This is a genomic window from Faecalicoccus pleomorphus DSM 20574, from assembly GCF_000420345.1.
GTDB classification, from domain to species: domain Bacteria; phylum Bacillota_I; class Bacilli_A; order Erysipelotrichales; family Erysipelotrichaceae; genus Faecalicoccus; species Faecalicoccus pleomorphus.
In genome coordinates this window covers 1-41,138 of sequence record NZ_ATUT01000017.1, presented here as the reverse complement: position 1 = coordinate 41,138, position 41,138 = coordinate 1, and the positions used below count along the sequence as shown (strand labels likewise).

Here is a 41,138-nt window from a genome sequence, read left to right as displayed (position 1 = left end):
GCTAGTTACTTTTTTATTCGTCAAATACGAAAAGAAGATCTTTTTAAATTTGCGATTACTTAAAAGGCTATATCAACAAATTGGAGGTTAAGCGATTTGTTTAAAATCTTTTGTATCGGGATGTCCGGTGGCGATTTTTTGACTGAACGCATGTTCGCAGACAAGGGCAGCTGCTCCTTTGATACAAAAATGATTTTCGGACAAGAGAAAACAAAGTTCAGCCAATGCATGATCAAAGTTTCGATTTCCGAAGGTCACGATGGCAAGCACATTAGTTTGACTGCCATGTACATGCTCTCTAATAAAAGGCATGATTTTATTTGGAAGTTTCCCGGCATAAGTAGGCATGCCAAAAACAAGAAACGAAGTTGAAGAAATTTCAAAATCATTTTGTCGCTTGTTGAAAGAAGTCAAGTCTGTATCGATGACAGGAACCATGAATGAATGTGAAAGAAATTGGCAAATGTGATGCACAATTCTTCGAGTATGTCCGGTTGCACTCCAATACAGAGCGTGGATTTGTGTAATCTTCATAGTTTTAGTATAAAGAAAACCCGTGAGACTTTCACGGGAAAATTATTGAATTTCATCGAGTACAGCTTTTGAAGCACTGATTCCGATGCGTGTAGCGCCGGCTTCCAACATGGCTTTGCACGTATTCCAGTCACGAATACCACCGGCCGCTTTTACTTCTACCAGATCACCTACAGTTTCTTTCATCAGTCTGACATCTTCTACGGTAGCACCTCCAGTACCAAATCCAGTGCTTGTTTTGATAAAATCAGGCTTTACTTCTTTGGCAATCTCGCTGAGTTTTTTGATTTCTTCTTTCTCTAAATAACAGTTTTCAAAGATGACTTTGATTTTTGCCTCATGCTCATGACAAAGCTGAGTTAATTGATTCATTTCTTCCTGAAGGTATGCCCAGTTATGCATTTTGGCCTGCCCTACATCAATCACATAATCGATTTCATCGGCGCCTTGTTCAAGTGCATAGTTACATTCAAACATCTTTGTTTCCAATCCGCATTGTCCTAATGGAAAACCAATGACCGAGCATACTTTTACATCAGTATCTTTTAAATCTTCCTTACATGTAGACACCCAACACGCATTCACACATACACTGTATGTATGAAGGTCTTTAGCTTCCTGACATAATGTGTCAATTGTGTCTTTCGTTCCAAATGCCTTTAAGAAAGTGTGATCGAATTTTTTTGCGATTTCTGATTTTGTGTACATAAATCCTCCCTTAATCAATGTGTGTGGCAATATAATGGCTGATTTCCAATGGTGAATCTAGATCGACGATTTGATCGATACTTTTTTTCTTGGAGAAAATATCGAGTACATCATTCAAGATCCGGATGTGTTTTGTTTGATCTTCAGCCGCTAATACTAATATAATTCTAGCATATTTTCCATTCAGAAAACGAACCGGTTTTTTAAAGGTACATAGACTGACGTCCACATGATGAACACCGTTTTCAATGGCAGAATGAGCCAGTACCAGATCATCCGCTAAAAACATATAGAGTCCTTTGTATTTCTGATCGTTGATGATGGCATTGACATAGCTTTCTGAAATGGATCGATCTTCTAATAGAGGTTTACAGGAAATACGTAAGGCTTCTTCCCAATCGACTTCTTTGGAACAAACCTGAATATGTTTGGCAGACAGATAATAGGATAAAGTCTGACCAAAATTTCGGTGAGGAACTTTAGGAATCTGTATGCTTGAATAATATTCTTGTAAACTCTTTTGGAATTTAATTAGGTTTGTGGAATTCATATAGCTGCTGGCAATCTTTGTGATTTCATCAATCTGCATTTTCGCATGCGGATCGGTGTACATACAATTTCTTAGAATTGTTACTCGATCTTGATCGGTCAAAATAGGATGTACGACAACTAGCTTTTTCTCATTGGGAAGAATAACTGTGGATATGACAATATCATATCCATGGTTTTCGTTGTATAAACTCAAAGGTAAATTACAGATTTCTGTGGCCTGAGGAATCAAAGCAGTAATTTCATTACGCAGCATATTTCCGGTTCCAATGCCATTGGGGCAAATAATCAAGATTCGAAATTCTTTTTTATCATCTTGATTGATGGTCAAAAAAGCACCGAAATGAAGTGTTAAATAAGCAACTTCGGCATCACTGATCATCGTACCTATTTTCTTTTCTAAGACATGGCAGGCTCTTTTTGTCAGTTCAAACAATTCTTCATATTCTGTTTTTATATTGTTCAATAAAGGATTTCCCAATTGAATACCATATCGATAACGATACAGCGATGTTTTTAAATGGGCGTTGATCGCATTGATCAGTTCATCTTCTTGTTTAAAATAAGCATATGAAAGTCTTTCAAATTCAGAAACTAATAATTTAGACATCTCATAGGTTTCTCCTTGTTCTTTGGAAACGTTCACCGGAATCGTCTGTAATCGAGAACCTAAAAGATGAAGGGTTACATAAATTTTTTCACTTGTCTCTAAATTAGAAAAATATTTTTGTACTAGATTGTATTCTTTGGTTTGAACGATTTCTTCTTCATCCATATCTGCAAAATTTAAAGTATCGTGTTGATTAGGCAGGGTAGCCATAAATAAAGCTAAAGTTGGTAAAATTCCGCTGACGTATTCGGTATCCAGTTCTTCTTCAATGTGTCGAAGCTTTGAAAGAATGGAAATGACTTCATCTTCATATTCAGTGAGTATTTTTCTATTTTGATAATGATTTAATATTTGCGGAAACAACATGAAAAAGATGGCTCTTTTTTTGACAGCCTCTCTTATAATTTCATAACCGGATTTAATATCATAATGCAGTTCTATATTGTATTGTTTCAAAAAGCGGATCACAGCTTTTAAATCATTAATGATGGTATTACGGCTGACCTGACATAAGTCGATAAAATCTTCGATATACAATTTTCGGTTTTTACAGATCATCGTGCAGATTTCAATATATTGTCGGTCTTCCGGTGTGAAAACGGGAAGATTGCCCAGATCCTGCGCATCCATTTTTTTCTGAATCAAGGAGATGGCATCTGAAGGAACCAGTACCCCTTTTCCTCTTTCCTGAATCAGTAATGGAAGATCGTTGTCCGTCAACCATTCATTGATTTTTGTCAAGTCGTAATAAATACTTCTTTTGGAAATATGAAGCTCATCCGCCAGATCCTGTGCTTTGACATATCCTTTGGCATACATGAGAATCTTCAATATTTCCTGACATCTTTTATCCAATGTATAGATAATCGACATAGAATCTTCCTTTCTCTTTAACCGTGTGCGATAAGTTGTTTTGCCTTTCGGTAATAGGGCGTGTTTTTCAAATTATTTCTGGCTTTTCTGGCGTAACTTTCTTTTTTTGATGTATTTCCCTAATATCCATATTGCAGAGCCAGTAAATATTGGAGCAAGCCGATATTGAATGCATGATCTTCCTGGTCACTCTTTTTTACAACATCCTTTTCCTTATTGGCAAGCATTTTTTCGATCGTTTCTATATCTTTACTATCTTTTTCGATCATAATCCGATATAACATACAGTCGTATTCATATTCTTCGGGGTGGTTGGAATCTTTGATCTTTTCCAAAAGAAGTTTAGACCATTCTTTATTTTGCGCATCCAGAAAATAAAAGTATGTCTGACTTGCAATCTGATAAGTTTGTCTTTCGGAAAGTGGCTTTTGAAACATCAACTCTACTTGTGCGGCGATTTTCTTATAATCTCCAAGCGAGATATACACACGAAGAATATTCCAGTTTTGATCATATTCACTGAAAAGAAGCTTATAGCTTTTAGACCGTAAAATGGAAAGGGCTTTTTGTGCATCTCCTTTTTTCATCTGATTGATAAAACGTGACCAGACAATACTTCGCACGATAAAGGGAATGGCCAGTGCAATAAATAGCAGGGTCACGAAAACAGCCGCTTGCATGGTTGTCATAGAAATTTACACTCCTTTTAACATGTTTAATATTACCAACTCCAAAAAGGGAAAACGAGTACAGATTTTTTCGCATTTCCTAGATTTTTTGTGCAATCAAAATACGAAAATGTTTGCAGAAACAAGGTGCATATATAAGAAAAGCGTTTTATTTTGTAGATATTTGCAACTAATGCGTTGCACAAGTTTGGGAAAAAGTTTGGTCTTGTTTTCGCAAGAATCGACATTGATAATTTGGGTAGAAAACAACGACAAAGGTAGGAGAGAAAAGAATGATCACAGATTTGATTCAAGAAAAAAACTGTTTCATGATCGATAGCGTTTCCGATTGGAAAGAAGCTGTCAAAGTTGCCTGCCGGCCGATGATCGAGCAGGGATTCTGTACCGAAGAATATGAAAAAGCCGTGTTTGAGAGTACAGAAAAATTTGGTCCATATTATGTGCTGTGTGAAAATCTGGCGCTGATTCATGCCAGTCTGGCAGCCGGTGTCAACGAGACACAGATGGCGGTGACCGTATTAAAGAAGCCGGTAAAATTTTCGCCGGATGGTTATGATGTCAGAGTGCTTGTGACTTTGGTTGCCAAAGACAGAGTGAGCCATATGGAAGGAATTCAATCCGTAAGCAATATATTTTCAGATCCTGAAAAGGTTCAAAAAATTTTGGACGCACCAAGTACTAAAGAGATATATGACCTGTTTATCTCCAGTACTTGCGAAAATAAATAAGCGTTGAGTAAAGAGGAGGAAAAAAGAGATATATGTTAGATTTTGTCATTAACATATTGTCAACCCCGGCCATTTTAGTAGGTCTATTATCATTATTGGGGTTGGCGCTTCAGAGAAAACCCATTGAAGATATCGTTAAGGGAACAGTAAAAACGATCGTTGGGTTTTTAGTACTGAGTGCAGGTTCCAGCTTCCTGCAGACAGGTTCATTGAATGCATTTGGTGATATTTTCAACTATGCGTTCAATATGCAGGGCGTTGTGCCAAACAATGAAGCTATCGTTTCATTAGGATTGCAGGATTTCGCAACAGATACAGCGTATATCATGTGTATCGGTATGATCCCTAATATCGTGATCGCCCGATTCTCTAGATGGTATTACATCTTCTTAACAGGTCACCACACATTGTATATGGCATGTATGTTAGCGGTTATTCTGAATGTCGGTGGTTTAACAGGTGTTCAGTTGTGGATCGGTGGCGGTCTGCTTCTGGGATTTATCATGGCTTTCTCTCCGGCAATCTGTCAGCCTACCATGAAAAAGATCGTCAAAGTCGATGGTTTAGGTTTTGGACACTTTGGTGGAGCCGGTTATTGGTTTGCGGCACAGTGTGGAAAATTGTTTAAAGGCAGCAAATCCAGTGAAGATATCAACTTCCCACAGCGTTTGACATTCTTGCGCGATACAACTGTAGCCATTGGTCTGACCATGGTCGTATTCTTTTTGATCGTTACCGGTATTGCGGTAGGTAAAGGAATCTTGGCTGAAGATCCAGAAACCTTATTGGCAACTTATACAAACTTAGGCGGATTGTTGAATGTGGGAGCTGAAACACAGACACATTGGGCTGTATGGGCCATCACATCTGGTTTAAGCTTTGCCGGTGGTGTTTATATCATCTTAAGTGGTGTGCGTTTAATCGTCGGTGAAATCGTTCCTGCTTTCCGTGGTATTGCGGAAAAACTGGTTCCGGGAGCTATTCCGGCTATTGACTGTCCGGTTGTATTCCCTTATGCAGCCAATGCCGTTTTAATTGGATTCCTGGTATCTTTCTTAGGTGGAATCGTTGGATTGTTCATTCTGGTATTTATCAATAGCGCCTTTGTTCCGGTAGCATTGATTTTACCGGGAGTTATTCCACACTTCTTCTGTGGAGCCACAGCTGGCGTATTTGGCAATGCCGAAGGTGGATTAAAGGGATGTGTATTCGGATCATTCATGCATGGATTGTTGATTACTTTCTTGCCGGCTATTTGTATGCCGGTTATGGGGGCACTGAACTTTGCCAACTGTACATTCTCCGATGCTGACTTCTCATGGATGGGAATCGTATTTGGAAACATTGCACAGTACGTGCAGGGATCTGCTTTGTTGATCGTATGTATCGTTGTATATCTGCTGCCAATTATCTATAACTATGTAGCACCAAAAAAGAAAGAGGCTACGGCAGCTGAATAAAAGAAAGAAGGATTGAATTTATGGAAATCAGAAAAATTATGTGCTGCTGCGGACAAGGACTGGGAAGCAGTATGATTGTTGGAATGAATGTTGAAAAAGTTCTTCAAAAATTAGGAATCAAAGGAGTAAGTGTGGAACATACTGCCATTGGGGAAATCACAGAAGGAAGCGCTGATTTGTTTGTAGTCGGTAAAGATTTGGAGCCACAGGTTACACATTTAAAAAATAAAATCATTTTAGACCAGCTGATGGATCTTAACGAAATGGAAACAAAGCTCAGAGAAAAATTTGGTCTTTAATCAATCGGAGGGGCTGAAAGCTCCTCCCTTATTCTAACTGCGGAGGATGACATATGAATCAAGAGCAAAAACATGATCTAGAATTGTTAGCTGCCAAGATACGATTGGACGTGCTTAAAATGCTTCAGCATAGAGGATATGGACATCTGGGAGGGTCTCTTTCTATTGTAGAGTTGATGAGTGTTTTATATGGTAAGCAGCTTCATATCGACCCTAAAAACCCCCAAATGCCAGATCGTGATCGAGTGGTCTTATCCAAGGGACATGCCGGTCCTGGATGGTACAGTGTATTGGCAGAAAAAGGATATTTTGATCCATCTTGGCTCTATACGCTAAATGAAGGTGGAACCAGGCTGCCCAGCCATCCGGATCGTTTGAAAACGCCTGGAGTCGATATGACAACCGGATCACTGGGACAAGGAACCAGTTCGGCTGCCGGAATCGCAACAGGATTAAAGTTAAAAGGTTCGAAAGCGTATGTATATTGTATTGTCGGTGATGGGGAACTCAATGAAGGACAGTGTTGGGAAACCTTTCAATATCTGGCGCATTATCGCATGAATCATTGTATCGTGATCATTGATGACAATAAAAAACAATTGGATGGTTATACCAAAGATATTATGAATCCATTTGATATTGCGGAAAAGATGAAAGCGTTTGGCTTCCACGTAGAAACCGCAAAAGGAAATAGCGTTGAAGCAATTGATGAAGCCATCGAAAAAGTCAAACAAGTGCAAGATCAGGCTGTATGTATTGTCTTAGATTCCATCAAGGGAGCTGGCGTGCCTTACTTTGAAAATATGATGGCAAATCACTCGGTTAAATTTAATACCGATGAAATCAATGCAGCTACCGATCAAGCTATTCAGGCGTTAGAAGCATATATTCAAAAGGAGGCAACTTCTCATGTATAAATTAACCGAAGATCGTACTAAAAAAGGAAAAGAATTACGTACGGTTTTTGTCGATACTTTGCTTAAACTGATGGCAACGGATGAAAATATAGTGGCTTTGGATGGGGATCTCGGCGGTGCCAGTAAGTTCACCGAGATTGCTAAAACCTATTCAGATCGTTTTATTCAATGCGGTATCAGTGAAGCCAATATGGTGGGAGTCAGTGCCGGAATGTCAACGGTTGGCTTTAAACCATTTATGCATACATTTGGACCTTTTGCGACAAGACGCGTATATGATCAGATTTATTTATCTGGAGCTTATGCCGGAAATACGATCAATATTTATGGCTCTGATCCGGGCTTTTGTGCAGGTCCCAATGGAGGCACCCATACGACATGGGAAGATGTGGCCTTGATGCGCGCTATTCCGAATGCCATCGTTTGTGATGCGGCCGATGCAGTGCAGCTGGCCTGGATCATTGAAGAGTTTGCGAAAAGAGAAGGTGTGCACTATATTCGAGCGAATCGTAAAGCTTGCCGTAATGTCTATCAAGAGGGTTCTACATTTGAATTGGGAAAAGGAATTCTTTTGAAAGAGGGATCGGATGTATTGATCATAACAGCGGGTCAGCTTGTCAGTGATGCTTTAGACTGTGCACAAAACCTGGAAAAACAAAATCTTTCGGTTTCTGTAATCGATATGTTTTGTATAAAGCCATTGGATGTTGATTTGATCATCAAAGAAGCAAAAGGCAAAAAAGCAGTCGTGACTTTTGAAAATCATTCCATTACAGGTGGGTTGGGAAGTGCTGTGGCCGAGGTACTTGCCGAAAATAATATTTCGGTACCTTTTAAACGCCATGGTGTCAACGAAAGATTTGGTCAGGTGGGAACTCCAGAGTTTCTTCAAAAAGAGTTCAAGCTGACGGCACAAGATTTAGAAGAAACCATCAAAACATTGTTAAAGTAAGATTGGATCAAAAATCCAATCTTTTTATTAGGGAATAAACATTATAATGTTATGATAATCATGAGGTGATATCATGAAAAATTCCATCATCAGTGATCAGGTGAGCCAAGATTTAGAAGAAGCTTTAAATATTATCGTAAAAGAAGGCTATGAATATGTGGAATTGCATAATGTATTTGGCCATTCTATTGAAACATGTACCCGAGAAGAAGTAGACGAGATTCAACGATTGTTGAAACGATATTCTGTAAAAGTATCCAATATCGCAAGTACCATATTCTTTTTATGCCCATTGTATCCAGAGGATGAGGTATCTTTATTTAATCCAAATTTTTATTCTATAGAAGGAAACTTGGAATATCATTTAAAAGTATTGGAAAATGCTTGTTGGATTGCCAATGCATTAGAGTGCCCAAAGATTCGCATTTTTCCCTTTCGCTGGCCGGACAATCGAAAAGGCCCCTATGGAACAAAACATGATTTTGAGAAGATCATCGAAAATATTAAAAAGGCTTTACATATTTCAAAAAAGCATCATGTGACATTAATGTTGGAGAATTGTCCATATTCGCATTTACCAAAAGGGAAAATGACATACCAGGTTATACAAGAAATAAATGATCCTTATTTAAAGCTTTTATGGGATCCGGCAAATTCTTATCGTGCCATTCGCGAAAATGTACCGGAAACGTATATGGATTGGAACTTGGAAGAAGAATTCATGCATCTACATCCTTATATAGGTCATATTCATTTGAAAAACTATCATTATGTTTCCGGTCTTGTAAAACCTTTTGTGCACGTTCCACTATTGAATGGGGATATTGCTTATGATAGTTTATTAAAGAAAATACAAGACAAATGTGATTGTTTTCTTTCTTTGGAACCGGAAGTTGATTTTACACAAACCATTCAAAGCATGAGACAACTTATTCAATCCTAAAAAGGGGACATCCGAAAAGATGTTCTTTTTCGATTTTATTTTTGGTATGATTAAGATATGAATCGAAAAAAACGTGTATATTTATATTTATTAGCTATCTTAGTTGTGCTGTCAGTGGAATCAAGCATTGTTTCCGGTGCTGTGTATTTTATGCGCCCTAAACAAGAGACTGTGAAGCAGGAAACCGAAACAAAGATTGAACCGAAAGAAGAAAAAGGCAGTTCATCTTTTACCTTTGCAGGTGTAGGCGATAATTTGATTCATCAGGCGATTTTCTCGCAATATGAAATGGGTGTCACCGATTATGATTTTAAGGAAGACTATGCCTTGATGAAGCCTTATATTGAACCAGCCGATCTTTCTTTTATCAATCAGGAAACCATTTGTGCCGGTGAAGAGTTTGGATTAAGTCATTATCCGCAGTTTAACGGCCCAACACAAATCTTGGATGCGGTTGCCAATACAGGATTTGACTGGTTAGCTGCCAGCAGTAATCACAGTTTAGATAAAGGCAGCGATGCCTTACTGGCGGAATTAAACTATCTTCATGAAAACTATCCGGATATTTCGGTGACAGGAGCTTATCGCAGTGAAGAAGAATCCAATCAATATATCGTTCGTGAAGTAAACGGTATCAAAGTGGGTCTTTTAGGATACACATATGGTTTGAATGGAATACCGCTGCCGGAAGATATGCCATGGCTGGTGGAATTAATCAACGAAGATCAAATTCAAAAAGACATGGAAGCATTATCGAAAATCAGCGATGTGCAGATCGTCTCTATGCATTGGGGAACGGAATATCATACAGAAATCGAAGCCGATCAACAAGCCTTGGCGCAAAAGATGAATGAGTGGGGTGTTGAAGTTATCATTGGAACACATCCGCATGTCATCAAACCGGCAGAAATCATCCAAGGCGAAAAACAGGATACTTTGTGTTATTATTCTTTAGGAAACTTTTTAAGTGCGCAAGATACCAACGAAGGTATGGTTGGCGGTATGGCCAGCTTTACCTTACAGTATGATTTTGATACACAGGAAACATCATTTAACGATGTGAAATTTACACCAACGGTGATGTATTATGATCCTGCTTTCACTACTTTTAAAGTGATGATGATCCATGATTACAACGATGATTATATTCCAACACATTATGTGGCTTCTTTAGGCTATGATATGTCTAAGGCTTGGATTCAAAATTATGTAAAAGAAATCATGGGATCACCGGAAGGAATCGAGGTGGTAGTTGAATAATGAACCAGAAATTAGTTGCGGAAAATCGTAAAGCACGTCATGAGTATGAGTTGTATGATCGATTTGAAGCTGGTCTTTGTTTAAAGGGAACGGAAATCAAAAGTATTCGAAAAGGAAAGGTACAGTTAAAAGACTCTTATATTAGTTTTTATGGTAACGAGGCTTATATCAAGGGAATGCATATTGCACCGTATGAGCATGGAAATATATTTAACCATGAGGAAACCAGGGATAGAAAACTTTTATTGCACAAAAAAGAGATTTTAAAGTTGGAGCAGTCGGCACGTATAAAAGGTTATACAGTAGTACCTACACGACTCTATTTAAGTAAAGGCTTGGCGAAATTAGAGATTGCTCTGGCTAAGGGTAAAAATCTGCATGATAAACGAGAAGCACAGAAGAAAAAGGATGCGCAAAAAGAAATACAGAAGGCCTTGAAGAACGATTATTAGTACGCTATAATGGCTTTCCTGGGGATGTTTATGGTATTCGATGAGTAAATGTCTGGATAGGACCACAGCCACGAAGGACACGTGTAAAAACCACTTAAAATTAATTGCTAAAACTAAACTTGCTAATGTTTTTGGTGTAAACCAGAGCATGGCTTTCGCTGCCTAATTTAATTGCCTACGTTTGGCTTGCAGCCCCAATAGTCTAGGTTCGCTTTCTTATTAGCTATTGCAGGACACATAAAGAAGATAAGATGAAGTAGCGGTCCGATACTTCATACGAAAATTTTAGGATCACATCTTAAGATCTTTGTTCTTATCCAAAGCTTAGGATTATTTTGATAAGAAAAGCTGTAAACGTTGTATCGTGGGACTTTGCTTAGACAGGAGTTCGACTCTCCTCATCTCCACCAATAGCTGATAACTCCTTTACATAAAGGAGTTTTTTTATATTTCATCAAAAACTGCGAAAAAATTGCGAAATTTGTGAATTTTATTCAATTTTACATGTTTCATCTAATATTTTTTCATGTCTTGTCTCATAGAATCATATATATATGTGCATATGTTTCTCTTAGCTTTGCACTGTATGTTCTAATCTTTCAGCAATCAAAGAATCGTCAATTTTGCTTTTGATCAAAAAGGAAGCGTGACTATGACGAAGACCGTGGGGTGTGATTCGTGAAACCCCTGATAACCGTATGAAATAATCCATTTTACGCGCCAAGTCAGATCGAGACACGGGTTTGATATCTCCAAATATAAAATAATCAAGCGTGAATCCGTCTTTATGTTTTTCTTTTTCTAAACGATTTTTAAATCGATCTAATAAAGTATTCTGCAAAATCAATAATCCTAATGGAGTTTTCATTCTTAGGTGTCGTTATTTTCCAGGGAGATACTTTTGTCTTATACGCAATAGACTTATTGATTCTCAAAGTGCATTTTTGAAAATCGATATCTCTCCATGACAAAGCAAACATTTCTGATTCACGTAATCCTGTAAAGAATAGAAATGTAAAAATATCGTTCCAGCGTTTTTCATGTACAGATGCTATAAATGTTTTAAACTCGTTGACTTCCCAGAATTTTATTTCTTGTCTTTCTTTAAGTTCTTCTCTATTTTGATAACTTGGTACATTATGACAAGGGTTATAAGATATGTAACCGAGCCTTACCGCATATGATAAGTATTTACTAATTACGCTTTTAGCATGATTTATTGTAGTGGCAGAATAATATTCATTTTTATTCTTTTTTCTTTCTGTTTTAGGCTTTTTGATCATATAGGATTTCCATAAATCAATCGCTTGCGAAGTAACTTGACTTATAATGGATATTTGCCTAATACTGGCTGAATATGCAATCTATAATGGCTTTTATCACCAATTAAAGTTGATTCTTTTACATTCTGTGTCCGATAGTTGGCACGATATAGATTTACTAATTCATCGAAGGTGATATCTTTTTGGTGTGTAGAAAAGTTATCTCTAAACAATTGTTCTGCTCTTTGAGCATCTTTCTTTTTAGAAAATCCCTTTTTGTAATAACTTTTATATTTTCCAGGTTCAAAAGGAACAGCAATCTTTCCTTTATAAGCCCATGAATTTCCATCTTTGAACACTGACAACAAGGTATGTACCTTCTATTGTGAAGAACACCTTAGTTAGTGTTTTTTTTGTTTACTCCTTTAATAAAGCAAAAAGCACTAACCCATTTCTGAACTAGTGCTTTGTTGAAACAAGAATGAGGTAGGGTGACGATTCCTACATCTCCTAACAATGGGTGGCGGCTGCCTGTTCCGCCCTCAGCATTCTTGTATTAACCTTGTTGCAGTAGTATATTAACATTTAATTGAAGAAAATTCAATATTTCAGCAGAGTTCCCTTTTGGATATAGTTATTGACTCTATTTGTATTAAGTACATACATGGTGCGTAGGTACCACGTATAGCCACCAGACATGCGAACAGCTACTTTTACGTATTCGGAGTTGTATCTAAACTCTTTAACATATTCAATGCTTCCGTCAGATGATTTTCTTACATAGTCCGGACTACTTAGTATTGAGGGAATCTGATCATGATAGGTATTAAAGTCATCAGGATGTTTGTTCTTCATATGTTCTATATTGCTTGGTCCCATAAATATTGGCGTGCCTGGAGCACACGTTAATCCCAACAGCTGAATTAACCTTAGACTAATTTCTCCAACCTTTACTAACATCTATTAATCCCTTTCTATGAACATCTATCAAAATAAACTTATTTTATTTCGCAGAGTACGTCTACCTGATGAGGAAAAGTTTGTTACGGAAGTTTTTTATGTAATGCAGATATTGGCATATCCGCTTTTCTGACATCCTCTCAGTTGGCGCTGAAAGGATTTTTATTTAAACAAATCAAAGATACTAAACGTTGTCTTTTTATAAACCTTGTTATACATTGCTTTTTTAGGATTCTTTATCCATCCCATACCTTTCTTCCCGTATCCGGGAATCAAAGCTCGTTTAATCTGCCTTTTTGCTTTCGCTGTTGTCCTGGCTTTCAATGATCTTTTCAGACTTGGCTTCCTTACTCCGATTTTCATGGATATCACTTTCTTTCTTTTTTGGAGTTGCAGGCAATTTAGGTTCCAATTCCTTTTCTTTTAAATTAATAAGTTTCAGTAGATATTGTGAATTGTTATAAGTATGCTCAATTAATTCACCGAAAGCGTAAATCAATGAACAAATTAAGATGACACTAAAAGCGTATGTGCAAAATTTTTCAGGTGAGAAAACAGCTTCATATATTGCATCTGAAAACGAGTATTTTGCAGAAATGTACTGCATTTCGTTTGATAATGGAATAGATCCAACTATACCGAGTCCACATAACACTAAACTACCAATTTTTAAAACTCTTGAAATGATACTTTGTTTCATAAGCTCTTTCCTCCTCAAAGTATGTTTATCTTTATGGCCAAATACGTTAATAAGTCTAAAAAAATCTAAAATTTAATCTCGGATACTATCATCGTACTTCATTATATTTTTAAGCAGTTGATGTACTTCTGTTTGTTATTGTTCCTTTTCACGTAGATCACATAAAGTAGGAATTTATTTTTTTATGACATCGATATAGCATAGGGAAATGAAATAAATATACGGTTTATTATGAAACAGAACCTTCTGGAATCAGTGCATGTTCTTCTATCATTGTTTCAAGTAAACCTTTGTCAATTTTATCGATTTCTTCAGCCAGATTAACCGCATGATCATTGATTCGATCATAATCCGTTAAGATTCTGGAGAAGGCAATTCCCAGTTCACTGGAAATGCTCTTGTCTTTTAAGCCCTGGATCTGAGCTGTTCTCCATTCTTGTGTGTTCTCATCAATCTGATTGTTGTAGCTGTTTGCTTTGTTAAGATCGAAGATAAAATCGTGCATTTTGAAAGTTCTTTTCTTCATCTTTCGCAAAATTGTTTTCTCTGCCTCATTGGTCGTTTCTTTTGCGATAATCAAAGCTTGCCGGTCCATATTGATCGCATAATCACTGATACGCTCAATATCCACCAACATCGTATAATAAGCGGTTAAAGCTTTGGTTGTTTCCTGATTTAAGTTACCATAAGCAAAGGCATCGGTAATGTATTTAGAAATAGCACTGTTTAAGAAGTTAACAGCTGCTTCCCGCTTCTGAATGGATTTGGAACGATCTTCCTTGTAGTTGATCAGTTGGTCAAAGGCATCCGATACATTGGTATAGGCAAGTTTCATCATGCGCATGACTTCATCATTGACCTGTTGTATATTGATAGCGGATAAACCGATGATTTTATTACTCTTAGGTAGAGGCTGCAAATACATTAATCCTTCTGAATCTACCGATAATTTTTCACTTGGAAGAACGTGCTGGGCAAAAGCTGCTAAATAAGTTCCAAACGGCAACAATAACAGGGTGGTGACCACATTAAACAACGTATGCATATTGGCAATCTGTTGAGCTGCATTATCCGGTGACCATCCGGCCACAACCGAAGTGAGAGGTGTCAATAAACATACCGTAGTAAAGATGATCGTACCGATGATATTAAAACTCAAGTGAATAATCGTTGTCTGCTTGGCTTCTCGACTTGTTCCAAAGGATGCCAAAATGGCCGTAATACACGTACCAATGTTTTGACCAAACAATACGAATACGGCTCCATCCAAACCAATCAAACCACTCCGGGCCAGTGCCTGCAAGATACCCAAGGAAGCCGAAGAGCTTTGAATGAGAGCTGTGAATAAAGCGCCTACCAGGATACCAATGGCAGGATTGGAGAAGTTTGTTAACAATGAAATGAACGCTTCGGATTCTCTAAGCGGACTCATGGACGAAGACATCATATCCATACCAATAAACAAAATACCCAGACCGGCAATGATCGACCCAAAATAATGAAGCTTTGGATTCTTCAAAAAAACAATCAATACGACACCGGCAAAGGCAATCAGCGGTGCAATCTCACTGACATTCAGGGCCACCAGCTGCCCGGTGATGGTCGTACCGATATTGGCACCCATGATGATCTAAACAGCCTGCTGCAGGCTCATTAAACGGGCGTTGACAAATCCGATGACCATAACGGTTGTAGCACTGCTGGACTGAATAGCTGCCGTAATTAAGGCTCCTACGATAACACCAAGAATACGATTGGATGTCAGCTTTTCCAGGATAGTCTTCAACCGGTCACCGGCTGCTTTTTCCAGACCATCGGACATCATCTGCATCCCATACAAAAACAGGGCTAGACCCCCAAGTAGCTTCAAAATTAAAGAAAGATCCATAGTTTTCTCCTTAACAAGTTATACTTCTACATAATAAAAGGAAAAATATATGATTTCAATAAAAATAATAAATATAGAGAGTAATATTTCTGACACAAAAGAATGAGCAGGAAAGTATTATCTTATCCAAGTTCTGTATGTTTATACGTAACCCTTTTCATGTTACAATATTAACAGCAGGGAGGTGTTCTTCATGATTCAAAAAGAACAAGTTTTTATAACACCTTTTTCAACTTATCGAACTTTGCACATTCATCTTCCGCAAGACTACAAAAACAGTACAGAACGATATCCTGTCATGTATATGTTTGACGGGCATAACCTATTTAATGATGCAGATGCGACCTATGGAACTTCTTGGAGCCTGGAAACATTTTTAAATTCTTATGACAAACCGTTTATCATTGTAGGATTGGAATGTAATCACGAGGGAAACCAACGATTGTCGGAATTTAGTCCTTATACGTTTTCAACACCGTATTTAGGCCATGTTTACGGTAAAGGCGATCAGCTGATGGATTGGATGGTCAATGAACTAAAGCCTTATATTGACTCTCGGTATCGTACGATGCCTTTACGTGAATGTACCGGCATTGGTGGAAGCAGTATGGGAGGTCTTATGGCTTTGTACGGAATTCTTCATTACAATTCGATTTTCTCAAAAGCCGCTTGTCTTTCCAGTGCTGTGTTTGGCTGTAAAGAAAAGATCCTTTCTGAATTTCAGAAAACCAGTCTTTCACCGGATACAAGAGTATATTTAAGCTGGGGAACAAAGGAACTAGCAAAAAGTGTATTTCAAGATCAAAGAATCAATGATATGAAGATGCTTGTCAATGAATTTACAGCGCGTAATGCATCTGCTATTTTTCGTCTGATCGAAAACGGTCAACATAATGAAACAACATGGGGCCAACAAAATAAAGCTGTCTTTGATTATTTGTGGCGCTCCTAAAACATCTCAAAAGAACGAACAAATTTTAATTTGATATTCAATTGATCAATAAAGGTTGGAAAGCTTCCGACAGGAGGCTTTTTTCCTTTCTTTTCATTCATCAAAGAATGAATAAGTTTATCTTGTAAAAAGTCATAAATCTTTTCTCTCTGTATGTCGTACTTGTGCTAAAATAAATGACAAAAGAGGAAATAGGTTATGAAGAGAAGAAACAGTGAAAAATACATAGATCATGTCATAAGAATTAAGGGGGAATTTTGATGAAGTATGGTTTATGGGCCGCCAAAGGTGTTGTGTTTCTTTTATTGATCATACTCATATTGAATGTCTTTAGCGGTCCAAAGATGAGTAAAGAGGATTTTGGTGTTGTGTTATCCAAAGTACAGGAGAATTTAGATTTAAGCGCTCTGTTACAGCAGGATAATCAGGCAATACGAAAAAATTTGGGATTAGATCCGGAAGCATATGAACGAATCGCATATTTTAAGATCGATGATGTCATGCAGGCCAATGAATATGTATTGGTGCAGTTTAAGGATCCGGATCAAAAAAATGCGTTTCAACAAGCCATTGAAAGTCGTATTGCCGAGCAGACAAACTTATATGACGGCTATGCGCCGGATCAGGTGCAGTTATTAAAGCAGGCTGTTGTGGATATACAGGCGAATTATGCATTGTATGTGGTCGATACGAATGCCAAAACAATGGATGAACAATTCTTGGAAAGCTTATAAGGGGGGTGCGTGTATGGTATTTAATTCTTTGATTTTTATATTTTGTTTCTTACCGATATCCGTGCTTCTTTATCGCTTCTTGCCGTCACAGTTTTTAAAAAATATTGTATTGTTTGTGCTTAGCTTGTTGTTCTATGCATGGAATGAGCCGTATTATGTTTTATTGTTGCTTTTGAGCATCGCATGGAATTATATCAGTGGTCTGCAGTTGATGCAGGAAGAAGATGAGCGGCAAAGAAAGATAAACTTTTGGTTATCCGTTGCCGTTAATCTTTTGATTTTGGGTGCTTTTAAATATACGAATTTTTTATTGGGCATAGTAGGGCTGGAAGGCTTTGATATCACATTGCCGGTAGGGCTCTCCTTCTTTACTTTTAGTGCTTTGTCTTATCTGGCTGATGTATATAAAGGTACCAGCCCGGCACAGAAAAATCCATTGTATTTAGGATTGTATATTGCCTTTTTTGGAAAGATCACCAGTGGTCCTATCGCCTTTTATCATGATATGGAACATCAGTTTTCCTACCATCCTTTCCAAAAAGAGATGTTTTATTCCGGCATCCTGTTATTTGTCAAAGGCTTGATCAAAAAAGCGCTTCTGGCAGATCAGTTTGCTCTTGTATTCTCCAGCCTGTCACAAAACACAAGTATGTTGGGAGCCTGGCTTTATGCCCTTAGCTATATGTTGGAAATCTATTTCGATTTTAGTGGTTATAGTGATATGGCCATTGGGATTTCACGTATGTTTGGATTTGATCTAAAACCAAACTTTGATCATCCGTATGTGGCAGTCAGCGTACAGGATTTCTGGCGAAGATGGCATATCAGCTTATCAAGATGGTTTCGTGATTATGTCTATATACCTTTAGGCGGCAATCGTCATGATTATGTGCGAAATATATTGATCGTATGGTTTTTGACCGGTTTATGGCATGGTGCTAATTGGACATTTATATTATGGGGACTTTATTACGGTGCCTTTCTCTTGTTGGAGAAATTTGTGCTTCGTCCTATTTTGGAGAAGCTGCCGCGCATTGTAGGTCATCTTTATACCTTGGTTGTCGTATTGATCGGTTGGGTATTTTTCTGCAGCCCAAGTATTATGGATGCGTTTGGAACGATCGGTCGCATGTTCCACTTCGCAGAGTTAGTCAACACGGAAGCCTTATTTGTGCTGACCGGGCATTTAGTCTTATTTATAATCGGTATCCTGCTTTCAGGTACACTGTTTGATCGTATCGAAGAAAGATTGATGCAGGTCAAAGGAAATCGAATGGTGTTAGCCTTTACGGTTTTATATCTGGTTTTCTTTGGTATCAGTATCGCTTTTGTAGTAGGCAGTACATATCAGAGCTTCTTGTATTTTGCGTTCTAAATAGGGGATGGGATGAATATGAAAGATAAAATGACAAAATTATCGAAAAAAATGAGTCCGATTCTTGCGGTTTGTGTCGTGATCGTATGCGTATTGAATTTGTTGTGGCCTGATGCCAAGACATCTTCGATGGAGAACCGGTCGCTGCAGCAGTTTCCGGCCATCAGCTTGTCTTCTATCAATGACGGTCAATTTTTTAAAGATGTCAATAACTGGTATTCGGATCAGTTTGTAGGACGAGATCAATGGATTCAGTTAAAGTATCTGATCAGTAAGATGACAGGTGTTAAAAAGATCGATGATGTATATTTGGGCAAAGGCGCATTGATTGAAGATACCAGCGCTGTCAACGAAGAACAAAAGGAAAGAAATATTCAGGCGATCAATCAGTTTTGCACAAGCTCCGGTAAAGCATCGTATTTTCTGTTAGCACCTAATGCGGTTAGTGTACAATCGGATAAGCTGCCTTCTTTTGCGACACCATTGGATCAGAATGCACAGATCGACGATTATCTATCCAAATTAGATGCATCAATTCAAAAGGTGGATGTTCGTGAATCCTTTAAAGAGCATAAAAACGAATATCTCTATTATAAGACCGATCATCACTGGACTTCTTTAGGAAGTTTTTATGCCTATCAGGTTTTAGCTTCCAGTATGGATCTGGGACAAACAGAAAGCTCTGATTATGATGTATATCCTGTTTCCACTGATTTTAAAGGGACTTTATCCGGTAAGGTCGGAAGCGCCTTTATGGAAGATCAAATTGATATTTATGTGCCAAAAGAAAACAGTGAATATATCATGACCGATGAAACAAGCGGGGACTCCTCACGTTCCATTTATTCTATGGATGCTTTGCATACCAAAGATCAATATACGGTCTTTTTGTCAGGGAACACCGGAAGAATTTCCCTGGAAATGGATAATGATAGTGATCGGCATCTGTTGTTGATCAAGGATTCGTATGCCAATTCTATGATTCAATTTTTAATCCCGCATTTTAGAACGATTGATGTCATCGATCCTCGTTACTACTTTGAAGATGTATCAAAGCTGTTGGACTCTCAATTGATTACCGATATCTTGTTTCTATATAATTCAAATACATTGATGCAGGATACATCCATTGCGGATTGTCTAAATGTTTCTGCAGAGGAATAAAAAGTCGTTTCGGCGGCTTTTTTTCTATACAATTTTGAAAAAACGAGTATAATACGGCCTGTGAAAGAAGGATGTTTATGAAGCACGCAAGACAAATGGATATGATACAAGGGCCGATCTTTTCCAAATTGATCGTCTTTTCTATACCAGTTATACTGTCCGGTGTCTTACAGCTTTTATTTAATGCGGCTGATGTCATTGTGGTAGGACGATTTACCGGCAGCAAGGCTTTGGCAGCGGTTGGCTCGACATCCAGTTTGATCAATTTACTGATCAATCTGTTTTTAGGAATTTCTATTGGAGCCAATGTATTGGTTGGACAATATATCGGTGCCAGAGATGAAGAGAATGCGCAAAAAGCTGTTCATACCGGCATTTTATTTGCCTTGTTTGGCGGATTGTTTATGGGTGTGTTTGGCTTTTTTGCGGCTGGGACTTTACTGAGCTGGATGGCGACGCCAGAAGATGTATTGCCCTTATCAACAATTTATATGCAGATCTATTTTATCGGTTTGCCTTCCTTGCTTGTTTATGACTTTGGGGCTGCCTTATTAAGAGCCGTCGGTGACACGAAAAGGCCGCTCTATTTTTTAATGATCTCAGGTATGGTCAATGTCGTCTTAAATTTGATCTTTGTCATTGTGTTTGACTGGGGTGTAGCCGGTGTAGCTACCGCAACGATCGTTGCCGAAACTATTAGTGCTATTTTAGTACTGCTTTGTCTGCATGCCCATGAAGGGCCTATTCGATTGCAGAGAAAAAGTCTTCATTTTTCTTTGGATAAAGGAATCAAGATGGTCAAGATCGGTGTTCCAGCCGGTGTACAAGGGATGTTATTTAGTATATCGAATGTATTGATTCAATCCAGTGTCAACAGCTTTGGCGCAATCGTCATGGCAGGAAATACCGCCAGTTTGAACATAGAAAACTTTGTGTATATTTCGATGAATGCGATCTATCAAACCAATTTAAGTTTTACCTCGCAAAATATGGGAGCCAAACAATTTAAAAGAATCGATAAAATTCTTCTGGAATGTTTGGGAATTGTGGTTTGTGTGGGCCTGATTCTAGGCTGGTGTGCTTATTTAGGCGGTGATTTTTTACTGCATATTTATTCAGCCGACCCTGAGGTCATCCGGATCGGTCTGATTCGATTGTCATTTATTTGTACCACGTATTTTTTGTGCGGTATCATGGACGTATTTGTGGGAAGTTTACGAGGAATGGGGTATTCGATTTTGCCTATGCTCGTATCTATGATGGGGGTCTGTGTATTTCGTATCTTTTGGATATTTACCATCTTTCAGGCACATCGAGAATTGTCAACGTTATACATATCCTATCCGATTTCCTGGATATTGACGATTGCCGTAGATATTGTTTGTTATATTTATATTCGAAGAACGATTGAAAGGAAGACAAAATGAAAACTGTAGATTTGCGTATAGAAGATGAAAACCGAAAGGCGGAAGGAAAAAGGACAAAATCGTTGTTGTTTGAATGGAATCAATGTGATCCATCCTCAACAAGATATCAAGAGATTGCAAAGGAACTGTTTGGTGATTTTGGGGAAGGTTCTAAGGTACATACGCCTTTTTACTGTAATTTAGCTAAAAACATCCATATTGGAAAGAATGTAACGATCATGCCATATTTTAAATGCATGAGTGCAGGGCAGGTCTATATGGAAGATGATGTTCGCATTGCCCTGGATGTAAAGGTAATCACCAACAATCATGATTTTTACGATCGAGATATCTTAACAGTGGAAGCTGTTCGGATTGGTAAAAATGCCTGGATCGGAGCCGGTGCCACGATTTTGCCGGGCGTGACGATTGGAGAAAATGCCATTGTCGGTGCCGGAAGTGTTGTGACTAAGGATGTGGAAGCCAATACGATCGTTGTAGGAAACCCGGCCAAACCCATCAAAAAACTAGATTCAAATCGGTTTTAGTATGTTATACTTTTTAAAAAAGTGAGGAATTGTATGGAGTATCAGGCAGTATTATTTGATTTAGACGGAACATTGCTTCCAATGGACCAGGAACAATTTGTGAAAACATATTTTGGATTATTGGTTCAAAAGGTCGCCCCTTTAGGGTATGATGCCAAACAATTGATCGATTCGATTTGGAAGGGGACCTATGCGATGATTCAAAACGATGGTTCGTGTATGAATTACGACCGTTTCTGGGAAGTGTTTGTTTCGATTTACGGGGAAGAAAAAATGAAGGATAAAGAGGTATTTGACTCTTTTTATGCTCATGAATTTCAAGCGGCCAAACAAGTCTGTGGGTTTAATCCATTATCGAAAAAGATCGTGGATGCCTGTAAGGAAAAGGGAAGAGTGGTACTGGCAACCAATCCTATCTTTCCACAGGTGGCTACACATTCAAGAATTCGCTGGGCAGGGTTAGAACCGGATGATTTTGAATACATCACAACGTATGAGAACTCTCGTTTCTGTAAGCCGAATCCATATTATTACCGGGAAATCCTGGAGCAGAGGAATCTGGATCCTAAGAAATGTTTAATGGTAGGCAATGATGTACAGGAAGATATGATTACCATGGAACTGGGAATGGATACGTATTTGATTACGGATTGTCTGATCAATTCTAAAAATAAAGATTTACATGCGTATAAAAAAGGGAGCATGGAAGATTTTCTACAGTTTATAGCGTCTTAAGGGCGCTTTTTTTCATGAAAAAAAGGATCGCGAAGATCCTAAAGTATTTGAATATTGTTTTTGTAACATTCTTCGATCATATCTTCCGGCCAGATACTTGCCTGTACTTCACCGATATGAGCTTTCTTCAACAATAACATGCACAATCGAGATTGGCCAATCCCGCCACCGATCGTATAAGGCAATCTTTGTTCTAAGATGGCTCTATGGAAAGGAAGCTGCAGTCGTTCTTCTTTTCCTTCTTTACGAAGTTGTTCCACCAGACTGTTTTCATCGACACGAATTCCCATACTGGAGATTTCTAAAGCACACTGTAAAGGTTCGTACCAGAATAAGATATCTCCGTTTAACTGCCAGTCATCATAGTCCGGTGCGCGTCCATCGTGCTTTTCACCATTAGATAACTTGTCGCCGATCTTCATGATAAAGACACAGCCAAGTTCTTTGGTGATGGCATTTTCGCGTTCTTTGGCCGTATAGGTCGGATATTTATCTAAAAGCTCCTGCGTTGTGATGAAGTGAATCTTATCCGGTAAATGGTTAACAGCTTCCGGATACTTATACCAGACTTCATGCTCCATATGTTTGATGACTTTAAAAATCGTGCGAACATGCTGTTTTAGAACATTTTCTGTTCTTTCTTCCTTTGTCAGTATTTTTTCCCAGTCCCATTGATCTACATAGGCAGAATGCAGGTTGTCTAATTCTTCATCCTTACGAATCGCATTCATGTTGGTATATAAGCCTTCATGCAGCTGAAAGCCATATTTCTTTAAAGCCATACGTTTCCATTTGGCTAAAGAATGTACGACTTCTATACGTTCGTCACCAATATCCTTCATCGTAAAATGAACTGGTTCTTCGATTCCGTTAAGATCATCGTTTAATCCGGAACGTTTTTCAACGAATAACGGGGCGGAAATACGAAGCAGATTCATCTCTTTTCCAAATTCGTGCTGAAAAGTATCGCGGATATATTTAATGGCTTCCTGTGTCTGACGAACGGATAGAACAGGATTGTAATGCTCTGGAATTGTTAATTTCATAGTCTTTCTCCTTAAAATATGAACTATTATATCATATCAAATGTAAAAATATATGAAAAGTTTCATCGTGTTACATTGACTTACATCTTTTGAAAGAATACAATGTAACCATAACTTATAAACGCGGAGGATGAGATTATGAAAAACTTATTAAAGTGTGGTCTTGCGCTGGCGGCGGCTTTCTCTTTGGCAGCTTGTTCAGGTGGATCCCAATCCGAAGACACAACGAAAATTGGAATCATTCAGCTGGCCGAGCATCCGGCTTTGGACCAGGCCTATGAAGGCTTTATGGATGGTTTAAAGGAAGCCGGATATACAGAAGAGAATACGACATTTGATTATCAAAACGCATCCAATGATTTATCCAACTGTGATACAATTGCGCAAAAGCTTGTCAATGATGGCGATGATTTGATTTATGCGATTGCGACACCGGCAGCACAAAGTGTAGCCAATCAGACAACGGAAATTCCAGTCATTGTCAGTGCGGTTACTGATCCTGCTGCTTCCGGATTATTGGAAGATAATGAAAAACCGGGCGGGAATGTAACCGGAGCCAGTGATTTGACACCGGTTGAAGAACAAATCGATCTTTTGCAGCAACTATTACCGGATGCCAAAAAAGTAGCGGTGATGTATTGCAGCAGTGAGGATAACTCCAAGATTCAGGCGGAAATGGCTGAAGAGGCTTTGGATGCTGCCGGCTTGGAATGGCAGGAAGCTACGGTAGCCGATTCTAGTTCTATTCAGCAGGTTACAGAGTCCTTGATCGGCAATGTGGATGCCATTTATATTCCAACAGATAACTTGTTAGCCGAGGGTATGTCTGCTGTAGCCCAGGTTTCGAATGCCAATGGAATCCCATGCATCGTAGGGGAAAGCGGTATGGTAGAAAACGGAGGTTTGGCTACCTATGGTATCGATTATTATGAATTAGGTAAATTGGCCGCTAAACAGGCTGTGGATATCTTAAATGGAGATACAACAGCAGCGGAAACACCAGTTGCGTATTTGGCAGCCGAAGATTGTGTATTAACGATCAATAAGAGCGTTGCGGATGAATTAGGCATCGAAATTCCGGAAGATCTGGCAAAAGATGCGGAAATGGTAGAAACGGCTTCTTAATATGGGAATCGTTTTAGCAATGCAGGGTGCTTTAAGTCAGGGAATCCTATGGGGATTGATGGCTTTAGGCGTCTATATCACATTTCGCTTATTAGATATCGCTGATTTGACAGTAGATGGTTCTTTTGCGACTGGGGGAGCTGTCTGTGCTGTCTGCTTGGTGAATGGTGTAAATCCGGTACTGGCTTTAATTTTAAGTACGATTGCCGGATTTATTGCCGGTTTTGTGACTGGCTTATTGCATACGAAATGTCAGATTCCGGCTATCTTGGCCGGAATTCTGACACAAATTGGTTTATATTCCATCAACTTGCGAATCATGGGCCGTTCCAATACACCTTTATTGCAGTATGATAATATTTTTGAAGGATTGGAAAATCTGACGGGTCTTTCTAATAACTGGATCGTTTTGATCATCGGCTTGATCGTTACCGTGTTGGTTATTTTGATTTTATATTGGTATTTTGGAACAGAGATTGGCTCCAGCATTCGTGCGACCGGAAATAATGAACAGATGGTACGTGCCTTAGGTGTTAATACCAATGTTACTAAAACTTTGGGCTTGATGATCTCCAATGGTTTGATTGCCTTATCCGGTGCTTTGGTCACACAACAACAAGGCTATGCGGATGTTCGTATGGGAATCGGTGCTATTGTTATCGGGCTGGCTTCTATCGTAATCGGTGAAGTAATTTTTGGTCATAAGGGTGCATTTGGAACGCGTCTAACTTCTATCGTTGTCGGTTCTGTAATCTATCGTATCATTGTAGCGGTTGTTTTACAGTTAGGATTAAATACGGATGATTTAAAGCTTTTGACGGCAATTTTAGTCGCAATAGCCCTGACTGTTCCAATCGTTATGAATAAACACAAACAGCTTTCTATGTATAAGAAGCTGACCGGAAAGGAGCGTTAACATGCTGAAGATCAATAAGGTATCGAAGACGTTCAATCCGGGAACCGTCAATGAAAAGAAGGCTTTGAATGCGATTGATTTAGTGGTAAATGAAGGTGATTTTATTACGATCATCGGTGGAAACGGCGCTGGAAAAAGTACGATGATGAATATGGTTGCCGGTGTGTACCCAATCGATTGTGGAACTATTTATTTGGATGGAAAAAATATTTCGCTTTTGGCAGAATACCAGAGAGCGCAAATGATCGGACGTGTTTTTCAAGACCCTATGTTGGGAACAGCTGCCGATATGGCCATTCAGGAAAATCTGGCAATGGCGAATCGTCGAGGCAAGAAAAGAGGCCTACGCTGGGGTATCACACCTAAGGAAAAGGAAAATTTCCATGAACAGCTAAAGCGCTTAGGATTAGGTTTGGAAGATCGTATGACATCAAAGGTGGGGTTGTTGTCCGGTGGACAAAGACAGGCTTTAACGTTATTGATGGCTACATTGATCAAACCAAAGCTGTTATTGTTGGATGAGCACACAGCAGCACTGGATCCAAGGACGGCGAAAAAAGTATTGGATTTGACACAGGAAATCGTCAGTGAACAAAACCTGACAACTTTGATGGTTACGCATAACATGCAGGATGCGATTCATATTGGTAATCGTTTGATTATGATGCATGAAGGGCAGATCATTTATGATGTTAGAGGAGAAGAAAAGAAGAAATTAAAAGTTTCGGATCTTTTAAGAAAATTTGAAGAAGCCAGTGGCGAAGAATTTGCCAATGACCGTATGATGTTAGGATAGGAGGAATCGAAATGAAAATTCGTTTTGAAGAAAGAAAAGATCTAAAAGAGAAACCAACCGGAAATCTGGGATTTGGCAAGTATCAGACCGACTATATGTTTGTCATGGATTATGAAGAAGGACAAGGTTGGCATGATGCGCGTATCGTACCTTATGGACCGATTGAATTTGATCCGGCCAGTATGGTCTTACATTATGCGCAGGAAACTTTTGAAGGAATGAAAGCGTACAAAGCCAAAGATGGGCGTATTCTGTTGTTTCGCCCGGAAATGAATGCACGACGCTTTATCAATTCCAATAAACGTTTAAGCATGCCGATCATTGAAGAAGATGATTTTGTACAGGCTGTAGAAGAAATCGTTCGTGTGGAAAAAGATTGGATTCCAACAGGAGAAGGCGAATCTCTGTATATCCGTCCATATATGTTTGCGACGGAAAAGGCTATCGGCGTACATCCTTCGCATTCTTACAAGTTTATCATTATTTGTTCACCGGTAGGTGCGTATTATCCGGAAGGTGTCAATCCGGTCAAGATTTATGTAGAAGACGAATTCGTTCGTGCGACGGTAGGGGGAACCGGGTTTACAAAATGTGGTGGAAACTATGCCGGTTCTTTAGCGGCACAGGTCAAAGCCGAAGCTTTAGGCTATACACAGGTATTATGGTTAGATGGTGTAGAACGTAAATATGTGGAAGAAGTAGGTTCTATGAACGTAATGTTTGAAATCAACGATACGATCATTACAGCACCGACCGAAGGAACGGTTTTACCAGGCGTTACACGTGATTCCATCTTACACATCTTGCGTGACTGGGGTTACAAAGTAGAAGAAAGACATTTGGCCATCGACGATCTGATGAAAGCAGGACATGATGGTACATTACAGGAAGCCTGGGGAACCGGAACAGCTGCTGTCATCAGTCCGATTGGTGAATTGTATTATAAAGGTGATGTCGTGCAGATCAACGACTTTAGGACTGGTGCTTTGACACAAAAGATTTATGATACATTAACTGGTATTCAGTGGGGTGATCTGGAAGATACCTACGGTTGGACACATGAAGTAAAATAGAAAGAAGAAGTTCTGTGCAGGCACGGAACTTTTTTCTACGGGAGAATGTATGGATTTAAAAAAGAGGATTCAAAGCAAAGACGGTTATGTCGCTCATTTTACGAAAACACCTTTTACCTTACAGGAAAAGACAAGAAATCTTTGTCAGCAACATAATCAAGATCCAGACAATAAAAACATCTTACAGGCTTTGTTTGGCACTTGTAACGATTATGTCAATATAGCACCGGGATTTCATTGCGATTATGGTTTTAATATTCATTTTGATGGATTTTGTGTTATCAATTATAATTGTGTGATATTAGATACATCACCGGTACGTATTGGAAATGGCGTTTTTATTGGGCCGAATGTCACAATAACTTGTGCCGGGCATGGAGTGTTTCCAGCACAGCGAAAAGAAGGCATGAATACTTCCAAACCCATTACCATTGGTGAAAATGTGTGGATTGGAGCCAATTGTGTCATTTGCCCTGGCGTGACGATTGGAAAGGATTCTATCATCGGTGCAGGAAGCATCGTGACTAAAGATATTCCAAACGGTGTCATTGCTTTTGGCAACCCGTGTAGAGTGCAACGTTTAATTACACAAGAAGATCGCCTGGAATACAGTGAGGGAATGGAAAAAGAATAAATTGAAAATTTCTTTCATAAAAATGTTGCGTTATTTTCATTTATGGAGTATCCTATAATAAACCAAGGCGGAAGAGATCAAACAGAAAGATGTGCGCCAAGCGAGTCAGGGGTGGTGAAAGCCTGATCGTAACGGTTCTGCAAATGGACTTCCAAGGGCAAGGTGAAAACGAGTGAGTAGCCAAGACGTGACTTGTACGTTACAACAAGAGAAATGTGATAGCATTTTATATGAGTGGGTATTTTTACCAATACAGGTGGTACCGCAGATCAAGAAACGATTTGTCCTGTGTCAAAGTATTTTGACATGGGACTTTTTTCTTTTATACCCGCGAATTGCTATCCAAACAATGATAAAGAAAAGGAGAAGACAAAATGAAAACTTTATCAAAATTGGCAGCTGCCGCATTGACTTGCAGCGTATTGTTTGGATGTTCCTCATCCGGTTCGGATATTCCGACAGTAGGTGTTTCTCAGTTAGTGAGCCATACTTCACTAAACACGATTCGCGATGCGTTTGTAGAACAGATGGAAACGCTGGGGTATAAAGACGGAGAGACGATAAAATATGATTTTACCGATGCTTCCGGACAGACAAGTAACTTGACTTCGATCATGTCACAATATCAGGATGAAAAGGTTGATGTGATCGTTGCCATTGCCACACCGACAGCGCAGGCAGCGGCTAATGTATCTGATGAGATTCCGGTCGTATTCAGTGCCGTCAGTGATCCGGTTGGGGCAGGATTAGTCAAAGATATGGATAAACCATCCGGCAATATTACAGGAACTAGCGATGAAGTACAGATTGATCAGATCTTAGACCTGGCTAAAGAAATCAATCCCGACGTTAAGACAGTTGGATTCTTGTACAATGCCAGTGAAGCCAATTCAAAGGCAAATTTAGAAAAAGCAAAGAAATACTGTGAAGAAAACGGATTGACCTTACAGGAAGGTACCGGCTCTAACTTAACCGAGCTGCAGAGTGCTGCCAGTGTTCTATGTGAACAAGTGGATATCTTATTAGCACCAAATGACAATACGGTTGCCAGTGGTATGGCAGCTTTATCACAGATTGCACTCGATGCCGGTGTTCCATTCTATACTGGTGCTGATTCCATGGTGCAGGACGGCGGTTTTGCGACGGTAGGTATTGATTATGAAAATTTAGGTAAAGAAACAGCCAATATGGTGGATGAAATTTTAAAAGGTAAAAGTCCTGCCGATATCCCGGTAAAGGTCTTTAAAGATGATTTGAATATTTATGTGAATCAAAAGGTATTAGATACCTTAGGAATTACCTTACCGGAAGATATTCAAAATAACGAACATTTAGTGATGATGTAAGATAGGAGTGAGCTTTGTGTCCTTGGCAATACTTGAAAGAGCGTTAGAGTTAGGATTGATTTTTTCCATCCTTTCTCTAGGCGTATATATTTCGTTTCGAATTTTAAATATTCCCGATCTGACAGTGGATGGAAGCTTTACAACCGGCGCGGCCACATGTGCGGTATGTACGGTACAGGGACATCCGATACTGGGACTTTTGTTGGGATTTCTGGCCGGCTGTGTGTGCGGCTTAATCACAGCTTTTTTACAGACAAAAATGAAAATTCATGCGTTATTGGCCGGAATCTTGACCATGACTGCACTTTATTCCATCAACTTAAGAATCATGTCCGGCTCTCCCAATATTGCCTTGTTGAATACGGATTCTGTGTTTACTATGATTCCGTTTACCTTGTTGGTTCTGGTGGTAATCAGTGTTTGTGTAGGGCTGCTCTTGTTTGTGTTCTTTAAGACCAATACCGGTTTGATGTTGCGAGCGACCGGCGATAATGAAACGATGGTCAAATCCAGTAGTATCAATGTAGATACCATGAAATTTTTAGGTATGTCTCTATCCAATGGGCTTGTTGCCTTATCTGGTTCTTTATTGGCCCAATATCAAAATTTTGCCGATGTGACCGGAGGAACCGGGATGATGGTATTAGGGTTGGCTGGTATCATTATCGGAGAAGCGATTCTGCGTAAAAAGACGATTGGTTTTGGATTGGCCAGTGCCATTGTAGGGGCCTGTATTTATAGAGTGCTTTATACGATTGCCTTGCAGTTTGGAATTCCGGCAACCGATATGAATATGATGTCTGCCATTCTGGTTGCCTTGACTATTTCCATTCCGTATCTAAAGAAAGTGAGGGAAAAAGAAAATGCTTAAATTAGAAAATATATCGGTCATTTTCAATAAAGGCACTTCTTTAGAAAAAGTCGCATTGGAGGATTTCAGCTCTACGATTCAGGATGGTGATTTTATCACGATGCTTGGCAGTAATGGGGCTGGTAAGAGTACATTGTTTAATGTGATTACAGGTGCGTTAAAACCGGCTAAAGGAAAGATTTTTCTGGATTCGGAAGATATTACACGACAGAAGGAGCATGTACGGGCTCGCTATATCGGCCGCTTGTTTCAAAACCCGGAACATGGAACAGCACCACATCTAACTGTGGAAGAAAATCTTGCTTTGGCGTATTCTTCCGGGAAATATGGAAAGTTTTCTCTGGCGGTGCATAAACAGGATCGTGCCTATTTTCAGGAAAAGCTGAAAACTTTGGACATGGGTTTGGAAGATCGTTTAAAGACACCAATCGGACTTTTATCCGGTGGGCAAAGACAGGCGGTTGCCTTGATGATGGCTGTGTTAAATCCACCAAAGATCTTATTGTTGGATGAGCATACAGCGGCTCTGGATCCTAAAAGTGCACAGAAGATTCTGGAAATTACCAATGAACTGATTCAAAAAGAGCATATGACTGCGTTAATGATCACGCATAATATTCAGGATGCTTTGGATAATGGAAATCGTCTGTTTATCTTAAATGAAGGGAAATTGATTCAGGATATGGATTTTGCCCAAAAAAGTAAGTTAAAGCCGGCAGATATTCTAAATTACTATGCGGTTTGACAAACGGCAAAAAACAGATTAGACTAAAAGCACGAGGTATATGAATATGAGTGCAATTGATGAATTGAAATCTATTTCTACGAAAAAACATGTTGTGACCAGTATTGAGTATGACTGTCCATCCCAGGAAAAGGAAGACGAGGTGTTTGATACGGTACAAGGTATCTTAAAACATCATTTGGATGAAGTCGCAAAAATCACATATGATCTGGAAACAGAAAACAAAGTAAAAGTTGAAGTGACACAAAACTTATAAAATTTTATTGAATTCGAGAACGATGACAATTCCTGAAAGGGAATTGTCATTTTTTTTAAGAAGATTTTTTATTTATCCGAGAGTAAATAACCGCGATGATCAATACAATAAATCCTGCCAGGACAGTCGGTGTCTTAATAAATACATAAAGTAGGAATAATAGAGCGGCTAAAAAATAGAGAAGCATCGCAATGATATTCTTATTCATACAGACCTCCGTTTCTTTTTACCCATTATAAACAAGAGTACTTTTTAGTACAAGCAATATATCGAAATGTTGATTATTCAAAATATTCCATATACAATTAATCTTAAGACGTCTGGAGGAGTATCATGGGAAAAGAAAACAATCTGCAGGGTCTTACTTCCAAGGAAGTAAAAGACAGGGTAGAAAAGGGATTGGTCAATACACAGGAAAAATCTGCGAGTCGAACGACCAAGGATATCTTAATTGAAAATATATTTACTTTATTTAACTTATTGAATCTTTTGATTGCCATTGCGCTGGCATTTGTGCATGCCTGGAGCAATCTTTTGTTTATGGCCATCATTATCATGAATGTGCTGATCGGTATTATTCAAGAATTAAAGGCAAAAAAGATGGTGGATGATTTATCGATTTTGGTTACACCAAAGGCAATGGTATTAAGAGATGGAAGGGTTCAGGAAATCATTGCGGATGAGATCGTTTTAGATGACATTATGGTCTTAAAACAAGGACAGCAGATATCTTGTGATGCCAGTTTGGTTGAAGGGAGTCTGGAAGTCAATGAAAGTCTTTTGACTGGTGAAAGCGACGCGATTCAAAAAGAAATTGGTGATGAAGTGCTTTCCGGAAGCTATGTCGTAGCCGGACAAGCCTATGTAAAGGTCAATCATGTTGGAAAAGACAACTATGCCAACAAGCTGGCTGATCAGGCAAGTACGTGGAAACCGGTAAATTCACAGTTGCTGAATTCAATGAAGAAGGTCACACGTTTTACTTGTTTTTTGATCATTCCGTTAGGAATTCTACTATTCATTGAAGCATTTTTAATGCGAGATGAGGGCTTATATCAAAGTGTTGTCAGCAGCTCTGCGGCTTTATTGGGGATGCTTCCTAAGGGATTGGTGCTTTTGATGAGTATTTCTTTGGCTGCCGGTATCGTTCGTTTGGGAAAAAAGAAAATCCTGGTGCAACGTTTGTATGCCTTGGAAACGTTATCTCATGTAGATGTGCTTTGTTTGGATAAAACCGGTACGCTGACAACAGGAAAAATGAAAGTGGATCATGTTGTAGAGTTGAATACAGTGTCTAAAGAGGATGCGGATCATATCGCATCGTATTTACATCACAGTACAGATTCCAATGCGACCTTTGAGGCAATGGCTCAATATTTTAAAGCAGAGGATATCTATACGCCAACTAAAAAGATTCCGTTTTCTTCAGAGAGAAAATGGAGTGCGATCAGCTTTGATGGTGTAACATATGTTGTAGGGGCGCCGGAGCGTTTATGTCAACGTGTTCCGGATCAGGCCCAACAGGAAATGAAAAAAGGAAATCGTGTCATTGTGATCGGAAAGACAACAGCGAAAGTAAGCGTTGATCAAAATCTTCCAAAGATCGATGCCTTATATCTGGTTGTGATTCAAGATGTGCTGCGTGAAAATTGTCAGGATACCATTCAGCGTTTTCATAAAGAAGGAGTACAGATCAAAATCATTTCCGGAGATCATGTGGATGCGGTCAGTGCCCTGGCCAAGCAGGCAGGGGTGATTGATGCACATAAAGTGGTCGATCTTTCGCAATATGATGATACGGCGGATTATGGAAAACTGGCAGAGGAAAATGTGGTCTTTGGGCGTGTTTCTCCACAACAGAAAAAATGGCTGGTCAAAGGCTTACAGTCAAGAAACCATCAGGTTGCGATGACAGGGGATGGTGTCAATGATATTTTGGCTTTAAGAGAAGCAGACTGTAGTATTGCGATTGCCCAGGGAAACGATGCGGTCAAACAGATTTCGGAAATTGTATTGTTGGATTCTTCTTTTAAAAACTTATCGGATGTTCTTTTTGAAGGAAGACGCGTCGTCAACAATATTACTCGTGTAGCGGGTGTATTCTTTATTAAAACGATTTATTCAGTATTGTTGTCGGTGATTTGTGTGCTTTCTATTTTTGGTGGAGCAGACTTTAGCTTTGGCTTTCCGTTTATACCGATTCAGATCACATTGATTGATGCGGCTATTGAAGCCTGGCCTTCGTTTGTAACGATGATGGAGCCAAATCATCATCCGGTTCCTAAGGATTTTTTACCGGTGGTTTTGAAAAAGGCACTTCCGTTTGCCCTGATGATCTTAGTCTATATTTGCGGTATTCATTTCTTTACCGAAGAAACGATAAATACACAGACCATCATGTATTATGGCATTGTTTATATCAGTATGCTGGCGGTTGTGAAATCGTGTATTCCGATGAATCCTTTGCGTTTGTTTGTGTCTTCTACTATGGTGATTGGATTCACCTTCGGTGTATTGATTTTCAAAAATTTATTCCATCTGGCTTTTACTGGCTGGTTTGTCATCGGTATGATGATCCTTTATCTTGTCATAATTTTACTTTTGGCAAAAGTTAAGACAAAGAGCAATTCCTAATTAACAGGAGTTGTTCTTTTTTATTGTAATGGGAAAGACCTTCTTTACCAATCATTCAGAAGTAATCGGTTTATGGTATAGTGGTTTAAACGAATCAACGAAAGGAATGTAGCGATGAAAAAGATACTGATTGTGGAAATCAATGTAAGCACATATGGAGCAATTGAAAAAACGACCGGTTTATGGTTGGGAGAACTTATTCATTTTTATGATGAAATGATAATACAAAAGAGTTGTTAAGTCGGAAAAGAAAACTGGTCCCTTTTTCTACGGAAGATGCTTTTAAAGAAAAGGAAGCATTTTATTCAAAGAAAAGATTTTTTACAAGCTATGTAATTGAAGATCAAAGACTGATTACCGGAACTGGAGGAAGTAGTATGAAACATGAAATAAAGATTGAAGTGCAAAAATGTATAGGATGCGGACAATGCATCAAAGATTGTCCGGAACAAAATATCAGACTGATACAAAACAAAGCACAAATTCAATCGCAGGACTGTATGAAATGTGGTCATTGCGTGGCAATTTGTCCACAAAATGCGGTATCAATGACAGGCTTTGATCAAGAACCCATTAAATGTGATCAAAAAGAAATGGATCCCAAAGAATTTTTATATACCATTCAAACAAATCGTTCTATACGTCAATTTCAGAAAAAAGAGATTCCAAATAATGTGATACAAGATCTCCTGGAAGCAGCTCGTTATATGCCTACAGCCAGAAATATGCGAGATGTAGAGCTGATCTTGTTGCAGAAAGAGCAGGAGCAGGCAGAAGAGATTGCCGTACACTTGTTTCGAAGACTTTTAAAAGGGCTGAATTTGTTTAGTAAAAGATATAGAGATTTTCTAATTGATGATCACTTCTTTTTCAAAAAAGCACCTTTGGTGGTCGTTGTTGTCGGTAAGGATAAAACGAATGCGGTATTGGCGGCCTCGGCCATGGCGCTTATGGCCAAAGCATATGGTCTTGGTATTTTATACAGTGGCTTTTTCACACTGGCGGCTCATACTTCTATAAAGTTGAGGCGGATGTTGAAAATTCCTAAAGGTAAAAGAGTGCAGACAACGCTTGTGATTGGCTATCCTTCTATAAAGTATGCACGTGGTGTACAAAGAGAGGCGCTTCATGTCCAAAGTCGATAATTCGTTGAATGAAGTGTGTCAAAAAAGGATCGAAGATCTTCGCAAGATTTTTTAAGCTTGCGTATAGTATTTTTAGCTTTGGGAGATGAAACTAGACAACTCATCCTTTTAACATTGTTGGAACAAGAGCCAAAGGAATTTCGTGTTAATGAGATTGCACAACATACCTATCTGTCAAGACCGGCTGTATCGCATCATTTACAAATCTTAAAGAATGCCGGGCTTCTTCAAATTTGAAAAGAAGGAACAAAGAATTACTATTCTATAAAGAAACAAACAATGATTTTTTATCAAATGAAAGAAATGTTCTCCAAAATTGAATGTGCTATCAAGGAGAAACAAAACCTAGATCAATAAAATTAGAGTTAATATATAGTTTTTATAGGCGTATTCGTGTACAATAGATAAAAATCAACAACAAGGAGAGTTTTAATGAACCAAAGAAAAATTGCCTTATTTACTCTATGTACAGGAATTATGATATGTGGTGTTGTTCTATGGATCTTGATCAATAAGCAACAGGAAACAAAGAGTGAGATTCCTAAAGGATGTGAGGAGCAGTCTGCCTGCAGCATTGATGAAGCGGATAATCAAAAAGACGATTGGTTTATAGGGTTAACGATGGAAGATGCGTTACAAAAACTAGAGAATCAGGAAGATGGCGTATATTATTTTGGCTATGAAGATTGTCCATGGTGCCAGGATGCTGCACCGGTTTTAAAAGAAGTGGCACAAGAACATCAGAAGAAGGTTTACTATATTAGGACCAGAGATGAAGATCATAATCTTTTGTATGATGATGAACAAAAGGAAAGAATCATCAATTATTTGGGTGAATATATGGAAACGAATGAAGATGGTCAACTCACTTTGTATGTACCGATGGTTGTAGAGATGAAAGATGGGAAAGTAAAGAACACTCATATTGGAACAGTAGATAGCTATGATCCTAATGAAAGAGAAATGACAGAAGAAGAAACACAGGAACTTAAAAAGATCTACGAAGAATTTTTTGAATGATAACAACAAATGGACTGTAACAAGTCATATACAGCCAAAGTTCTAAAAAAAGACCAAAATATTTGATTTCAACAAGTTAAATATCCTGGTCTTTTTTGTATAATTAGTTGTATTTAAATACTCTTGAAAAAGAGCTGTAACGAATAGATGATCTGTGCAAATCATCTATTCGTTACAGCTGCTTTGGTCTATATGGAAAGGGATTGGTGTTGGTAGACAAATAAAAAAGCCTTTAAACAAAGGCTTCGTGTACAATGGAGCAGGTGATGAGAATCGAACTCACGTAGTCAGCTTGGAAGGCTGAAGTTCTACCATTGAACTACACCTGCAAAGTGGTGACCCGTGGGCGATTCGAACGCCCGACCCTTTGATTAAAAGTCAAATGCTCTACCAGCTGAGCTAACGGGTCAAAAATAATGGTGCCGACTATAGGAATCGAACCCACAACCTACTGATTACAAGTCAGTTGCTCTACCAATTGAGCTAAGTCGGCACAAAATAATAATGGTGGAGGCTAACGGGCTCGAACCGCTGACCCTCTGCTTGTAAGGCAGATGCTCTCCCAACTGAGCTAAGCCTCCAATTGCCATACAATAATAGCAGATGTTTTTAGGGCAGTCAAGCATAAAATACACTGGAGCAGGTGAGGAGAATCGAACTCCCGTATACAGCATGGCAAGCTGTTGTTCTACCATTGAACTACACCTGCATTTAGTGGCTGGGGTAACTGGATTCGAACCAGTGAAATGCAGGAGTCAAAGTCCTGTGCCTTACCGCTTGGCTATACCCCAAGAAATGGTGGAGGAGGACAGATTCGAACTGCCGAACCCGAAGGAACAGATTTACAGTCTGCCGCGTTTAGCCACTTCGCTACTCCTCCATGTTAAATTGTTGGGGCTAAAAAATGGTGGAGGCTAACGGGCTCGAACCGCTGACCCTCTGCTTGTAAGGCAGATGCTCTCCCAACTGAGCTAAGCCTCCATTCATTTAGCGCTTTCTTATACTATCAAATTCTTTTTTGGATGTCAATTTTTTTCTGAAATTTTCCACAATTTTTTTATATTGGATATCCAATCCCTTTAAATAGGCCTCTCCGATAGCTTTATTGTGGGTACGAATCGACTTATAAACAAGCGTATCCTGATAAAAAAGATAAATCGCCGGATCTAAGATCGTATAAGTTTTTCCAAAAACAAATTTTTGACGAATACAGCCAAGTTGATCAAATAAATCTTCATTTGTACATCTTCCTACTTGAAGACTTGTGGCATACGTATCCAAAAAATTCTGTATGGTTGTGCTTTCATCTTGCGTTAGAATCCATATGGGCAGATGAATTTGGGTAAACAATTCTTCCCAATCCAGCCAATAATCCAGATATTGTTTTCCTTTTTCCGTTTCCAAATGCTCTATGATCGTCAAAAGTGTAAAGTCGGTTGGAATCTCCAATTTTTTATTCTCTGAAGAAATGATTTCTATTTTCATGATCTATACATGAATGCGCACTTATAGTATAACATAGAGTCTGGCTTTTAACTATGCTATACTTATATTATATACAGAATATTATATAGAGAAAGTGATGAAGATTATGATCCGAGTAGGTATTGATTTAGGAGCCGATAAAATTCGACTGGTTACGGAAAACGAAGGCTTGCTCTTTGATGAAGCCTGCATGGTCGCATTAGATCAAAAAGGCAACGTACTTGCCATCGGTGATGAGGCAAAGGAAATGAAAGAATCTTTAGATCAAAAAATCCGTGTCATTTCGCCTTTATCACAAAACAAGATTGACTTTGATGCCTTACATGCTTTGTTGGAACAGCTGATCTATGATTATAAAGTTTTTCGAATGTTTAAGAAAACGGTTCTACTGTTTAGTTATCCGATGGCGTTAAATCGTCAACAAAGGGAAGAATTGAAGCAGCACTTATTAGAGTTTGGTGCTTATCGTGTCTATTTTGAACAGGAAATCTGGGTAGCAGCCATCGGTGCGCAGTTAAATCTGTTTATTCCTGTTGCCAGCTGTGTATTAAACCTGGGTTCTTCTAATTGTGATATTGCTGTATTCAGTAACGGGCAGATGCAAAGAAGCAGTCAGTATAAAGTGGCGGGAAGGCATGTTAATTTGCTTATCCAAAAATGGCTGCGTCAAAGTTGTCATATGCAGATCAGTGATTCTACAGCGGAAAAGATCAAGATCAATATTGGACAAACACAAATACAAAAACAGCCAAAAACTATGTTGATACAGGGTGTGAATATACAGAGCCAGAAGTTGATGTCGCTTCAGTTGGATGAAAATATGCTGGTTCCAGTGTTGTATCCTTTGTGTGAACAATAGGCTAAATGGATCTATCAGTTTTTGGCAGACCTAAGTCCTGAACAACAGGAAGATGTACGCATGCGAGGAATCATTTGTTGCGGCGGGACCATGTTGTTAAAGGGATTGAAAGAAAACCTGCAGAGTTTAGTCAACTGCCCGTTCTATGTGACGGATGATCCACAAAGCACAGTGTCACAAGGTCTGGAAATCCTATTGGAACGTATGGGTGAAAATGATGCTGGAAGATGAGATCTTTAGAAAATACACCGTAGATTGGAACTTGCTTGTATCTTATGGCTTTATCAAAGAAGAAAAGGGATATCGTTATGTCACAAATCAGGTTCCTGGTTTTAAAATGATTGTATTTGTGTTTAAGGATGGTCATGTAAAGGGAACGATATGGGATACGGCCTTGGATGAAGAATATGTTAACTATCGAATCGAAAGTCAAAATGGAACTTTTGTTTCAGAAATTCGAGAAGCGTATATCGCATTGTTAAAGGATATACGCGTACACTGCTTTAAGGAAACGCCTTTTGTATCCAAACAAGCCAATCGAATTGCGCAAAAGATACTGGAGGGATACCAGGTTAGTCCGGAATTTTTATGGAAGAGAGATCCACTTAGTGGTGTATTTCGTCATCCTAAGAATGGGAAATGGTTTGGAATCATACAGCATATCAAAGCCGATAAATTAAAAAACAAAGCACAGGGCTTCATAGACATACTTAATGTAAAGTTGGATGAACAATGTGCTGCAAAGATAGTAGAGCCCGGATTTTATCCGGCCTATCATATGAATAAAAAGAGTTGGATTTCAGTTTGTCTGGATGATACGGTAAGTGATGAAGTGGTTATGGATGTTATACGACAAAGTTATATCATCAACAGTCCGGATCCGTACTGGTTGATTCCCGCCAATGCCAATTATTATGATATGATCCATATTTTTGATGATACGGATATCACGCTTTGGAAACAGTCGGTACCTATGTACGAAAATGATATTGTTTTCTTATATGTATCAAGTCCTTATTCCAGTATCTTCTATCAATGTGAGATCGTAGAAGCCAATCTGGATCATGTATTTGAGAATGAAAATATTCATATGCAGAAAGCTATGCGTTTAAAGTTGAAAAAGCGTTATGATATTTCAGAATTTGCTTTGGAACGCTTAAAAGAATATGGGATCAAATCGGTGCGAGGGCCTCGCCATGTGCCCAAAGCGCTGGTTAAATTGTTGGAAGAATAAAAAAGTCAGGAAAAAGTGCATGTTTTCTTGGCTTTTTTTGCTTTTGTTTGGTAGAATGATAGATGGCTATTTATGCCAAGTCATTTCATTATTCAGTAAGGAGGCGTTGTAGAATTCATGTCGAAGCAGGATATGATCGAGATCGATGGGATCGTTGTTGACACATTACCTAATGCTGCTTTTAAGGTGAAATTGGAAAACGGACACGAAATCATGGCTCACGTTTCTGGTAAAATCCGTATGCACCACATTCGCATTTTACCAGGTGATCGTGTAACTGTAGAAATTTCACCCTATGATTTAACACGTGGGCGTATAACATTTAGAAGAAAGTAGGAGGGATTAGACAAATGAAAGTAAGACCATCCGTAAAACCGATGTGCGACAAATGCCGAGTAATACGACGCAAGGGTCGCGTCATGGTAATTTGTGAAAACCCAAAACACAAACAAAGACAAGGAAACTAAGTAGGAGGAAACAATGGCACGAATTGCAGGAGTAGATATTCCAAACGACAAGCGTGTGGTGATCGCCTTAACCTATATCTATGGGATCGGGAAGAGCACGTCCGAGAAAGTATTGGAAGAGACAAAAATCGATGAGAACATCCGTGTAAAGGATCTAAGTGAAGAACAGATGAACGCGATCCGAAAGGCCATCGACAAGATCAAGGTCGAAGGGGATCTGCGAAGAGAAGTACAGTTGAACATCAAGCGACTGATGGAGATCGGATGCTACAGAGGGATCCGACACAGAAAGGGACTGCCGGTCAGAGGACAGAGAACGAAGACCAATGCGAGAACACGCAAAGGGAAAGCGAAGACGGTAGCCAACAAGAAGAAGTAGGAAGGAAGAGTAGAGTATGGCAAAGGTACAGAGAAGAGGAAAACGCCGCGTCAAGAAGAATATAGCACGCGGATGTGCACATATCCACTCGACTTTCAACAATACGATCGTAACGATCACAGATGAGAGTGGAAACGCGGTAGCATGGAGCAGTGCGGGGGCCTTAGGGTTCAAGGGAAGCCGAAAGAGCACACCGTATGCGGCACAGCTAGCCGGAGAAGCAGCGGGTAAGGCTGCAATGGATCATGGAATGAAGACGGTCAGCGTGGAAGTGAAAGGACCGGGGCCGGGACGTGAAGCAGCTGTCAGAGCCTTGCAGGTAGCCGGACTGAGCATCACGATGATCAATGATGTGACCCCAATTCCACACAATGGATGTCGTCCGCCAAAACGACCTCGTGGATAGAAA

At 39.0% G+C, this 41,138-nt stretch carries 45 protein-coding genes, 8 tRNA genes, 1 other RNA gene and 2 pseudogenes; 35 read left to right on the top strand and 21 right to left on the bottom strand.

The genetic code is table 11. The features are described from left to right. Positions 1-87: 87 nt before the first annotated feature. From G413_RS11270 to G413_RS11265, 4 genes are all read right to left on the bottom strand, one after another. Positions 88-534, bottom strand: a complete 447-nt coding sequence (locus tag G413_RS11270; RefSeq protein WP_022790391.1) for a flavodoxin family protein — start codon at positions 532-534, stop codon at positions 88-90. Positions 535-576: 42 nt separating this feature from the next. Then, a complete protein-coding gene (gene deoC / locus G413_RS0108075; RefSeq protein WP_022790390.1) occupies positions 577-1,242 on the bottom strand; it encodes a deoxyribose-phosphate aldolase in 666 nt (221 codons plus the stop codon). 10 nt (positions 1,243-1,252) lie between these two features. After that, complete coding sequence (locus G413_RS0108070; RefSeq protein WP_022790389.1) at positions 1,253-3,274, bottom strand: BglG family transcription antiterminator; 2,022 nt, start codon at positions 3,272-3,274, stop codon at positions 1,253-1,255. Positions 3,275-3,393: 119 nt separating this feature from the next. Further along, a complete protein-coding gene (locus tag G413_RS11265) occupies positions 3,394-3,963 on the bottom strand; it encodes a hypothetical protein (protein WP_051130181.1) in 570 nt (189 codons plus the stop codon). 272 nt (positions 3,964-4,235) lie between these two features. On the opposite strand from G413_RS11265, the gene G413_RS0108060 reads away from it, so the two are divergent. The 9 genes from G413_RS0108060 to ssrA all read left to right on the top strand — a co-directional run bounded on the left by G413_RS0108060 (position 4,236) and on the right by ssrA (position 11,384). After that, the gene (locus G413_RS0108060; RefSeq protein WP_022790388.1) at positions 4,236-4,691 is read left to right on the top strand and encodes a PTS sugar transporter subunit IIA; all 456 of its coding nucleotides are present in this window, start codon (positions 4,236-4,238) and stop codon (positions 4,689-4,691) included. Positions 4,692-4,723: 32 nt separating this feature from the next. Continuing rightward, positions 4,724-6,151: a PTS ascorbate transporter subunit IIC gene (locus G413_RS0108055; RefSeq protein WP_022790387.1), complete on the top strand. Its 1,428-nt coding sequence runs from the start codon at positions 4,724-4,726 to the stop codon at positions 6,149-6,151. Positions 6,152-6,171: 20 nt separating this feature from the next. Next, entirely contained in the window at positions 6,172-6,450 is a 279-nt protein-coding gene (locus G413_RS0108050; protein WP_022790386.1) for a PTS sugar transporter subunit IIB, read from the top strand. A 53-nt stretch (positions 6,451-6,503) separates the two neighbouring features. Continuing rightward, positions 6,504-7,367, top strand: a complete 864-nt coding sequence (locus G413_RS0108045; RefSeq protein ID WP_022790385.1) for a transketolase — start codon at positions 6,504-6,506, stop codon at positions 7,365-7,367. Beyond that, positions 7,360-8,319: a transketolase family protein gene (locus G413_RS0108040; protein WP_022790384.1), complete on the top strand. Its 960-nt coding sequence runs from the start codon at positions 7,360-7,362 to the stop codon at positions 8,317-8,319. Before G413_RS0108045 ends, G413_RS0108040 begins: the two co-directional genes overlap by 8 nt. Positions 8,320-8,392: 73 nt before the next feature. Continuing rightward, a complete protein-coding gene (locus G413_RS0108035; RefSeq protein ID WP_022790383.1) occupies positions 8,393-9,262 on the top strand; it encodes a sugar phosphate isomerase/epimerase family protein in 870 nt (289 codons plus the stop codon). A gap of 57 nt (positions 9,263-9,319) precedes the next feature. Further along, on the top strand, positions 9,320-10,522 hold the full coding sequence (locus tag G413_RS0108030; protein ID WP_022790382.1) for a CapA family protein: 1,203 nt from the start codon (positions 9,320-9,322) through the stop codon (positions 10,520-10,522). Further along, positions 10,522-10,974, top strand: coding sequence for an SsrA-binding protein SmpB (smpB, locus tag G413_RS0108025; RefSeq protein WP_022790381.1), 453 nt, complete (start codon positions 10,522-10,524; stop codon positions 10,972-10,974). Before G413_RS0108030 ends, smpB begins: the two co-directional genes overlap by 1 nt. A 20-nt stretch (positions 10,975-10,994) precedes the next feature. Then, positions 10,995-11,384: a transfer-messenger RNA gene (ssrA, locus tag G413_RS11965) on the top strand. A gap of 161 nt (positions 11,385-11,545) precedes the next feature. Here ssrA and G413_RS0108020 read toward each other — a convergent pair. The 7 genes and pseudogenes from G413_RS0108020 to G413_RS12425 form a co-directional block, all read right to left on the bottom strand. Further along, positions 11,546-11,815: a tyrosine-type recombinase/integrase gene (locus tag G413_RS0108020; protein WP_027969126.1), complete on the bottom strand. Its 270-nt coding sequence runs from the start codon at positions 11,813-11,815 to the stop codon at positions 11,546-11,548. Beyond that, entirely contained in the window at positions 11,787-12,257 is a 471-nt protein-coding gene (locus G413_RS0108015) for a tyrosine-type recombinase/integrase (protein ID WP_022790380.1), read from the bottom strand. The genes G413_RS0108020 and G413_RS0108015 overlap by 29 nt, the downstream gene beginning before the upstream one ends. Positions 12,258-12,298: 41 nt before the next feature. After that, complete coding sequence (locus G413_RS0108010; protein ID WP_162138404.1) at positions 12,299-12,595, bottom strand: tyrosine-type recombinase/integrase; 297 nt, start codon at positions 12,593-12,595, stop codon at positions 12,299-12,301. 241 nt (positions 12,596-12,836) lie between these two features. Continuing rightward, positions 12,837-13,196, bottom strand: coding sequence for a PBECR3 domain-containing polyvalent protein (locus G413_RS0108005; protein ID WP_022790378.1), 360 nt, complete (start codon positions 13,194-13,196; stop codon positions 12,837-12,839). A gap of 283 nt (positions 13,197-13,479) precedes the next feature. Further along, complete coding sequence (locus G413_RS12095) at positions 13,480-13,896, bottom strand: hypothetical protein (RefSeq protein ID WP_051130180.1); 417 nt, start codon at positions 13,894-13,896, stop codon at positions 13,480-13,482. Positions 13,897-14,125: 229 nt separating this feature from the next. Beyond that, complete coding sequence (locus G413_RS12430; protein ID WP_244910605.1) at positions 14,126-14,731, bottom strand: PhoU domain-containing protein; 606 nt, start codon at positions 14,729-14,731, stop codon at positions 14,126-14,128. A 156-nt stretch (positions 14,732-14,887) separates the two neighbouring features. Continuing rightward, a pseudogene (locus G413_RS12425) lies at positions 14,888-15,784 on the bottom strand (Na/Pi cotransporter family protein); the annotation flags it as partial. A 193-nt stretch (positions 15,785-15,977) separates the two neighbouring features. Here G413_RS12425 and G413_RS0107990 point away from each other — a divergent pair. From G413_RS0107990 to G413_RS0107955, 7 genes are all read left to right on the top strand, one after another. Further along, complete coding sequence (locus tag G413_RS0107990) at positions 15,978-16,736, top strand: alpha/beta hydrolase (protein ID WP_022790376.1); 759 nt, start codon at positions 15,978-15,980, stop codon at positions 16,734-16,736. A 260-nt stretch (positions 16,737-16,996) separates the two neighbouring features. After that, entirely contained in the window at positions 16,997-17,470 is a 474-nt protein-coding gene (locus G413_RS0107980; RefSeq protein ID WP_022790374.1) for a DUF4358 domain-containing protein, read from the top strand. 13 nt (positions 17,471-17,483) lie between these two features. After that, entirely contained in the window at positions 17,484-18,845 is a 1,362-nt protein-coding gene (locus G413_RS0107975; RefSeq protein WP_022790373.1) for an MBOAT family O-acyltransferase, read from the top strand. Between the two features lie 18 nt (positions 18,846-18,863). Beyond that, the gene (locus tag G413_RS0107970; protein ID WP_162138403.1) at positions 18,864-20,009 is read left to right on the top strand and encodes a DHHW family protein; all 1,146 of its coding nucleotides are present in this window, start codon (positions 18,864-18,866) and stop codon (positions 20,007-20,009) included. A 77-nt stretch (positions 20,010-20,086) separates the two neighbouring features. After that, positions 20,087-21,436, top strand: a complete 1,350-nt coding sequence (locus tag G413_RS0107965) for an MATE family efflux transporter (RefSeq protein WP_022790371.1) — start codon at positions 20,087-20,089, stop codon at positions 21,434-21,436. Beyond that, entirely contained in the window at positions 21,433-21,963 is a 531-nt protein-coding gene (locus G413_RS0107960) for a DapH/DapD/GlmU-related protein (RefSeq protein ID WP_022790370.1), read from the top strand. The genes G413_RS0107965 and G413_RS0107960 overlap by 4 nt, the downstream gene beginning before the upstream one ends. A gap of 33 nt (positions 21,964-21,996) precedes the next feature. Continuing rightward, positions 21,997-22,698: an HAD family hydrolase gene (locus G413_RS0107955; RefSeq protein ID WP_022790369.1), complete on the top strand. Its 702-nt coding sequence runs from the start codon at positions 21,997-21,999 to the stop codon at positions 22,696-22,698. A gap of 38 nt (positions 22,699-22,736) precedes the next feature. Here G413_RS0107955 and asnA read toward each other — a convergent pair whose 3' ends face one another. Beyond that, positions 22,737-23,744, bottom strand: coding sequence for an aspartate--ammonia ligase (asnA, locus tag G413_RS0107950; RefSeq protein ID WP_022790368.1), 1,008 nt, complete (start codon positions 23,742-23,744; stop codon positions 22,737-22,739). Between the two features lie 138 nt (positions 23,745-23,882). Here asnA and G413_RS0107945 point away from each other — a divergent pair, with 138 nt between their 5' ends. The 13 genes from G413_RS0107945 (at position 23,883) to G413_RS11245 (ending at position 36,305) form a co-directional block, all read left to right on the top strand. Then, on the top strand, positions 23,883-24,869 hold the full coding sequence (locus tag G413_RS0107945) for an ABC transporter substrate-binding protein (RefSeq protein WP_022790367.1): 987 nt from the start codon (positions 23,883-23,885) through the stop codon (positions 24,867-24,869). Between the two features lies 1 nt (position 24,870). After that, the gene (locus G413_RS0107940; protein WP_022790366.1) at positions 24,871-25,785 is read left to right on the top strand and encodes an ABC transporter permease; all 915 of its coding nucleotides are present in this window, start codon (positions 24,871-24,873) and stop codon (positions 25,783-25,785) included. 1 nt (position 25,786) lies between these two features. Continuing rightward, complete coding sequence (locus G413_RS0107935) at positions 25,787-26,581, top strand: ABC transporter ATP-binding protein (RefSeq protein WP_022790365.1); 795 nt, start codon at positions 25,787-25,789, stop codon at positions 26,579-26,581. An 11-nt stretch (positions 26,582-26,592) separates the two neighbouring features. After that, positions 26,593-27,654: a branched-chain amino acid aminotransferase gene (locus tag G413_RS0107930; protein ID WP_022790364.1), complete on the top strand. Its 1,062-nt coding sequence runs from the start codon at positions 26,593-26,595 to the stop codon at positions 27,652-27,654. A gap of 49 nt (positions 27,655-27,703) precedes the next feature. After that, positions 27,704-28,288, top strand: a complete 585-nt coding sequence (locus G413_RS12495) for a sugar O-acetyltransferase (protein ID WP_022790363.1) — start codon at positions 27,704-27,706, stop codon at positions 28,286-28,288. 374 nt (positions 28,289-28,662) lie between these two features. Then, the gene (locus G413_RS0107915) at positions 28,663-29,634 is read left to right on the top strand and encodes an ABC transporter substrate-binding protein (RefSeq protein WP_022790362.1); all 972 of its coding nucleotides are present in this window, start codon (positions 28,663-28,665) and stop codon (positions 29,632-29,634) included. A gap of 16 nt (positions 29,635-29,650) precedes the next feature. Beyond that, complete coding sequence (locus tag G413_RS0107910; protein ID WP_022790361.1) at positions 29,651-30,505, top strand: ABC transporter permease; 855 nt, start codon at positions 29,651-29,653, stop codon at positions 30,503-30,505. After that, positions 30,498-31,250, top strand: coding sequence for an ABC transporter ATP-binding protein (locus tag G413_RS0107905; RefSeq protein ID WP_022790360.1), 753 nt, complete (start codon positions 30,498-30,500; stop codon positions 31,248-31,250). The genes G413_RS0107910 and G413_RS0107905 overlap by 8 nt, the downstream gene beginning before the upstream one ends. 46 nt (positions 31,251-31,296) lie before the next feature. Then, positions 31,297-31,506 (top strand): hypothetical protein, encoded by a 210-nt coding sequence (locus G413_RS0107900; protein ID WP_022790359.1) that lies wholly within the window; start codon positions 31,297-31,299, stop codon positions 31,504-31,506. A 333-nt stretch (positions 31,507-31,839) separates the two neighbouring features. Then, positions 31,840-34,140 carry an HAD-IC family P-type ATPase gene (locus tag G413_RS11255; protein ID WP_022790357.1) on the top strand — a complete coding sequence of 767 codons (2,301 nt, stop codon included), beginning with the start codon at positions 31,840-31,842 and terminating at the stop codon, positions 34,138-34,140. 377 nt (positions 34,141-34,517) lie between these two features. Next, complete coding sequence (locus G413_RS0107880) at positions 34,518-35,285, top strand: nitroreductase family protein (protein WP_027969123.1); 768 nt, start codon at positions 34,518-34,520, stop codon at positions 35,283-35,285. Between the two features lie 15 nt (positions 35,286-35,300). Beyond that, positions 35,301-35,522, top strand: a complete 222-nt coding sequence (locus G413_RS11785) for an ArsR family transcriptional regulator (protein WP_051130179.1) — start codon at positions 35,301-35,303, stop codon at positions 35,520-35,522. A gap of 195 nt (positions 35,523-35,717) precedes the next feature. Then, entirely contained in the window at positions 35,718-36,305 is a 588-nt protein-coding gene (locus G413_RS11245) for a thioredoxin domain-containing protein (protein WP_022790354.1), read from the top strand. Between the two features lie 255 nt (positions 36,306-36,560). Here G413_RS11245 and G413_RS0107865 read toward each other — a convergent pair. From G413_RS0107865 to G413_RS0107825, 9 genes are all read right to left on the bottom strand, one after another. Beyond that, a tRNA-Gly gene (locus tag G413_RS0107865) sits at positions 36,561-36,634 on the bottom strand. 4 nt (positions 36,635-36,638) lie between these two features. After that, a tRNA-Lys gene (locus G413_RS0107860) sits at positions 36,639-36,714 on the bottom strand. Positions 36,715-36,722: 8 nt separating this feature from the next. Next, positions 36,723-36,798 (bottom strand) — tRNA-Thr (locus G413_RS0107855). 12 nt (positions 36,799-36,810) lie between these two features. Further along, a tRNA-Val gene (locus G413_RS0107850) sits at positions 36,811-36,886 on the bottom strand. 54 nt (positions 36,887-36,940) lie between these two features. Next, positions 36,941-37,014: transfer RNA gene (locus G413_RS0107845), tRNA-Gly, on the bottom strand. Between the two features lie 6 nt (positions 37,015-37,020). Next, positions 37,021-37,096 (bottom strand) — tRNA-Gln (locus tag G413_RS0107840). Between the two features lie 5 nt (positions 37,097-37,101). After that, positions 37,102-37,185, bottom strand: a tRNA-Tyr gene (locus G413_RS0107835). Positions 37,186-37,210: 25 nt separating this feature from the next. After that, a tRNA-Val gene (locus G413_RS0107830) sits at positions 37,211-37,286 on the bottom strand. A gap of 6 nt (positions 37,287-37,292) precedes the next feature. Beyond that, positions 37,293-37,790 (bottom strand): hypothetical protein, encoded by a 498-nt coding sequence (locus G413_RS0107825; protein ID WP_022790353.1) that lies wholly within the window; start codon positions 37,788-37,790, stop codon positions 37,293-37,295. A gap of 97 nt (positions 37,791-37,887) precedes the next feature. Here G413_RS0107825 and G413_RS11240 point away from each other — a divergent pair. The 6 genes and pseudogenes from G413_RS11240 to rpsK all read left to right on the top strand — a co-directional run bounded on the left by G413_RS11240 (position 37,888) and on the right by rpsK (position 41,135). Then, positions 37,888-38,880 (top strand): annotated as a pseudogene (locus tag G413_RS11240) (rod shape-determining protein). Next, positions 38,864-39,883, top strand: coding sequence for an MmcQ/YjbR family DNA-binding protein (locus G413_RS0107815; RefSeq protein ID WP_162138402.1), 1,020 nt, complete (start codon positions 38,864-38,866; stop codon positions 39,881-39,883). Before G413_RS11240 ends, G413_RS0107815 begins: the two are co-directional and overlap by 17 nt. Before the next feature lie 117 nt (positions 39,884-40,000). Further along, positions 40,001-40,219, top strand: coding sequence for a translation initiation factor IF-1 (gene infA / locus G413_RS0107810; protein ID WP_022790349.1), 219 nt, complete (start codon positions 40,001-40,003; stop codon positions 40,217-40,219). Positions 40,220-40,233: 14 nt separating this feature from the next. Beyond that, on the top strand, positions 40,234-40,350 hold the full coding sequence (gene rpmJ / locus G413_RS11955) for a 50S ribosomal protein L36 (protein ID WP_081637596.1): 117 nt from the start codon (positions 40,234-40,236) through the stop codon (positions 40,348-40,350). 13 nt (positions 40,351-40,363) lie between these two features. Beyond that, complete coding sequence (gene rpsM / locus G413_RS0107805) at positions 40,364-40,729, top strand: 30S ribosomal protein S13 (protein ID WP_022789337.1); 366 nt, start codon at positions 40,364-40,366, stop codon at positions 40,727-40,729. 16 nt (positions 40,730-40,745) lie between these two features. Continuing rightward, positions 40,746-41,135, top strand: coding sequence for a 30S ribosomal protein S11 (gene rpsK, locus G413_RS0107800; protein ID WP_022789336.1), 390 nt, complete (start codon positions 40,746-40,748; stop codon positions 41,133-41,135). Positions 41,136-41,138 lie beyond the last annotated feature (3 nt).

Coding starts and splice junctions, on each gene's coding strand:
- deoC (WP_022790390.1), bottom strand. CDS start 1,242: ATGTACACAAAATCAGAAATCGCAAAAAAATTCGATCACACTTTCTTA.
- G413_RS12430 (WP_244910605.1), bottom strand. CDS start 14,731: ATGAAACTTGCCTATACCAATGTATCGGATGCCTTTGACCAACTGATC.
- asnA (WP_022790368.1), bottom strand. CDS start 23,744: ATGAAATTAACAATTCCAGAGCATTACAATCCTGTTCTATCCGTTCGT.
- G413_RS0107975 (WP_022790373.1), top strand. CDS start 17,484: ATGGTATTTAATTCTTTGATTTTTATATTTTGTTTCTTACCGATATCC.
- G413_RS11270 (WP_022790391.1), bottom strand. CDS start 534: ATGAAGATTACACAAATCCACGCTCTGTATTGGAGTGCAACCGGACAT.
- rpmJ (WP_081637596.1), top strand. CDS start 40,234: ATGAAAGTAAGACCATCCGTAAAACCGATGTGCGACAAATGCCGAGTA.
- G413_RS0108070 (WP_022790389.1), bottom strand. CDS start 3,274: ATGTCGATTATCTATACATTGGATAAAAGATGTCAGGAAATATTGAAG.
- G413_RS0108055 (WP_022790387.1), top strand. CDS start 4,724: ATGTTAGATTTTGTCATTAACATATTGTCAACCCCGGCCATTTTAGTA.
- G413_RS0108005 (WP_022790378.1), bottom strand. CDS start 13,196: ATGTTAGTAAAGGTTGGAGAAATTAGTCTAAGGTTAATTCAGCTGTTG.
- G413_RS11245 (WP_022790354.1), top strand. CDS start 35,718: ATGAACCAAAGAAAAATTGCCTTATTTACTCTATGTACAGGAATTATG.
- G413_RS0107940 (WP_022790366.1), top strand. CDS start 24,871: ATGGGAATCGTTTTAGCAATGCAGGGTGCTTTAAGTCAGGGAATCCTA.
- G413_RS0107990 (WP_022790376.1), top strand. CDS start 15,978: ATGATTCAAAAAGAACAAGTTTTTATAACACCTTTTTCAACTTATCGA.
- G413_RS0107965 (WP_022790371.1), top strand. CDS start 20,087: ATGAAGCACGCAAGACAAATGGATATGATACAAGGGCCGATCTTTTCC.
- G413_RS12095 (WP_051130180.1), bottom strand. CDS start 13,896: ATGAAACAAAGTATCATTTCAAGAGTTTTAAAAATTGGTAGTTTAGTG.
- G413_RS0108015 (WP_022790380.1), bottom strand. CDS start 12,257: ATGATCAAAAAGCCTAAAACAGAAAGAAAAAAGAATAAAAATGAATAT.
- G413_RS0107945 (WP_022790367.1), top strand. CDS start 23,883: ATGAAAAACTTATTAAAGTGTGGTCTTGCGCTGGCGGCGGCTTTCTCT.
- G413_RS0108035 (WP_022790383.1), top strand. CDS start 8,393: ATGAAAAATTCCATCATCAGTGATCAGGTGAGCCAAGATTTAGAAGAA.
- G413_RS0108060 (WP_022790388.1), top strand. CDS start 4,236: ATGATCACAGATTTGATTCAAGAAAAAAACTGTTTCATGATCGATAGC.
- rpsM (WP_022789337.1), top strand. CDS start 40,364: ATGGCACGAATTGCAGGAGTAGATATTCCAAACGACAAGCGTGTGGTG.
- G413_RS0107960 (WP_022790370.1), top strand. CDS start 21,433: ATGAAAACTGTAGATTTGCGTATAGAAGATGAAAACCGAAAGGCGGAA.
- G413_RS0107915 (WP_022790362.1), top strand. CDS start 28,663: ATGAAAACTTTATCAAAATTGGCAGCTGCCGCATTGACTTGCAGCGTA.
- G413_RS0107880 (WP_027969123.1), top strand. CDS start 34,518: ATGAAACATGAAATAAAGATTGAAGTGCAAAAATGTATAGGATGCGGA.
- smpB (WP_022790381.1), top strand. CDS start 10,522: ATGAACCAGAAATTAGTTGCGGAAAATCGTAAAGCACGTCATGAGTAT.
- G413_RS0108030 (WP_022790382.1), top strand. CDS start 9,320: ATGAATCGAAAAAAACGTGTATATTTATATTTATTAGCTATCTTAGTT.
- G413_RS0107815 (WP_162138402.1), top strand. CDS start 38,864: ATGATGCTGGAAGATGAGATCTTTAGAAAATACACCGTAGATTGGAAC.
- G413_RS0108045 (WP_022790385.1), top strand. CDS start 6,504: ATGAATCAAGAGCAAAAACATGATCTAGAATTGTTAGCTGCCAAGATA.
- G413_RS0107970 (WP_162138403.1), top strand. CDS start 18,864: ATGAAAGATAAAATGACAAAATTATCGAAAAAAATGAGTCCGATTCTT.
- G413_RS12495 (WP_022790363.1), top strand. CDS start 27,704: ATGGATTTAAAAAAGAGGATTCAAAGCAAAGACGGTTATGTCGCTCAT.
- infA (WP_022790349.1), top strand. CDS start 40,001: ATGTCGAAGCAGGATATGATCGAGATCGATGGGATCGTTGTTGACACA.
- G413_RS0107935 (WP_022790365.1), top strand. CDS start 25,787: ATGCTGAAGATCAATAAGGTATCGAAGACGTTCAATCCGGGAACCGTC.
- rpsK (WP_022789336.1), top strand. CDS start 40,746: ATGGCAAAGGTACAGAGAAGAGGAAAACGCCGCGTCAAGAAGAATATA.
- G413_RS11265 (WP_051130181.1), bottom strand. CDS start 3,963: ATGACAACCATGCAAGCGGCTGTTTTCGTGACCCTGCTATTTATTGCA.
- G413_RS0107955 (WP_022790369.1), top strand. CDS start 21,997: ATGGAGTATCAGGCAGTATTATTTGATTTAGACGGAACATTGCTTCCA.
- G413_RS11255 (WP_022790357.1), top strand. CDS start 31,840: ATGGGAAAAGAAAACAATCTGCAGGGTCTTACTTCCAAGGAAGTAAAA.
- G413_RS0107825 (WP_022790353.1), bottom strand. CDS start 37,790: ATGAAAATAGAAATCATTTCTTCAGAGAATAAAAAATTGGAGATTCCA.
- G413_RS0107900 (WP_022790359.1), top strand. CDS start 31,297: ATGAGTGCAATTGATGAATTGAAATCTATTTCTACGAAAAAACATGTT.
- G413_RS0107930 (WP_022790364.1), top strand. CDS start 26,593: ATGAAAATTCGTTTTGAAGAAAGAAAAGATCTAAAAGAGAAACCAACC.
- G413_RS0108050 (WP_022790386.1), top strand. CDS start 6,172: ATGGAAATCAGAAAAATTATGTGCTGCTGCGGACAAGGACTGGGAAGC.
- G413_RS0107980 (WP_022790374.1), top strand. CDS start 16,997: ATGAAGTATGGTTTATGGGCCGCCAAAGGTGTTGTGTTTCTTTTATTG.
- G413_RS0107905 (WP_022790360.1), top strand. CDS start 30,498: ATGCTTAAATTAGAAAATATATCGGTCATTTTCAATAAAGGCACTTCT.
- G413_RS0108040 (WP_022790384.1), top strand. CDS start 7,360: ATGTATAAATTAACCGAAGATCGTACTAAAAAAGGAAAAGAATTACGT.